Source organism: Bradyrhizobium sp. P3_C3, from assembly GCF_056402655.1.
The window spans coordinates 57,672-114,388 of the sequence record NZ_JBFUGY010000006.1 but is presented as its reverse complement, the minus strand read 5'-3'; the positions used below and the strand labels follow the sequence as shown (position 1 = coordinate 114,388).

Below are 56,717 nucleotides of genomic sequence, written 5' to 3'. Positions count from 1 at the left end.
CGCGCGCTGTGGCAGGTCAAGCCCTACATCGTGTTCTTCCCGGCGGCGTTCCTCTCCGTCACCGTGCTCGCCGTGAACCTGCTCGGCGACGGCCTTCGCGATGCGCTCGATCCGCGCATGGCCAAGACCCTCTGATGTCGAGAGGCTGATCGCGATGGCTTTGCTCGAAGTCGAGAACCTCCAGACCCACTTTCGCACGCCCGGCGGCATCAACCGTGCGGTCGACGGCGTCTCCTTTCATGTCAACGAAGGCGAGACGCTCGCCATCGTCGGCGAATCCGGCTGCGGCAAGTCGGTGACCTCGATGTCGCTGATGCGGCTGATTCCGGAGCCGCCGGGCAGGATCGCAGGCGCTGTCCGCTTTGCGGGCAGGGACCTGCTGCAACTGTCCGATCGCGAGATGCGCGCCATCCGCGGCAACGACATCTCGATGATCTTTCAGGAGCCGATGACGAGCCTCAACCCGGTTCTGACGGTCGGCCGCCAGATCCGCGAGACGCTGATGATCCATCAGGGCCTCGACAAGCAGGCAGCCGAGGCGCATGCGATCGAGATGCTGACGCTGGTCGGCATTCCCGAGCCGAAGCGGCGCGTGCGCGAATACCCGCACCAGCTTTCCGGCGGCATGCGCCAGCGCGTGATGATCGCGATTGCGCTGGCCTGCAATCCAAAGCTCCTGATCGCGGACGAACCGACCACCGCGCTCGACGTCACCATCCAGGCGCAGATCCTGAAGCTGATGCTCGATCTCAAGCGCCGGGTCGGCGCGGCGATCATCCTGATCACCCACGATCTCGGCGTCGTCGCCGAGATCGCCGAGCGCGTCATGGTCATGTATGCCGGCCGCAAAGTCGAGGAGGCGCCCGTTGCCGAGCTGTTCCGCTCGCCGCGCCATCCCTATACGCAGGGCCTGCTCGGCGCCGTGCCGCGGCTCGGCTCCTCGCTAACAGGCACCGCGCGGCGGCTGGCCGAAATCCCGGGGCAGGTGCCTGATTTGCGCAAGCCCATCATCGGCTGCGTCTTCGCCGGCCGCTGCGCGCTCGCGACCGATCTCTGCCGCCAATATGCGCCGGGGCTCGAAGAGAAGGCGCCTCGCCACGTCGCCGCCTGCCACTACGCCGCCAAGGGGGCCATCGCGGCATGAGTCCTCCGCTGCTCCAGGTCAACGACCTCAAGAAGCATTTTCCGGTCAAAAAGGGCTTGTTCGGCCGCAAGTCCGAATATGTCTATGCCGTCGACGGTGTGTCCTTCGAGATCGCGAAGGGCGAAACGCTGTCGCTGGTCGGCGAGTCCGGCTGCGGCAAGTCCACGGTCGGCCGCGCCATCCTGCGGCTGTTCGACATCACGGCGGGCCAGGTGATCCTCGATGGCCAGCGCATCGACGACGCGCATCCAAGCACGATGCGCCAGATGCGCCGCCGCGTGCAGGTGGTGTTCCAGGATCCGTTCTCGAGCCTCAATCCGCGCATGCGGGTGCGCGACATCCTGGCCGAGCCGATCCGCAATTTTGGCCTCGCCAAATCCGCCGCCGATCTCGAAACCCGTGTGACGGCGCTGATGGACACCGTGCGGCTGCCGCGCGAGGCGCTCAACCGCAGGCCGCACGAATTCTCCGGCGGCCAGCGTCAGCGCATCGGTATCGCGCGGGCGCTCGCAGCCGAGCCCGAGCTGATCGTCTGCGACGAGGCGGTCTCGGCGCTCGACGTCTCGGTCAAGGCGCAGATCGTCAATCTCTTGCAGGACCTGCAGCGCGAGTTCGGCCTGGCGCTGCTGTTCATCAGCCATGACCTCGCCATCGTCGAGCACATGACCCATCGTGTCGCGGTGATGTATCTCGGCAAGATCGTCGAAGTGGCGCCGCGCCGCGAGATTTTTGCCGCGCCAAGGCATCCCTACACCAAGGCGTTGCTCTCCGCGGTCCCGTTGCCCGAGCCCGGCGCCCAGCGCAATCCCATCATCCTCAAGGGGGACGTGCCGAGCCCGATCAACCCGCCGAGCGGGTGCCGCTTCCACACCCGTTGCCCATACGTCTTCGATCGCTGCCGGTCGGAGGAGCCGACGCTGCGCTCGACCGGACCCGAGCAATGGGTGGCTTGTCACCTCGAAGAGGCGCCGTAGTCCCCTCAGCCCTGGCGGCGCAGGAAGCCTGTGATCGTGACTTTCTCCCAGATGCCGGCTGCGGTGAAGGGATCGGCGTGGTTGAAGGCTTCGACCTCGGCGCGGCCGGGCGCCTCGATCAGGAACAGGCTGCCGATCATGGTCGCGCCGTCGTCGGAGACCAGCGGCCCCGACATCACGATCTTGACGCCGAAGCGCGAGGTGTCGCTCAGGAAGGCCTTGTGAGCGTCGTAATTGGCGAGCCGGGTCGGCAGCGCACCGGCACGGTCGATGGCGTGAATGGCGAACAGCATGGTGTCTCCGTTTCTTGGCGTCGTTCTTGGGACGGCCGCTAGAGCGGCCGTCCGGACTTGACGTTATTGGTTAGTCTACTTGGCGCCGAGCTTGCCGGCGTCCTCGAAGGTCGGGCAGGTCCGCTGCTCCAACGGCACGTCGAACGGCTGGTAATTGTCCTTGGTGATGACGGTCGGCTTCAGCACGATCTCGGCGATAACAGGCTGGTTACGCAAGCTGCGGATCGCCATCATGGTGCCGAGGCACCCTTGCGCAAATCCGTTGTAGTCGCCGCTCGCAAGCAGCTTGCCGGACTTGATCGCGTCGATCGCCTCCTTGGTGCCGTTGATGCCGATCACCTGGGCCTTGCGGTTCGCGCCGTCGAGCGCCTCGATCGCGCCGACCGCCATGGCGTCGTTGGCCGCCAGCACGCCGTCGATCTGCGGGTTCGACTGCATCAGGTTCTCCATGACCTGGAGCGCCTGCAGCCGCTGGTAGTTGCCGGGCTGCGAGGCCAGCAGCTTGGCGCCCGAATTCTCCTTCAGCGCGTCGTTGAAGCCGCGGACGCGATCGACATTGGTCAGCGAGCCCTTGACGCCCTCGATGATGACGATGTTGCCCTTGCCGCCCAAAGTCTTGAGCAGGAAACGCGCGGTTTCCAGTCCGAGGCTGTAATCATCGGCGCCGACGAAGGAGAGGAACTTGCCGCCGGCGGAGCGGTCGGTGATGTTGACGACGGGGATTTTCGCCTCGTTGATCTTCTCGACGCCCGGCACCATCGCCTTGTAGTCGACCGGCGTGAACACGATCGCGCTCGGCTTCTTCACCACGACGTCCTCGATCTGGCTGAGCTGCTCGGGGATCGAGTCCGGCTTGGTCGGGATGTACTGCAGCGTCTTCGCGTTCAGCGCTTTCGCCATGTTGTCGGCACCGACCCGCACCGTCTGGAAAAACGGATTGGTCTGGTTCTTGGTGAACACGGCGATGGTCTCGCCGTCGGCGCGCGCTTGCGTGGTGAACGCGGCTGCCATCAGCAGCGGCAGCGCCAAATAACCCAGTGTCTGTTTCATGTTGCCTCCATCCCTCATTTTGCTTGTTGGATTTCTAAGAGCTCATTGCGCGCGGYGGCGGGTCTTCATGTCGAGCCAGACCGCGAGAATGACGATGATGCCGGTGACGAGCGGCTGCCAGTTGGCGCTGACCGACAAGAGGTTCATGCCGTTCAGCACCAGCGTCAGGATCAGCGCGCCGATGAAGGTGCCGAACACGGTGCCAACCCCTCCGAACAGCGAGGTGCCGCCGATCAGCACGGCTGCGATCGCGGGCAGCGTCAGGCTTTCGCCGATATCGGCTTCGGCCGAATTGAGCCGCGACAGGAAGATGATCGAGGCCAGTCCTGCCATGGTGCCGGAGACGGCGTAGACCAGCAGCAGGCGCCGTGCGACCGGAATGCCGGAGAGGCGGGCGGCGACCGGATTGGCGCCGATCGCATAGATCTCCTGGCCCCAGATCGTTCGCTGCGCAAACAGCGTTCCGATCCCGAGGAACACCAGCAGCAGATAGACCGGGATGGGCAGGCCGAACAGATAGCCGCTGCCGATCTGGCGGAAGCCTGCCGGGAAGCCGTGCAGGGTTTCGCCCGCCATGTACCAGTAGGTGAGGCCGTTCAGCACCCAGAGCATGCCATAGGTGGCGATGAAGGAGGGGATGCGCAGTGCGGTGACCATGATACCGTTGAGCAGGCCAACGATGCCGCCACAGGCGAGCCCGGTGAGGATGCCGAGCGCCGGCGAGCCGGTCTTGTGGATCACGGTGCCAGCGATACAGGCGGACAGCGCGACATTGGCGCCGACGGAGAGATCGAGGCCGGCGGTGAGCACGACCAGCGTCAGGCCGGACGCGATGAAGAAGGTCAGGCTCGCTTGTCTCAGCACGTTGAGGATATTGCCGAGGCTCAGGAAGGAATCGCTGAGCACGGCGAGCACCGCGCAGATCAGCAGCGCCGCGAGCAGGCGATAGAACACCTGGATCGCATCCTGCGACAGGAACGAGCGGGGCGGCGAGAGGGCCTCTTTGGAGATGTCGGTCATGCGCGGCTCCGGAGGCCGTCGAGGAAGAGGGCGACGATGACGAGGACGCCGACGCTTGCGACCTGCACCGAAGAGGGCATCGAGATCAGGTTGAGCCCATTGCGAAGCACGCCGACCGCGATCACGCCGAGCAACGTGCCGAGCAGCCAGCCATTGCCGCGCTCGAACGAGGTACCGCCGACCGCGACCGCGGCGATGGCGTCGAATTCGAGACCGAGGCCGGCGGTCGGGTGGCCGGAATTCATGCGCGCGGTCATCAGCAGGCCGGCAATGCCGGCCATGGCGCCGCCGATCGCGTAGACCGCGATCAGCAGCTTGTTCGGCGAGAGGCCGGCATAGCGCAGCGCTTCGCGGTTGCCGCCGAGCGCGAAGATGTAGGTGCCGAAGCGGGTGTGGTAGAGCAGTCCGTGGAAGGCCGCATAGGTCACCAGCGCCATCACGATGGGCACGGGCACGCCGAGAAGCGTCGCCGAATAGATGTCGCGCACGCTGTGGGGGATGCCGACCACGCTCTGGCCGTCGCTGACGATCAGCGACAGGCCCTGCGCCATGCCGAGCGTGCCCAGCGTCGCGACGAAGGGCGGAATGCCGACGATGGCGACCAGCCAGCCGTTGGCGAAGCCGAAGGCTGCGCCGACGAGCAGCCCGGCGCCGAGGCCCAGCAACATCGACTTGGTCGCGAGCGACACGATGGCGACGCAGAGCGAGGTCAGCGTCAGCACCGCGCCCATCGACAGGTCCAGCCCCTCGGTCATGATGATCAAGGTCATCGGCAGCGCCAGCATGGTCAGGATGGTCGACTGCACCAGCACGTTGGAGAGGTTGGCGACCGACAGGAAGCCGGGCGCGATCGCGCTGAACAGGGCGATCAGCAGCACCAAGACGATGGCAACGCCGGGAATGCGTTGCAGCGGATTGGGTTGAGAGACGACCGCGGCTTCACGCATGATGCATCCCCAGTCGCACGATGTTCTCCTCGGTCAGTTCGCTGCGGGTCAGGTGTCCGGCGATGCGGCCCTCCCGCATCACATAGGCACGGTCGCAGACATGGCAGATCTCGACCTGCTCGGACGAGATCATCAAGGCCGCCGCGCCTTCGGCGACCAGCCGGTCGATCAGCGCAAAGATCTCGGATTTGGCGCCGATGTCGATGCCCCGCGTCGGCTCGTCGAAGATGAAGAGCTTTGAGCCGGCCGCCAGCCACTTGCCGATCACGACCTTCTGCTGGTTGCCGCCCGAGAGCAGGCCGACAATCTGGCGCGCGCTTGGCGTTGCGATGCGGAGCTGCCGGATCAGGCCGTCGGACGTGCGCTGCGCGCTGCGCTGGTCGAACAGGCCGCTCGGGAACAGTTTTCGCAGCGCGGACACCACCAGATTGTCGCTCACGGACCGCAGCAGGGCGAGGCCCTCGCTCTTGCGGCTCTCCGGGATCAGCGCGATGCCGCGGCGGGCGGCAAGGTCAGGCTCGCCGGAGATGGCCTTGCCGTCGAAAATGATCTCGCCTGACGTCACAGCATCGGCGCCGAAGATGGCGCGGGCGACCTCGCTGCGGCCGGAACCGACCAGGCCGCACAGGCCGACGATCTCGCCCCGGCGCACCTCGATGTTGATATCGGAGATGCCGCTCGATGCGCTCAGGCCCTTGACCTCGAGCAGCAGTTCACCGGGCTTGTCCGCGAAGTTGCGCGGGTAGGTCATGTCGACGTTGCGGCCGACCATCATGCGGACGAGCTGGTCCGGCGTGACGTCGGCGGGGCGAACGCCGTCGATGCGGCGGCCGTCGCGCATCACCGTGATGCGGTCGCCGAGCGCGAACACCTCGGCCATGCGGTGAGAGATATAGACGATGGATACGCCGTCGGCCTTCAGCCGCGCGATCAGAGCAAACAGCAGCTCGGTCTCGCGGTCGGACAGCGCCGCCGTCGGCTCGTCCATGACCAGGATGCGCGCGTTCTGGCTGATCGCCTTTGCGATCTCGACCATCTGCTGCTGCGCCACCCCTAACTTGTCGACGGTGGTGGAGGGATCGATGTCGAACCCGATCGTGCCGAGCACGCACCTGGCGTCGGCCAGGATCTTGCGGCGGTCGATCGTGCCGGGAATGCGGCCCTTCGGCTCGCGGCCGAGGAAGATGTTCTGGGCGATATCGAGATGGGGGACCAGCGAGAATTCCTGGAAGATCACGGCAATGCCGAGCTTCTGCGCGTCCGCGGTCGAAGAGATCGCGACCTTGTCGCCCTTGTAATAGAACTCGCCGGCGTCGGCGCGGTAGGCGCCGCACAGCACCTTCATCAGGCTCGACTTGCCGGCGCCGTTCTCCCCCAAAAGCATATGGACTTCGCCGGGGAAGACGGCAAAGGAAACATCATCCAGCGCCTTGACGCCGGGAAACTCCTTGCTGATGCCGCGCAGCTCCAGCAGAGGTGCGGGTGAGGCGGGCTCGATGGCCAATGCGGCGCTGCTCATGCGTGCACTCCGCTCGCAAAGATCTTTCCGGGGTTCATCAGTCCATCAGGATCGAGCGCGGTCTTGATCGACCGCATCACATCGACGGCCTCGCCGAGTTCATCGGCGAGATAATCGATCTTGCCGAGCCCGATGCCGTGCTCGCCGGTGCAGGTGCCGTCCATGGCGATCGCGCGGGCGACCATGCGGGCCTGAAGTGCCTTGGCGCCCTCGGCCTCATCCGGCTTGGCCGGGTCGATCAGGATCAGCATATGGAAATTGCCGTCGCCGACATGGCCGACGATCGGGGCGGTAAAACCGTGCTCGTCGGCGTCGCGTCTGGTCTCGGTCAGGCATTCCGCCAGCCGCGAGATCGGCACGCAGACATCGGTGATCACGGCGCGCGCGCCGGGCCGCAAGCCCAGGCCCGCATAAAGCGTGTTGTCGCGGGCGTGCCAGAGCCGGCTGCGGTCTTCCTGCGCTTTGGCCCAAGCAAAACCATGGCCGCCATGGTCGGCCGCGATCGCCTGCGCGGCTTCGGCCTGCTCGGCCACGGAAGTCTCGGAGCCGTGGAATTCGAAGAACAAAGTGGGGGCTTCGCGATAGCCAAGCTTCGCGTAGGCATTGATGCCGCTCATCATGACGTCGTCGAGCAGCTCGATGCGTGCCACGGGGATCGCGGACTGGATCACGGAGATCGCAGTGTTCACGGCATCGTGCAGGGTATCGAAGCTGCAGACCGCAGCGGAGATCGCCTGCGGCACGGGATGCACCTTCAATGTGACTTCGGTGATGACGCCAAGCGTGCCTTCCGCGCCGACGAACATACGCGTCAGGTCATAGCCGGCGGCCGATTTGCGCGCGCGCCTGGCGGTCCGGATCACGCGCCCGTCGGCCAGCACCACCTCCAGCGCGATGACATTGTCCTTCATGGTGCCGTAGCGCACCGCCATGGTGCCGGACGCGCGCGTGGAGGTCATGCCGCCGATCGAGGCGTCGGCGCCGGGATCGATCGGAAAGAAAAGTCCGGTGCCGCGCAGCTCGGCATTGAGCTGTTTGCGCGTGATGCCGGGCTGCACGACGACATCCATGTCGCTCTCATGCACCGTCAGCACCTTGTTCATGCGCGCGAAGTCGAAGCAGACGCCGCCCGCGACCGCGGCCGCATTGCCTTCGAGCGAGGTGCCCGCGCCGAACGGAACGATCGGCATGCCCGCGCTGGCGCAGAGCTTTACGATCTCCGCGACCTCCTGTGTGGTTTCCGGGAAGACGACGATGTCGGGCGGTAAATTTCGATAGTGCGATTCGCTCTGCCCGTGCTGATCGAGCACGCCGCGCGCAACGCTCGCGCGCGGGCCGATCATGCCGGTGAGGCGATCGGCCAATATGCTCGTGCTGACCCGCGGTCCCATCCTCAGCTCCCGTCTGCTCCCTGTCGTCGGACTCTTGTTCGGTCCGCCGTCGCTCAAGCTTAGGCGGCTCTCGCGTTGCTCGCGACCCGCTTCAGGCCGAAATCGTAATTGAGGTGGAAATAGTCGCGCTCCACCATGCGACCATCCGGCGCACGGCCGGCAGGATGACCAGTGAATTCGCGGATCAGGCTGTCCTTGACGCCGAACACCACGTCAGAGTCGAGATATTTGTCGCCGGCGACGAACACATGGGTCACCAGCTGCTCGAAGCCGGGCGCCGAGATCATGAAATGGACATGCGCGGGGCGCCAGGGATGGCGGCCCTGCACCTCCAGCATCTCGCCGACAGGGCCGTCATGCGGGATCGGATACGCCGCCGGCTTGATCGACCAGAAATGGAAACGGCCATTGGCGTCGGTATGAAAGCGCGCGCGCATCGCGAGATTGCCGATGTCGTCGAGCTGCTGCACGTCGTAATAGCCGTCGTCGTCGGAATGCCAGACGTCGACGATGGCGCCCGCAAACGGTTGTCCGTCGACGGTCGAGACCGAGCCTGTGACCAGCATCGGATCGCCTTCCATCGGGCCGGAGATATCGGCGCCGTTGTCCTTCTCCGGCGCAGCCTGGACGAAGAACGGGCCGAGCACCGTCGTCTCGGTCGCGCCTTCCGGCACGGGATGGTTGATCGCGTCGACCAGCATGGAGACGCCGAGCGTGTCGGACAGCAGGATGAACTCCTGGCGCTTGTCGTCGCACATGTGCCCGGTGCGGGTCAGGAAATCGATGCCGTATTCCCATTCCGTCTGGGTCGGCCGGACCTCGCGGACGAAGGCATGAAGGTGGCGCACCAGCGCTTCGCTGACTTCCTTGATGCGCGGATCGGTCGCGTCCTTGATCCGCTCCAGCACCGCGTCCGTGATCGTGGTCTCGTTGAAGTTACGCATCGGTGTCTCCGCGATCAGAGTTTCGGTTCGCCAAGCCCGGACAGACGTTCCAGGTGCTTGACGGTCGCGATGAAGTCGGTGTCGCCGTCGCCCTGCGCAACCAGCGAGCCATAGGTCTCACGCACCTGCGCTGCGAGCTGCAGCGGCACGCCGACGGCGTGGCCGGCACCCAAGATGAGATCGAGATCCTTGGCCATCTGCTTGCACGAGAAGGTGGACTCGAAATCGCGCGTCCGCAGCGGCGCGGTCTTGTACTTCACCATCGGCGAGGCGACCGCGCTATCGTCGAGCACCTTCAAAATGTCCTGCCAGGCGATGCCGCCCTTGCGCGCCAGCGCCAGGCTCTCGGCCATCATCGCCGCCGACACAGCGATCATCAGATTGACGGAAAGCTTTGCGTAGCGGGCTTCCTCGGCCGGCCCGAGATAGGTCTGGGCGCGGGTGAAGGCGGCGAACAGCGTCTTGGCGTTTTCGAAGGCATCCTTCGGCCCGGAGACGAAGCAGGTCAGGGCACCCGTATGAACGATGCTGGCATTGCCGGAGACCGGCGAACGCAGATAGGCAATGCCGCGCGCCTGTGCAGCGGCCGCAACTTCGGTGGAGGCCTCGACGCTCACGGTGCTGGTTTCGATCAGAACAGATCCAGCAGCCATCGCGGCGATCAGACCAGCGGGGCCGAGCAGCGCGCCGCGCAAGGCAGCGTCATCCGGCAGGGATGTGATGATCGCGGCCTTGCCGTTCACGGCCTCGGCCGGCGAAGCGGCAATCGAAATGCCTTGCGCACTCGCCTCGTTGATCCGGGCTGCGCTCTGATCGAACGCGGTCACGGCATAGCCGGCTTTGGCGACGAGCGCCGACATCGGCAGGCCCATCTTGCCGATCCCGATGAAAGCGACATTCCTTGAAGCGTCAGTCATTGATCTCATCCATTGGCGCCTTCAGGCGGCGCGTCCCTGTCGTTCGATGTCCTGCACCAGCCGCCGGCCGGATTGCGCCAGCAGCTCTTTCTTTGCTTCCAATCCCTCGACCAACAGCTGGCCGTTCCGCTTCTTCCAGACGCCGCCGATCATGACCGCCTCGATATTGGCGAGGCTCGTCTGCATCACGACGGTCGCGACGGGATCGTGTACCGGGTGGAGGTTAAGATCGGTCGCGTTGATGATGACGAGGTCGGCAAGCTTGCCCGGTGTCAGCGAGCCGATCTGGCCCTCGCGGCCGAGCATGCGGGCGCCTTCGGTCGTGATCCAGCGCAGCGCTTCGCGGACGGGGATCGTGGTGGTCGCCGGAATGGTGCCGCTCACTTGACGCGACTCCGCATTGTCGAGCGCCCGCTGCATCGACAGCGCGACGCGGGCGACGGAGAAGAGATCGCCGGCCAGCACGGATTCCAGGTCGATCCCGATGGTCGGGCGCACGCCGCGCTTGAGCAGCCGTCCAGTGATCGGAAAACCGTGGCCCTGGATCATCTCGTTCTCGGGCGTCACCGAGAAGGAGACGCCGAGATCGACCATCTTGTCGAGGAGATCGTCGGGCAGGTCGTTGCCATGGACGATGTTGATGCCGGCGCCGACGAGACCGGCCTCGATCAGCTTCTCCCAGCCGCCGGGCGTCTTGGCCGGACCGCCGCCCTGATGCATCGATGCGATCAGGTTGAGCTCGCGCGCCAGGCGGAAATCATGCATCGCGACGTCGAGCGTCGAATAATGCGGGCCGAGAATGGCAAGCCCGAGCGTGACGAGGCCGTCGCGATCGGCGAGGGGACCTGCCAGCAGCCGCTCGACTTCGCGGCGCGGATGCGGAATCTCGGAGAAATGCGGCTCGCCGGGCTTCGGCTCCGGCTTGGGCGAGCCGTGGAAGAAGGCGGCGCGGATGCCACTCTCGAGCAGGCCACGCACGGCAGCGTCGGTATGGTCGGGCGTTGGATTGTTGTGGCACCAATCGACCAGCGTGGTGGTGCCGCAATTGATCTGGTTCAGCGCACCGACGAGGGTCGCAATGTAGATGTCGTCGGGCCGGAACACGATCGCGAGCCCGGCATGCATGCGACGGAAATATTCCAGCAGCGTCCAATTGGCGGCATAACCGCGCAACGCGGTTTGCCAGGTGTGCATATGCGCGTTGATCAGGCCGGGGATGACGATCCGGCCGTTGCCGTCCACGATCTCGGTTTCGGAAGCGCCGCTGCCGAGGTCGATCGATGGGCGCACGTCGACGATACGGCTGCCCTCGACCAGCACATCGCCGGTGCTGAGGTCGCCAATCGCGTCATCCATGCTGATGATGACCGCGGATTTGATCAGCGTGCGCCGCATCGCTTCAGGCCGCCGCTTTGATGGTAACAGGCGGCTCGCCGGCCCAGGCGCGGGCGATCAACTCGCGGATCGCATTGCGCTCAAGCGGGCGCGGATTCCAGTAGGCGTTGGTGACGGCGAGATCGGCGGCCTTGTCGATGCCGCTTTCGGGCATGCCGATGTCGCGCAAGGCCAGCTTCGCACCCAGCCGCTTCGCGAGCTCGTAGAGCCCTTGGGACGCATCGGCCCCGCCGATCGCGCGCGAGATCCGCGCCATGGCATCGGGCACCGCCGGTGCGTTGTAGGCCAGCGCATGCGGCAGCACGATGGTGTGGGTTTCGGCGTGCGGCAGATCGAAGGTGCCGCCGAGCGTGTGGCAGAGCTTGTGATGCAGCGCCATGCCGACGGTGCCGAGGCAGACGCCGCACAGCCAGGCGCCGTAGAGTGCTTCGGTGCGCGCCTCGCGGTCATCGCTTTTGGCCGCAATGGCGGGGAGGGCGCGAGCGATCGCGCGGATGCCTTCCTCCGCCATCAGCGATGTCACGGGATTGGTGTCGCGCGCATAGAGCGCCTCCACGGCATGTGCGATCGCGTTGATGCCGGATGTTGCAGCCAGGCTCGCCGGCAGCGTCAGGGTGAGGTCGACATCGTAGATCACGGTCTCGGGCAGCACGGCTGCGTCGCGCACCGTGGTCTTCAAGCCGTTCTCGGTCTGGCCGACGATCGGCGTCATCTCTGAGCCGGCATAGGTGGTGGGAATGCAGAGCTGGTTGACGCCGGTGCGCAAGGCCAGCGCCTTGCCAAGGCCGGTGGTCGAGCCGCCGCCGAGCGAGACGACGCAATCGGCCTCGCATGCCTTCATCGCCGCGAGCGCGCGCTCCGTGACCTCGACCGGGGTGTGCATGGTCGCGCCGGGAAAGATGCCGGCGTAGAGCGGGCCGAGTGCGGCCCCCAGGCTCTTGCCTTGCGCCTCCTGCTGCGGCGTCGTCAGCACCAGCGCGCGCTTGCCGCCGAGCCGCTCGACCTCGGCTTTGGCCGAGGCCAGCGTTCCGCTGCCGAACACGACGCGGCAGGGCAGGTTTTCAAAGGTGAACGAACCGATCATGCGCCGGTCTCTTTGATGGGATAATCGACCTGGAAGCGTCCGATCCGCAAGTCGCCCAGCGCCTCGCGGACGCGCAAATGTTCGGGGTGGGTGGCATAGGCGGCGAGTGCGGCCTGGTCGGCAAACTCGGAGAAGAGAACGACGTCGCAGGCGTAATCGACATCGCTCACGTCGACGCCGACCTCGATATGGATGAGGCCCTCAATCCGGCCCCGCAGTCCCTCGAACAGGGTCTTGACCTTGGAACGGGCCGCGGAGCGCTCCGCGGGCGTCTCCCCGCGCAGCCGCCACATCACGATGTGCCTGATCGGGCCCGACATTTCCCTGTTTCCTCGCCTGCTATCTTGCTTGTGTTCTGGCCATTTTGACTTGCGGGATGTGGAAATAAAGGTCAATATTTGTAAGTCTCTTTTTCTAAAAGTGGAAAAATGGATCGTCTGCTGCAATTGGAGGTGTTCTCCAAGACGGCCGAGCTCGGCAGCCTGTCAAAAGCCGCCGAGGCCTTGCGCATGTCGAATGCGGCGGCGAGCCGCCATCTCAGCGCGCTCGAGGAGCGCCTTGCGGTCAGGCTGATCGAGCGCAACACACGCAGGCTGTGGCTGACGGAGGCGGGGCAGGAGCTGCTGGAGCGCTCCAGCCGGGTGCTGAGCGAACTGGCGGAGGCCGAGGACATCGTCAGCGATCGCGCGCTGTCGCCGCAGGGTACGCTGCGGGTCACGAGTTCGCTGTCCTTTGCGGTGATCTATCTGGCGCCGATGCTGCCTTCCTTCCGTGCGCGCTATCCGAAGCTCAACATGCAGATCACGACCGCCAACCGCTATCCCGATTTCATCGAGGCCGGCATCGACGTCGCGATCCGGACGCGCGAGCAGGAGCCGGATTCGAACATCATCGTCCGCCGCATCGGCCAGATGCGGCGCGTGCTCGCCGCMGCGCCCTCCTATCTCGCAAGCGCCGGCGAGCCGGAGCAGCCCGCCGATCTCGCGCGTCACAACATGCTGGTCTACAATCTCGCGAACGATCCCTATTCGCTGCGCCTGCGCAAAAGCCATGGCGCGCAGACCGTCCGTATCACGCCGACGCTCGACAGCAATGACGGCCAGGTCATTCGCGGCGCGGCGCTGGCGGGGCTCGGTATCCTCATCCAGCCGCTCTACATCGTTCAAAGCGACATCGCGGCGGGCCGTCTCGTCCCGGTGCTGGTGGATTGGGAGCTGCCGCTGCTCACCATGAACATCGCATACCAGAACCGCGCCGGGCTGCCCGCCAAGATCAGGGCCTTTTCCGACTTTCTCGTCACCCACATCCGCGAGCATTCGGAGCCGGGAATCTGGATGGACGCGACGAAGTGAGCGGGTAGCAGCCATGTATCTCGGCATCGATCTCGGCACCTCGGCGGTCAAGACCGTTCTCGTCGACGGCGCCCAGCGCGTGATTGCAAGCGAGAGCCGGCCGTTGACGACCGCCTCGCCGCTATCCGGCTATTTCGAGCAGGACCCCGCGCAGTGGATCGATGCAACCTTCGCCACGCTGGATGCCTTGAAGGCGACGCATGCCGGCGCGTTGGCGGCAGTCGAAGGCATTGGACTGTCCGGCCAGATGCATGGCGCCACGCTGCTCGATGCGAGCTCGAGACCGTTGCGGCCCTGCATCCTCTGGAACGACGGGCGCTCCGCCGCCGAGTGTCGTATCCTGGAACGACGCTGGCCCGACTTGCGGGTGACGTCGGGCAACAAGGCGATGCCGGGATTCACCGCGCCGAAGCTGCTCTGGATCGCGACGCATGAGCCCGAAATCTTTGCGACGACGAAACTCGTGCTGCTGCCAAAGGCCTATCTGCGCCTGGTGCTGAGCGGCGAGGCCATCGAGGACGTCTCGGATGCATCGGGATCACTGTGGCTCGACGCCGCGCGCCGGGACTGGTCGGACGCAGCACTGGCAGCGACCGGCCTGTCGCGCGATCACATGCCGCGTCTGGTCGAGGGATGCGCGCCCGCGACCACGCTGCGCGGCGAGCTGGCGCGGCGCTGGGGCATGACCGGACAGCCGGTGATCGCGGGCGGTGCCGGCGACAATCCGGCAGGCGCCGTCGGCATCGGCGCGATCCGGCCGGGAACCGCGTTCGTGTCGCTGGGAACCTCGGGTGCCTTGTTGGCACCGATATCGCCGCCAACCCGGACCGCGCGGTGCACACGTTCTGCCATGCCATTCCCGGCATGTGGATTCAGGCCGGCGCGATCCTCTCGGCCGCCTCCTGCCTGGCCTGGATCGCGCGCCTGTTCGGCGCCACCGAGGCCGAGTTGCTGGCGCTGCTTGGATTGCGCCCGCAGGCGCCGTCGCCTGTGAGCTTCCTGCCTTATCTGGCGGGTGAGCGGACACCGCACGACGATCCCGCCGTGCGAGGCATGCTGGATGGTTTGAGCCATGGCACCGATCGCGGCTCGATCGTGCAGGCGGTGCTCGAGGGCGTTGCCTTCGCGCTTGCCGATTGCCGCGACGCGCTCGCGGATGCCGGCATTGCGATGACGGAAGCCGACGCCATTGGCGGTGGTTCACGGTCCGGGTTCTGGCTCTCGGTGCTGGCAAACGTGCTGAATGTTCCGGTCCATCGTTTTGCCGGAGGCGAGACCGGCGCGGCGTTCGGTGCGGCGAGATTGGGGCGGCTTGCTGTCACCGGTGAGGCGATCGCCGCCGTATGCACGCGGCCGCAGCGCATCGAGACGTTCGAACCCGACGCAAGACTGGTCGATGCCTATGCCGAGCGGCTTCCCGCCTGGCGCGAACTGTATCGGCCGCGCCACTAGCATTGCCTCGACGTTGCATTCCCGTGTGTTCGGTATTGCTCTGTGCCGCGGCCTTTTGTTTAATGCGTGAACCGCGCTGACAAAATCATTGAGACGCGGGTAGGAAACGCATTGTGCGTCGGGAGGCACGATGAACGATCCGATCCTCGAGATGCGTGGGGTCTCAAAATCCTTCTTTGGCATCAAGGCGCTGCGTTCCGTCGATCTCACCGTCTATGCCGGCGAAATTCATGCCCTGATGGGTGAGAACGGCGCCGGAAAGTCGACCTTGATGAAGATCTTGTCCGGCGCCTACAGGCCCGATCCCGGCGGCGAGATCCGGATCGAAGGAAGCCCGGTACGGATCGAAGGTCCGCTCGGCGGCCGCGCGGCGGGCATCTCCATCATCTACCAGGAGCTGTCGTTGGCTCCCAATCTCAGTGTCGCCGAGAATATCTATCTCGGCCGGGAGCTGTCGCGAGCAGGCTTGCTGGCACGCGGCGCCATGCGCGAGGGCGTCGGCCCCATCCTGAAACGGCTGGGCGCTGACTTCCTGCCGTCGACGCTGGTGGCGCACCTTTCCATGGGCCAGCGGCAACTGGTCGAGATCGCGCGTGCGCTGCACGTCAGATCAAAAATCCTGATCATGGATGAGCCGACCACCGCGTTGTCGGCCGGCGAGAGCGCGCGGCTGTTCGCGCTGATCCGCCAGCTTCGCGCCGAGGGGCTTGCCATCATCTACATCTCGCATCGCATGGACGAGGTCTACGCGCTCGGCGACCGCGTCACCGTGCTGCGCGACGGCCGGCTGGTCGGGGCGCTCGACAGGCAGGACATCCGCGCCGACACCATCGTTCGGCTGATGGTCGGGCGTGACGTCTCCTCGTTCTACAAGAAGGATCATGATCCGGAGGCGGGGCGGGGGCATCCCGTGCTCGCAGCGATCGACATGGCCGATGGCCGGCGCGTCAAGGGCTGCTCGCTGACCGTGCATGCGGGCGAGGTGGTCGGCCTCGCCGGCCTGATCGGCGCGGGTCGCACCGAGCTTGCGCATCTCATCATTGGCGCGGCGCCCAGGACCTCCGGCCGTGTCGAGCTGGAAGGACGCCCGGTCGACATCCGCACGCCGGGTGAGGCGCTCGACATCGGCGTCGCCTATCTGACCGAGGACCGCAAGGCGCTCGGCCTGTTCCTGGACATGTCGTGCCTGGACAACATCAACCTCGCGGTGCTCGGCCGGGATGCCCGGATCGGTTACATCCTCGATCGCGACAAGGCCCGCGACCGCGCCAACAGGGCGTTCGCGGCGCTCGGCATTCGTGCCGCCGACATCAACGTCACCGTCGGCGCATTGTCCGGCGGCAACCAGCAGAAGGTGCTGCTGTCGCGCCTGCTTGCGACCACGCCAAAGGTCCTGATCCTCGATGAGCCGACCCGCGGCGTGGATGTCGGCGCCAAGTCCGAGATCTATTCGATCATCGACAATCTCGCCAAATCCGGCACCGCGATCCTCGTCATCTCGTCCGATCTGCCCGAGATCATCGGCATCTGCGACCGCGTCGTCGTCATGCGGGCGGGGCATATCGCCGGTGAAATCGAGCGTGGCGCGACGTCGCCTCTGAACCAGGAAGACATCATGGCGCTCGCCACGGGGATGGAGCAACTCGATGCATGACGGCTCTCCAAAGACGGACACCGCCGCCGCCGCGGGCCTCGCGGCCGCGCAGGAGACGAAGCGTCAGCGCGTAAGGCTTCTGATCCGCGCCGCCGGCATGCTGCCGGTGTTGTTGATCTTGTGCGGCGGCTTCCATTTTCTGTCGGAGGGCCGCTTCTTCACCGGACAAAACCTCGGCATCGTGTTGCAGCAGGCCGCAGTGAACACCGTGCTCGCCGCAGGCATGACCTTCGTCATCCTCACCGGCGGCATCGACCTCTCGGTCGGCTCGATCCTGGCGGCGTCCGCGATGGCCGGGTTGACGCTCTCCAAGCTGCCGGAGCTCGGGATGCTGTGGCTGCCGGCCGCGCTGCTCACCGGCCTCGGCTTCGGCGTCATCAACGGCGCGCTGATTGCACTCCTCCGCCTGCCGCCTTTCATCGTCACGCTCGGCTCTCTCACCGCCGTACGCGGCCTGGCGCGACTGCTCGGGGCCGACACCACCGTCTTCAATCCTTCCATTCCCTACGCCTTCATCGGCAATGGCTCGCTGACGCTCGTTCCCGGCGTCGCGTCGATCCCGTGGCTCTCGGTGATCGCCTTGCTCGTCATCCTCGTCTCGTGGCTGGTGCTGCGCCGGACGGTGCTCGGCGTGCACATCTATGCGGTGGGCGGCAATGAAAGCGCGGCGCGGCTTGCCGGCATCAAGGTCTGGGCCGTGCTGATCTTCGTCTACGGCATCTCGGGACTCTTCGCCGGGCTCGGCGGCGCCATGCAGGCGGCGCGGCTCTATGCGGCCAACGGTCTCCAGCTCGGTCAGTCCTACGAGCTCGATGCGATCACCGCGGTGATCCTGGGCGGCACCTCGTTCGTCGGCGGCATCGGCTCGATCTGGGGCACGCTGGTCGGCGCGCTGATCATCGCCGTTCTGTCGAACGGCCTGATCCTCGTCGGCGTCTCGGACATCTGGCAATATGTGATCAAGGGCCTGGTGATCATCGGCGCCGTGGCGCTGGACCGCTACCGCCTGCAGGGCTCCGCCAGAACCTGAAAGGGTTCGGCGCGCACCTGAGTGCGCATGGTGTGATGCGAGGTTCCGCTGCGGCAACTGGTCTGCCGTGCCGGATAAGAATACAGACCAGGGAGGAAGCCAATGTTGAAGACGATCACGCTCGCCGGCGCCGCGATGGCGCTTGCCCTAAGCACCGCGCCATCCTTCGCCAAGGAACTCAAGTCGATCGGCGTCTCGCTGGGGTCGATGGGCAATCCGTTCTTCGTCGCGCTGTCGAAGGGCGCCGAGTTCGAGGCCAGGAAGACCAATCCCAATGTGAAGATCACGACGGTCGGCTTCGAATACGACCTCGGCAAGCAGGTCACCCAGATCGACAATTTCATTGCCGCCGGCGTCGACCTGATCCTGTTGAATCCCGGCGATCCCAAGGCGATCGGGCCGGCGATCAAGAAGGCGCAGGCGGCGGGCATCGTGGTCGTCGCGGTCGACACCGCGGCCGAAGGCGCCGACGCCACCATAACCACGAACAACGTGCAGGCCGGCGAGATCTCATGCCAGTACATCGTCGACAAGCTGGGGGGCAAGGGCGACGTCATCATCGAGAACGGGCCTCAGGTCTCGGCCGTGATCGACCGCGTCGTCGGCTGCAAGAACGTTCTCTCGAAGAATCCCGGGATCAAGGTGTTGTCCAGCGACCAGGACGGCAAAGGCTCGCGTGAAGGCGGTCTCACCATCGCGCAGGGCTATCTGACGCGCTTTTCCAAGATCGACGCCATCTTCGCCATCAACGATCCGCAGGCGATCGGCACCGATCTCGCGGCGCGCCAGCAAGGCCGCAGCGGCATTGTCATCACCGCGGTCGATGGCGCGCCCGACATCGAGGCCGCGCTGAAGGATCCGGCGGCGCCGCAGGTCCAGGCGTCCGCTTCGCAGGACCCGTTCTTCATGGCGCGGCGCGCGGTGCAGGTGGGCGTCGGCATTCTCAATGGCCAGAAGCCGGCCTCGACCGTCGAGCTCCTGCCCTCGAAGCTCGTGACCAGGGACAACGTCGCCGAGTACAAGGGCTGGACCTCGGATCGTTCTCAGTAGAACGCCGCCTCCCGCGGGAGCGGTCGAAACACGAGATGACGGGCGGCGTTGTGATCCACGCCGTCCGTCGTGCCACGCGTTAGCAGGCGGTGTGGGGACTGGTTCGCGGCGACAAGACGACCGATGGAAATTTGCTCGCGAAGGTGCGGGTCTTGGGTTGAACACGCGATCCGTCGATCACCTCGAGCCGGCCGCAGCGGTTCAGCGTGTGCAGCTTTCTGCCGGGCCATGCCGGTCCGGGTCTGAGGGAGTGGCGCACGACCTGCTTGAACGTCGTCGGAGACAGTTCGACCACTTCCGCGAGGCCGAGCGCGGCGCCATATCCGTCGGCGCAATCCTGCACCGGCCGCCACAATTTGCCATCGATGGTGACGAAATTCCCCGCGGGTCGCGCGCTTGCGCGATCGATCAGGACCGGGTTGCTGGCATGGGGCAACCAGGGGCCGAGCAGGTGCTCGGCGTAATAGATCGCAAGCGAATCCGAATAGCCGCCGGTTCCGTCTCGCCAGGCTCCGAACAAATAGTTCAGACCGTTGTGCTGCGTGATGGTCACATCGGCCAGTTCGAGGCCTGACAGCAGCGTGGCGTGTCGCTCCCATTTGTCCGGAAACCGAATGCATTTGTAGAGCGCGACGTCCCCGTGGAGCGAGCTCTCCGGGATCATCCACAACTCGCCATTGTCCTCGATCAGGAACGGATAGGACAGGTGCCAGGGTTCCTCCAGCACGGGCACGACCTCGCCGACCGGGCCGGCGTCGCCGAACTCGACCGCCGAAATGATGCCTTTTCCAACCCGATGATCGAGATCTTCGAAGTAGACGAATGTTCGTCCCTGCCATGTGATCGGGAAGGGATCGGCGTAGAAATGGTTTCCGGGATCGGCGAGAACGTTCCAGCCAGGCCCGGAGAGATCTCCCGTCTGCCACACACCCGCGCCATCATTGAAGCGCCATCCGACATGCCAATGCGGGGCATAGCAGCAGAGGCGGTAGATCTCCTTGGCGATCGACACGGCGAGGCCGCGCACGACATAGGCCGCAGGCCGCCGGCCGTTGCCGGCTCGGGCCTGGCGTGCCAGCTGCGGCACGATACGCGGCCGTCCCGACAGGATGGCCGCCACCATGGTCAGGGTTCGCGCCATGACCGTTTCGAGCCCACCGCTCAAACCGGCCGCGATCTCTGCGGAGGGATGGCCGCGATCGAGCACCGCACCGTCGACCTCGTTGACGATCTCGATGACGGGCAGGTCGCCGGCGAGAATCGCCGCGAGTGCCGCGTTTTCACCTGCAGTTCCGTTGAACAACGGGCGGAGATACAGCCGGGCCGAACAGTCCGGATCGCGCGCGGCGCTCGTGAAATCGACGATCACATCGGCCGTGCCGGTGCGGGCCTGCGTCTGTTCCGGATCGATCTTCAGCCCGTCGGCGCCGCTGTGCCTGCCTTTACGCAGCATCACGCGCTCCAGCTCGAACAGGGCGTCGAGCCCCGCGGGCCGTGGCTCCGCCGTTGCAGTCAACGCGATTTGAACCGGAACGTCCCGGCCGTCGATCGACAGCGTCTGGCGGTGCATCCACCGCCGCGCATGGTCACGTTCGCAGCGAAACTCGATGATCATGTCGAGCCAACCTATTCCAACGCATCGGCTCAGACGACCCGGTTGAGGATTTGAACGTATTCCTCAACCATCGCATCGACCGAATAGCGCAACCTCAGGCCTTTGGCGTTCTTTTGCAGTTCGTCGCTCAGTGCTTGGTCGGTCAGAAGTCTGGAGACGGCAGCCGACAGCTTCGCTTGATCCGAAGCATCGACAAAGAGGGCAGTGGGCTTTCCTTCGAAGGACAGCACCTCGCGCAGCACGGGAAGATCCGTGACGACCGAGGGAACGCCGGCGTTGGCGGCCTCGACGGCGGCGAGGCCAAAGGTCTCAGCCTGCGTAGGAAACACGAATATGTCGAGACAGGCGAGAAAATCCGCGATCTGGCGTGGCGCGATTTCGCCGAGCAGATGCAATCGGTCCGAGACCTTCAAATCGTCCGCGAGCTGCCGCAGTCGCGCTTCGTCGGCGCCCTGGCCGGCGAGTGCAAGGTGCCACGACGGTTCATCCGGCAAGAGGCGTATCGCTGCATCGAGCCGCTTGTGCGGATGCAGCCTCGCCGCGCAGCCGAGCAGGACGCGGTCCGGCGGCAGGTTGAATTTCTGTCGTGCGGCGCCCTTCGGCAGGATGAGGGCCTTGTCCTCGAAGCCGTGCGGGACATGCACCATGCGCGACCGGTAGGCCTGCGGGTAGCGCGAATACTCGCGCTCCATGTCCTTTGAGTTCAGCGTGATGCGGTCGAAGAAGCCGACGCTGCCCATGACGATGTCGGCCGTGCGGATCGGCCAGCTCATCGACAGCGCGGATGAAACCTGATTGGCGACGACAGGGGCGCGGCTGACGAGGCGCGTCACGCCCGCGCCGATGACGTTGCCGAAATGCTGGAAGGTCAGGACGGCGTCGGGCCGCGTGGCTCTGATATGACCGCCAAGCGTCCACAGCATCCGCAGCAGCGCAACCGGATTGCCCGGCCGGCTCGATGCGCAATAGAACGTCTCGGGCGGCTCGTCGAACGAATCCGATTTGCGGAAGAAAAACAGGTTGGAGACGCGATGGCCGCGCGCGGAGAGGCCGGCGCCGAGAAGCCTGGAGATCTCCTGCGCGCCCGCGTTCTCGGCCTGGGTCTGTACGAGAAGGACGTGCAGCTTTCGTTCGCTGCCGTTCAGCCGCGCCAGTTCTGTCGCGGTCGTCTCGCCCAATTCCTTGTTCGGCTGGTAGTGGAGCACGGATCCCGACCGCTAAAGAAACGAAATCTTCACCTTCTTAACCCCGTACCTATCATGCAGGCATCGGGCAGACACCGACTAGCAACAAACGGAGTTAATGCGCGAGCCGCCGATTGCCGCGTTCTCGCGGGAATTCTGCTGGTTCCCGGATTGTGCGCAACGAGCGCGTTAACCAACGGGACGAGCGCGCGCCGTCGCAGATCAACCAGGCCGATCGTAGGGTTGATGCCTATTCGGCGGAGTCGGCGCCGCGAACGGCATAGCGGCCGCGTCGCCACGCCGAGAAGCGCAACAGCACGAGAACCGAAGGATCGACCCCGGTTCGCCGGCGGCACAAGATATTGAGCGCGATGGTCGTGAGCGCCAGCGACACCGTGGCCGCAATCGCCGCGCCAAGCACGCCGAGCCAGGGGATCAGGACGAGGAATCCGACCAGTCTCAACGCGACATTTGCGGCGACGACGGGGACGTAGATGCGTTCATGGCCGGTCAACTGCAGGATCGCCGCCGACGGACCGCCCGCGGCCTGGATGGCCGTTCCGATCGCCAGCACGATCAGCACCGAGTGCTGCTCGGTGAAATGAGGCCCGAACAGGTTGAGGAGATAGGGGCCGCCGATCCAGATCATCGCAAGGCCCGCGACCACGCAAAGCGCGGTCACTTCCGCCATGAGCTGCAGCGTCCGCTCGAATTCCTGGTGATTTTTGCTGAAGTAGAGCGAAGGAAGCCGGCGCGCGCCGAACGAGTACAGCGCGGCGGAGAGCATGGCGAAGATGTTGGCGAGGCGTGACGCCGCGAAGTAGATGCCGGCGGTCGCCGGATCCAGCATCCAGTAGACCAGAATGACGTCGAAATACTGGTTCGCGACTTCAAGGATGGACGCAAGCCAGAAATGCAGCGCGCTCGATCGCCAGCGCGTTGCTTCGGAATTCGCTGCTGTCGCGCGCAAATCCGGCAGCGCTCGTACGATCGCAATGATCTGCGCGACGAGGCCTACCGACATCGCAATCGTCATTGCGGCGATCAGCTCGGCGGGATCGAGCTGCCGATGCCCGAACAGCATGGCGAGCAGAAACAGCACGACGAAAACCCGCCAGAAGAACTCGCGGTTGCCTTCGCCCATGATGATGCTGACCAGCGAGCGCGCGATCTGGCTGCCGAGCATCAATCCGGCACTCACGGCGGTGTAGGCCGAGACGGCGAGGATCAGCAGCCACAAATCCCCTCTGAAGTGCGCAACCAACGCAACTGCGGCGATCGCGATCAGCATCGCAACGGCGGAAATCCTGAAGCTGGAGAGCAGGAGGCCCTTGGTGAGGTCGGGCCTGTCGCCGACCTCATACTCGTTCAGGAACCGCACCAGCAATGCTTCCTGACCGACCAGTCCTACGACTGCGGCGATCTGGGCAACCGAAAGCCAGGTCGCAAAGATACCGAATCCGTCGGGTGTCATCGTTCGCGCGGCCAGCGAGAACAACGCAAACGCGAGCGCGCCGCTGCCAACCTTCAGGAGGATGGTCCCGACGACACCGCGCGTGACGTCACGCCGCAGAAATTGAACAATGGAATCGATCATCGAAGATGCGGAGCGTTCCCCGAAGATGGGCGTTGCAAGGGCGGCGAGAGCCTAGCATGCCGGAAAAATGCGAGTGTTAATGCGCGGTCTTCAGGTCCCGCCGTCTGTCGTCGACGAAGGTCGTACGCCGCTGCTTCACTGCGGAACAGCCGCGTCCGTGATGTGCCAGATTGAGCGGGCACCGGCTCGACCGAAAAGCGGCGCGATGTCGTGCCGGTGCTAGGTGCGGGGCGAAGCCGGCCGGCTTGCGGCTGTTCGAGCATTGGAATGGCCTCTCTGGAACGAATTCGGACGTTTGGTCTCACGAGACAGCAGCATTTCGAGGTCGTTCTGAGCAAGGCGCGTGCCGGGACGGATGAGTCCGGCGACCCGTTAACCTCAATCGCCGGAAATGATCGCGTTTGGCTCTGCGATACGACATCAGGCGAGGGAATTGCACATGGAACCACCGTTAACCGTGGAGCCCTAAACCATGACGACGGATAGACCCGTGACCGAGCCGAGCGCTGTAGCTGCGACCGCGGCGATCGTCGCAGACATTGCGATCGTCGGTGGCGGCCTTGCGGGATCGCTCGCCGCGTCCGTGCTTGCGCGGGCGGGGCATCGCGTTGCACTCGTCGACAAGCGCGCGGTGCATCCGGACGAATTCCGGGTCGAGAAGCTCGGTGGCCAGCAGCTCGAGATGTTCCGCAAGCTGGGCTTCCTCCACGCGCTCGAGAACGTCGCCTGCCGGTATGACCGGGTGCTCAATATCCGGGAAGGCAAGGTCGTCGATGTCAGCGTCGGCCAAGCTTACGGGTTTTCCTATGCCGGCCTCGTTGCCATGGCGCGCGGCCAGCTGCCTGATCCGTCCAATCTGATCGTCGACGAAGTCACCGCAATCAGACCCAGCGACGATGTCCAGCATATCGAGCTTGCGTCCGGACGGCGCCTGGACGCGCGGCTCGTCGTGCTCGCCACAGGCATGGCGGGAGCGCTCGGCTACAAGCTCGGCATCAAGCGGCGTGTGCTGGCCGAGCGCCATTCGGTGTCGTTCGGCTTCACGACCGCCCGCCGCGACGGCGCGCCCTTCGATTTCGAGGCGCTGACCTGTTACGGCGAGCGCACCGCTGACGGCATCGACTATCTCAGCCTGTTCCCGGTGCCATCAGGCATGCGGGCCAATCTGTTCATGTTCCGCGACCCGACCGATCCGATCATGCGCGAGCTGCGCCGCGAACCGGAAGCGACCGTCCTGCGGCTGCTGCCGGGCCTGCGGCCTTACCTCGGCGACTTCCACGTGACCGACAAGGTGCAGAACTGGGTGATGGATCTGACCGTGGTGGAGGGACACCTTCAGCCCGGAATCGTTCTCATCGGCGATGCGTTCCAGACCAATTGTCCCGCCGCCGGCACGGGCGTCGCCCGCCTCCTGGTGGACGTCGATCGCCTTTGCACGGAGTACGCGCCGCGCTGGCTCGCAAGCGCCCGCATGGGCACGGAGAAGATCTCGCAGTTCTATTCCGATCCGGACAAGCTCGCGGCAGACCAGCGGTCGCTGAAAATGGCGCGCTTCCGTCAGGCCCTGACATCCCGCAACGATATCGAATGGGATGTGCGGCGCCGCTTGCACTTCCTGCGGCGCAGTCTCACGCATCGTGTCGATCAGATGCATCCGGGCTGGCTCGGACGCGTCCGCGGCGCGCTCCGCGCCTGAGCTCCCTCGCTTGCGCTTCAGTTAGCGCGTGGGCGTTGGGGTGCGGGCCGGCAGGAGCCTGAAATCCGACAGCCGCTTGGCCGCCAGTTTGAGCCAGGGAGCCTGCTTCAGCGCGAACAGGCTGATGGCGCCCGCGGTGCTGCCGGCCTGCGTGACCATCCACATCGGCGAAGGCTGGCCGCCGAACAATTTCTTGTACGGCTCGTCGCCAATCGTGAAGTCGAGCATCTGATCGCCGCGCTCGATGCAATCCCTCGCCACTTGCTCGAACATCAGAGAGCCCAGGGACTGGCTCTTGTACCCGTCGATATCGAAGGCGCTCATGATGACGAGGAAGCTGCCGCGATGGCGCAGTCCGAGCACGGCGGCGATCACGCCGCCGTCCATCTTCATGGCGTAGAGTCGGACGAACGAGCCGAGACCGCGGGCCGCCACGTCAGAATAGAAGCTGTAATACTCGGGGCGCTGGAGCAGGTCGCCGTCGCCCTGGGCGTGAAAGCGCGGGCCGCGATATTGCTTCATCGCGTCCATCGCCTCGGAGATCGAGGCGCTGTCGTCGCAGCATGAGAAGCTCAATGCTCCCTTCTTCTGGAGCTGGCGATATTTCTTGGCGAGCTCCTTCTGATAGGAGCGATCCAGCGCGCTGGCACGCCATTGCTCGAACGGGGCGACGAGAACGGTCGCGTAGGCGTTCGTCTCCATCGAGACGCGGCGTGGCGCGCCGAGTAAGCTCTCGATCGGAAGCCGTCCGTCGGGCAGCTTGGTCATGCGGAGCAGGTCGAACGGGCGGACGAGGCGCCGGATCTCCGCGCAGGCCGCTTCGTCCTCCAGCAGGCTGGCAAACACCTCGGGGCTGCAGACCGGCGCCAGATAGTCGGATACGCGCAGATCGGCGAATTCGATGGTGCGGATCGGGCCGCGGCGGATCCGGAGCAGGGGCAGCACCATCGCCAGCGCCCCCGTCGTACGGCGGCGGACCACGACGACCAGCGGCGTCGCGCCTGCATGGGATGCGAGCCTGGCGTAGAGGCTGTCCAGCCAGAGCGGATGCTGAAATGCGGTCGCCGCAGAGCTGTCGAACAGCGCCGCGTATTCCGGAGACAGGAAGTCGAACGCCTGCTCGATGGCGATATCGAATGTATTGCTCGGCTTATTCATGCGTGACCACGGAAACCAGATAATCCGGAGAAGTCGATCGAGCCGGATCCCGCGCTTGTATAGCAGGGTCGTGACAGCCGAGGCACCAGCGGGGTGCGATTTGCATTAACGCATCGAGCAGGCGCCGTATCGTTATCGATCCCCCGAAGTGTCGAGATTTCGTGGTGCCGGGGGCCCGGGAGATCAACCCGCAGTAGTAGATAATTAACCAAGCTTAAGGGAAAGTCACCTCATGGCCATCCTGCAGACCGAGAGAGACACCGAGGCACTCACGAGCGCGATCTGGAAGACGCGCAGTGCCGGCGTCGAGAAGATCGCCAGGCTCGTCATCTGCGTATCGATCACCGTCAATGTCGTCGCGTCGATGGGGACATTCAATACGGCGATACTGCCGGCGGGACTGACTTATCTGCAACAGGCGGTCGCTCTGCTGATGTGGAGCGTCCTGATCTACGCAAGCGCATTCGTGCGCCCGCGTCTGCAACTGGCATTCAACCCCGATCTGATCGCGCTCCTTGCATTCTACACGCTGGCGGTCGTCTCGGTGTTGTGGACCACCCTGAATGCCGCAGCCATCATGAAGAGCGCCGCTCTTGCAATGACGACGTTTGGCGCGTTCTGTATGATCACGCGGATCGATATCGACGATGTCGTGAAGGCAACATCCTTCGGGCTCTTCATATTGGTCGCCGCGTCAGCGCTTTGCGCACTCGCCGTGCCCGATATCGGGGTAGACCATAGCTGGATGCACAATGGTCAATGGCAGGGCGTCTATGAATCGAAGCAGACGCTGGGCTTTGTCGGCGCGTATCTGATGTTTTTCTCCTGCTACCGGAAGATGACGGGGCAGGGGTGGTTGGCGTTCCTCGTCGCGTTCCTGCTGGCGTCGACCTGCGTCCTCGCGTCGGAATCGCGCGGCGCCGGTGCTGTCGCCCTGGCGGCTTGCGCGCTGCTCGTGACGTCGATGTGGTCGGTCGGCTGCACGAGGCTCTATGCGATCCTGCCGTTCGTCATGTGCATTCTGGCCGGCCTCCTGATCGTCTATTTTTACGCGACGGGATACGACGCCATCCACATTGGCGATGCGACCGTCAATTTTACCGAGCGGACCTTCATCTGGCACTACGCGATAAGCCATTTCGACGATGCGCCGCTGATCGGCTTCGGAATCAACGGCTTCTGGACCATCCCGTCGATCTACGATTATTTCGAGCAGAACCACGGTTGGGTGCTCGACAACTATCATAGCGGCTATATCGCGATTCTGATGGAAACAGGGTTTCTGGGCTACGTGCTTTTCGCCGCGAGTGTTCTTCTGTTTTCGAACAAGGTTCTCTATTTGATTTCCGCGCGATCGATCCACCGGGCGCACTGTGCCCTCATCATCGGATTTGTCGCCCTCAGCTTTCAGACCAATTTCACCGAGACGACGTTCCTTCGCTCGACCATGTTCACGTCGGTGCTCCTCGTGGCGTTCCTCCTTGCAACGTGCAGGCCGGTGCCGGAGACCGATTTCTAACCCTTACGGAATGGAAGCAAGATGATGGCCCCCCGCGCTCGCTGGTCGAGAAGCTTCAATCTTGCCGCAGCGGCTTTCGTCGTCGCATCGCTCTTCTCCGACGCCCATGGCGCCGGGCCGGCCGTGCCTCGTGATGCGGCAAAGTTGGGACGCGGGATCAACATTCTCGGTTATGACGGAATCTGGGAGGGCGGCCAGAACGCGCCGTTCCGTCTGGACAATTTGACGGCGATCAGAAAGGCCGGATTCTCGCACGTCAGGATCAATTTCTTCGGCTTCAAGTTCATGGATCGCGGGAATGTGCTGGATGAGGTCGTGCTGAGAAGGCTTGATGCCGTCATCGAGGAAATCCTCGCCAGGAAACTCGTTCCCATCCTCGACGAACACGACACGCATGTCTGTCAGCGTGATGTATCCGAATGCGGCGAGAAGCTCAGAGCATTCTGGCGGCAGATCGCGGAGCGCTATGCCGGAAGATATCCCGGGCTCGTCTTCGAGGTCTTGAACGAGCCGGGGGGGCAGATGACGTCCGCCAGCTGGAATTCGCTCCTCAATGAATGTATCGGCATCATCCGCCGCACCAACCCCGAGCGGCGGATCATTGCTGCCGTTCTCAACACAGACGAGATTCCCATCGACGATCTGGCTCTCCCCGCCGACGACAGGAATCTCATCGTCACCTTTCATTACTACGCGCCGATACGCTTCACGCATCAGGGTGCGCCATGGTCCGAGACGTTCGCGCGCATCGGGCCGCTGGATTGGGGCAGTCCAGACGATGAAGCCAAGGCGGCCGCTGATTTCGAGAAGGTCAGCCGGTGGTCGGAGCGAGAGAAACGCCCGGTTTATCTCGGCGAGTTCGGGGTATACGAACGGGCTCCATCCGAGAGCCGCCAGAAATACCTGTCGTTCGTGGCGCGAAGCGCCGACAGACGCGGCTGGGCATGGGCCTATTGGCAGTTCGACCATGATTTCGCGGCCTTTGACAGCGCCCGTCAGGCCTGGAAGCCCGACATCCTGCGCGCCCTGATCCCGTCGGCCCGTTGAGGCCGCGATTCACGGCCGATATCGGCCGGATCACGATCGCCTTGCGGTGACGGCTAACCGCCGTCTCTGGCCCGGCAGAACAGATCGATCCCGCCGACCTGTCCGCCCTTGAGCGCGATCTCGATATTCGCGTGCGCGCGATCCGATGATGCGCGGTTGAGTGGCGCGCCTTCCGCGAGAGGGGCGATCGCGGTCAGCGCATAGATGCCCATCGCCTGCAGCGCATGTCCGGACGTGTCGCCGCCGGCGACCACGGCGCGCGGGAGCCGCGCGGTTTCCAGAATGGCGTCCAGCGCCTGGCCGAGCCCCGCGCCGATGCGCTCGTTCACTGCGCTCGCCGCTGCGCCGCTCGCCTCGACGGCCGCGTTGAGCGCACCGATGGCGGGATCGTCGGGGCCGCTTGCGGTGATCAGGAGCGCATCGCGCCCCGACGCGAGTGCTGCGAGCGCACGCGCGACAGCGCGGCCGATCTCCCTGGTCCATTCTGCCGCGTCGACGGCGCGCGTCGCATCGAGCCGCTCGACGTCGAAGCCGTTGTCCGCGGCATGGGCGATCTGCGCGGCGGTGACGGGTGAGCAGGAGCCGGAGACGCACGCGATGCGCTCGACGCCGGCAAGGCGCAGATCGGGCTTGCTGTCGGGAATCAGGCCCGCCGACCGCCAATAGGCGACCAGGGCCTGCTCGACGCCTTGCGAGCCGGCGACAAAGAGGCGTTCGCCGCGATATTCCCAGATCAGGCGGCCGGCTTCGATCAGGGATGGCTGATCGAGCACGTCGAGCGAGATGATCTCGGTGCCGGCGCCCCTTGCGCGCATCAGCGCCAGATCCGCGCCGCCATTGGCCATGGTGACGAAGTCGATCAGTCCGATCGATCGCGCCGTCTGTTTTGCAAGATGCCGGCCGAGATCGGACTCGTCCATCGGCGTCACCGGATGACGCGACATGGTCGGGTGCCGGTCGAGACGATGGCCGACGCCATTCACGGCCGCGAACAGATGGCCGAACATCTGATAGCGGCCCATCGCCGGCGATCCCACGAGGAGCGGATGCCAGGCGCCGCCGAGCTGCGGCACGGCGAGATCGATCGCACGCCCGATCGAGCCGATCTGCGGCGAGGAGTCGAAGGTCGAGCACACCTTGTAGTGTGCGATCGGCGCGCCGATACCTGCGAGCACCGCGAAAGCCGGCGGCAGGTTGTGCTCCATCCAGGCCGGATCCTTCGCGCGCGCCGTGCCGGCGATGCCGATGCCGCGGAACTGGCTGGCGGACGCGAGACGTTCGGGCGTTGGAGGTTCGAGGAACAGGATTGTCGGCAGGCCCGCGAACGTGAGGGCCTCCATCGCCGCGGACGAGCCGGTGTAATCGTCGCCATAGAAAGCAACGAGTGGACCGTCGGGCAGGGTGGATGCGCCGCTCACGGCTGCGGGCTCGCCATCGCGGCGTCCCATGCTGCGCGCAAATCGGCAACGCCGGCGGCCGGTCCGTCGGGATGGGCGAGAATGCCGCCGCCTGCTGCGAAGATCAGATCTGTCGAGCCGAGTGCGCGCCAGGTCGGCGCGGCCTGCGCCGGCGTCTGGCCCGAGGAGAACACGGGCATCGCGATGCACGGCTTGTGCGCGAACATCGGGGTCAGCGCCGCCTTTGCGGATGTGACCACGCTGTCATCGGTCTCGCTGAACTTGTTGCCGATGCCGTTGACGTGCATGTGGTCGGCGCCGGCCAGCCGCCAGATCTTGTGCCAGGCCGTATAGTCCCAGCCGAGCGCGGGATGACGGTTCAACGCGCCCCAGCCGTTGCGATGCGCATGAACGGGAAGCTGCGTGTGGCGGCCGATCTCGACCATGCCTGTGAGCCCGACCGAGTTGATGCTCGCCATCACGCAGGTGCCGCCCTCGCTGAGCACCAGATCATGCCGGCGGCGCATCTGGTCGATCTCGCCGGTCAGGTTGAAGGCGATCATGACCTTCTTGCCGGTTCGATCAGTGTGGTCGTTGACGACGCGCATCACAGCGCGCACGCGCGCGTCGAACGGACAATAGGCGCCGTCCGATTGCAGCTCGTCGTCCTTGATGAAGTCGATGCCGGCCTCGCAGAGCGTGGCGACCAGATTGGCCGTCTCGGTGGGGCTGAGTCCGATGCTCGGCTTGATGATGGTGCCGATCAGCGGGCGGCCGTTGACACCGGTCAGCTCGCGCGTGCCGGCGACGCCGAACTTCGGTCCGGGATAGGCGGCGGCAAACGCGAGCGGCAGTCGCAGGTCGAGCAGGCGCAGGCCGGTCAGCTGGCGCAACTCCCAGAGATTGCCGGCGATCGCCGTGACCAGATTGGGCAGTGACGCACCGATATTGTCGAGTGGCCATGACAACGTCACGCGCGCGCGATTCCAGGGGCCATCTGGGTTGATCGGGCGGGCGACCGGGAGCGACGGCGCGGAGATTGCATCAAGCAACTCGATGCTCTCGACTCGGGCGGCCGCACGCGCTTTCAGCTCCGGCGTTTCGCCGGGCACCGCGACGAACGTGCCACTCGACTGCTCGCCCGCCATGGTATCCGCGGCAAGACGCGGATCTTCAGGCGTTTCGATCAGATAGTCGGCTTCGATGCGAACGGGATTTTGCGTCACGGGAGCGCAGACAATCTAGAGCTTGGTCAGATCGGGGAACGGCCGCACGGGGTCGCGCCCGTCCCAGCMTTTGGCGGCTGCGCGGATGAGATCGAACATCTTGCCCTTGGGTCCCGAGACTTCAGACAGTTCGATCACCGTTCCCGGATGATACTCCGTGTCGAAATAGACGAAGCGACCGCGCGCGCCGACTTCGCCGCTCATGACCGGCTTGAAACCCTCAGCTTCGAGACGGGAGAGATCGGCGTCGTAGTCTTCGGTCCAGTAGGCGACGTGCTGCAGACCCTTATGTCCGGCTTTCAGGAAGTCGGCATACATCGACGGCGCATCGTTGCGGATCTGGATCAGCTCCATCTGCAGCGGACCGGAATTGGCCAGCGCCACCGAATTGTGCGGCTCATAGGCCTTGCCGCGATAGTGGTAGTTCACGATTGGAACCCGCGGATTATAGAACCACGGCCCGATGCCGAGCTCGCGGCTCCAATAATCCATGGCCTTCTCGATGTCGTCAACGACGTAGCCGGCTTGCCGGATCTCACCAAAAAAACGGCTCATTGCATGATTCCCATGATCTTCAGAATTTGAGGAAGCCGATCGACAGCCACGGCACGGCTGCGACGATGGCGAGGCCGATGAAGAGCGCCGCGACATAGCCCCAGATGTGCTTGAGGCCTTCGTCCGGCGATATCTTGCTGATCGCGCAGGCGCCGTAGTAGCCGACGCCGAACGGCGGCGCGAACAGGCCGATGCCCATCGCGAGGATCACGACCATCGCATAGTGCACTTCATGCACGCCGGCCTGCTTGGCAATCGGAAACAGCAATGGGCCGAACAGCACGATGGCCGGAATGCCTTCGAGCACGCTGCCGAGCACGACGAAGGCCACAATCGAGATCGCGAGGAAGCCGTAGGCGCCGCCGGGGATCGCCGCCATCGCCTTCGCCAGCTGTTGCGAGAAGCCCGATTGCGTCAGTCCCCAGGCCATCGCCGTGGCGCAGCCGATGATGAAGATGATCGCGCCCGTCAGCGAGGCCGTCTCGACCAGCATGGATTTCAGCCGCCGCCAGGGAAACTGGCGGTAGACCACAAGGCCCATCAGCACGGCGTAGGCGATGCCGATGGTCGAGACCTCCGTGGCAGTGGCAACACCTTCGACCACGGCAGTGCGGATCACGAAGGGCAGCAGGATGGCGGGCAGAGCGATCATTGTGAGCTTTGCGATCTCGCGCTTCGAGGCACGCCGCACATGGCTCAGATCCTCGTTCCGGTAGCGTCGCCACACCACCACGCAGAGCGCGGTGCCCACGACCAGGGCCGGCAGCAGCCCGCCCGTGAACAGCGCTGCGATCGAGACACCGGTCACCGAGCCGATGGTGATCAGCACGATGCTCGGCGGAATGGTCTCGGTCTGCGCGCCGGTGGCCGACAGCAGCGCGACGAGGTCGCCGGGCTTGGCGCCGCGCCGCTGCATCTCCGGCAGCAGCACCGGCGCGATCGCGGCCATGTCGGCGATCTTCGAGCCGGAGATGCCGGAGACCAGATACATGGCCCCGATCAGCACGTAGGACAGTCCGCCCCTGACATGTCCGAGCAGGCTGGCCAGAAACTGGATCATGGCCCGCGCCATGCCGGTCATCTCGATCAACGCGCCGAGGAAAATGAACAGCGGCACCGCGAGCAGGATCAGGTGCGACATGCCTTCATCGAGACGGCCGACCATCACCATCATCGGGACGCTGGTTGTCAGCGCCAGATAGCCGAAGGTCGCGAGCGCAAAGGAGAAGGCGATCGGTACGCCGGCGAACACGTTGGCTGCGACCACGCCGACGAAGAAAATGATGAGGTTGTAGCGTCCGAGCGGGGCGAGCAGCGGTCCGGCAAGCCAGAATGCGGCAATCAGGACGGCGGTGATGATGAGGGCCGCGACGATCAACGCGGGGCGGTGATGCGTCGCGAGCCGGATCGCGGCGACGACGGCCATCAGGGTCATCCCGACGGGAATTGCGGCTGCGCGCCAGGCGTTGCTGATCTCCAGCGCCGGGGTGACGATGACCTGTTCCTCGCTCGCATAATCGAAGGCGGGATGCAGGATCAGCGCCAGCAGGGCTAGCGGCGCCACCGCCGCGATCGTGTCGAGAAAGGCGCGCGCGCCCGGGCCGACATGGCTGACGAGCCCTGTCATGCGCATGTGCTCGCCCCGGCGCAGCGCGATCACCGCGCCCAGCATTGAGAGCCAGAGAAACAGGATCGAGGCCAGCTCGTCCGACCAGATCAGCGGGCTGTGGAAGACGTATCGCATGATGACGCCGGCGAGCATGATGCCGATCTCGACCAGCACGACACCGGCCGCGGCGGTCTCGACCACCGCACCGAGCCAGCGGTCGACAGTGCCAAAGGCGCTCGCAAGCTTGCGCGTGCCTGCATCGGAAGCAGGGTGCGCGGCCGCCGCCAGATAGTCCGTCATCTGATGCTCTGCGATCGTCATCGCGCTCAGGCCAGCTTGCCGACGGCGCCTTCGAGCAGCGCCCAGGCTTCGTCGCCGAAGCGGCCCTTCCATTCGCCGTAGAAGCCGGAGTCGCGCAGTTTTGCGCGGAACGAGTCCGGTGAAGGCGTGGTGAATTTCATTCCATTGCGCTGGAGATCGGCCTGCACGGTCGCATTGAACGTCTTGATGTCCTCGCGCTGCTTCAAGCCGGCATCGTTGATGGCGTTGCTGACGATGGTCCTGAGATCGGCGGGAAGGGCGTTGAAGGCGCGGGCGTTGGCGATGAACCAGAAGCCGTCCCAGATGTGGTTGCTGATCGCGCAGTACTTCTGCACCTCGTAGAGCTTCGCCACCTGGATGATCGGCAGCGGATTTTCCTGCGCGTCGACAATGCGTGTCTGCAGCGACGAATAGACCTCGCTGAATTGCAGGCTGGTCGGCGAGGACGAGAGCGCCTTGAACATGGAGATGCTGAGCGGAGACACGGGCACGCGGATCTTGAGGCCGTCCATGTCCTTGGCGCTCTCGATCGGCTTGGCGCCGCTGGTGATCTGGCGGAAGCCGTTGTCCCACATCTTCTCGAACGTATGGAGGCCGACCTTGGCCATGGCGGCACGGATATGCGCGCCAAGCCCGCCGTCCATCGCTTTCCAGACCTGATCGTAATCGGCAAAGGCGAAGCCGACCGCGTTGATCGCGGCGATCGGCACCAGGGTCGCGACCACGAGCGCGGAGGGCGTGAAGAAGTTCAGCGCGCCGCTGCGCACCTGGGCGAGCATGTCGGTGTCGCCGCCGAGCTGGTTGTTCGGGAAGATGACGATCTCGACCCGGCCATTGCTCTCCTTGGCGACGCGGTCGGCGGCTTCCTGGGCGCGGATGTTGAGGGGGTGCGTCAGCGGCAGGTTGTTGCCGTATTTCAGCGAGAACTCGGCCGCCCGGGCCGGGCGCGAGAGACCGCCCATCAAGCCCGCGGCGGGGAGGACGGACAGGGCTTGCAAGGCGCGCCGACGGGTCAGGGACATGGGCTTCTCCTCCAACAGCAATTTGATGTTATTTGATGTTTCTTCGACAATGTTGATGCAAAAATTGCGACTTTGAGCTAGCATGTCAAACGATAAAGATGATGGTTTTTGATGTATTCGACGATTGGGCCCCGGAATGAATAAACCAGTGGCTCCTTCGCTGAGCCGCATCGTTGACGTGGCGCGCCGGGCCGGCGTCTCCACGGCGACGGTCGACCGCGTGCTGAATCGCCGGCCCGGTGTGCGGGCGATTACGCAGCAGCGGGTGCTCGCCGCTGCGTCCGAGCTCGACTACATGCCGGCCGAGAACATCCTGGCGGCGATGCGGCCGAAGCCGATGCGGCTCCTGTTCCTGCTGCCGGCCGGCACCAACCGCTTCCTGTCTACGCTCGGGCAGCTGATCGCGCATTCCGACGGCCGGCTCGCGCCCTTCAACGTCCATTGTCAGGTCGACACCATCAAGGGCTTCAATCCCGACCTGCTGGCACGTCAGCTCTGGCGGGCCCGCGACAAGGCCGACGGCATCGCTTTCATGGCGCTCGAGCATCCCGTCGTGAGGGAAGCCGTCGACCGATTAGCTGAGCACGGGGTGCCGACGGTGACGCTGATCTCGGATATCCTGAACGCACGCCGCGCGGCCTATATCGGACTGGACAATCGCTCGATCGGACGCACCGCCGGCTATCTGATCGCGCGCTTTCTGGGCGAGCGTCCGGCCAAGGTCGCGATGATCGCGGGCAGCCGCAGCTACCGCGCGCACGAAGAACGCGAAATGGGCTTTCTGCACGTCTTCGAAGAACTATTCCCGGCCATCAAGGTCGTGGGCCTGCGCGAAGGCCATGATGACGCCGACCGCAACTATCGCCAGACGCGCATGCTGCTGGGCCAGCATCCGGATCTTGCCGGAATCTACAACATCGGCGGCGCCGCCGATGGCGTCGCTCGCGCCCTGAACGAAATGAACCGGGCGCGCGACGTGGTCTTCATTGGTCATGGTCTGACCTCGGATACGCGCGGCTTTCTGCTCGATGGGACGATGGATGCCGTCATCACTCAAAATCAGCTCAACACGATGATGAGCTGTGTCGGCATCTTCGACAATCTGCGCGCCGGCCGCAGCGCCATGCACGGCATCGAGGCGCCGCGCAGCGAGATCATCTTTCGCGAAAATATTCCGGCGCTTGGGGGCTAGGATCCAAGGAGGCGGCTTGCTGGACCCATGGTCGGCCTGGTCGAGCGCATCCATGGCCTGATTGGGCACGATGCAATTTTGCCGGTGTTTTGCCCGACGAGTCAAATGACCGGAGTCTGAAGACATCGGGCTCGTCGAGCGGCTCAACGTGCGTTGCAGGAGAGATGCCTCTCGTTCTGCGCGCGCAAGGCAATTCACCCAAACTTCATCTCGACTTAGGCCGCGCCACCGCGACCAACCGGCCAAGGGCGGTTCTACTGTGCATGGGGTTGTTTTTCAGTTTTTTTGTTTGGCGAGGCGCCGGCAGGCGCTCTACAGGCCGGCGGCGACGCCCAGGCGGCCGATGCCGGGGAGCTTGAGCGCCGGCCGCCGGATGTCGATGCCCAGCACCGCGCCGAAGAAATTGATCTCGAACCCTTCGACCCAGCCGACCGTCATGCCGAGGTAACCCGACAGCGAGGCGTAGGCGCCGGTGGGGGTGATGCCGGCCCAGCGTCCGCTGTACGGATAGTCCTTGCCGACCGCGGTGGGTGGAAGGACAGCACGAAGCTCGGGAACGGCGTCCAGCGCCGCCTGCACGAAGGTGTTGGAATTCGGTCCGGGCCAGGCGCTGTAATCGCCGTAGGCGCGGAACTTGTAGGTCTCGACGACGTGGCGGATCTTGGGGATCAGCGCTTCGGCCCGTGCGCCGTCGACCGCCACGACGGTTTCGGGCATGGCGCCGAACCAGCGGCCGTCGGGTGCAAATCCGTTGCTCCGGATCGGGTCGCCCCACGCCGTGTAGTCGTATCGGCTGTAGGTGCTGGCACCTTTCTCCTTGACGACGATCCAGCTGTGGACGGCGAAAATGCTGCGCCACCGCACCGTGCGCGCGGCAAAGACCCGGATCAGCGCGTCCGGATTGGCCGATGCCGGCGGCAACAGGCCGGCGCTCGAGCGATCCGCCGTCTGCCAATTGCCCCGGCCATCGCCGAACAGATAATAGCGTCCGGCCGACAGTCCTATCGGCACGGAGACCAGCAGCAGGAAGAGAATCAAGAGTTTCCTCAAGGGCGGATGGTGGTCAGGCGGGACGACACGACTAATATAGTTCGCCCGGCGGGCTGCGCCAGCAGGCTTCCGCTCTTGCATTTGGGAGGTGCGCCCCCATGTTCCCGATTATGATGAAACTGTCCCTCATCGAAGACCAGGCCATCCAGGCGCGAATCGCGGGCATCGCGGGCGCCGAGACGTTCGATCGCATCTTCGCCGGCATCCGATTCGACGAGATCGACGGCAATCTGCTGTTCGCCATTGCCAGGGACGAAGACTGCGCGAGCGAGATCGAGGACGAGTTCTCGCATCACCTCGCGGTGGTTGCGACTCAAGTCCTCGGGCAGAGCGTCGACGTGGTCGTGGTGCTGCCGAAGGTCCTGCAATAGGCCTTATTTTGACGTGCAGGCCGGTCGTGTGGGCTTGCGTCTCTGCTTTTCAACGCAATCGCAAAATTGTAATGACGTCGTTGGGCGCTTAGGCCCGATGTGCGTTATCGACCGAGCTCAGGGGAGGGCTCGTCGGCGCACGCCTCTATTTGCGAAACAAAATTGGATACAAATTGGCGCCTACCAGGAAAGCCCGGGCTGCGACCGGCGCGAAAAAGACAAAGGCCAAGAGCTCCAAAAGCAAGAGCTCGAAAAGCCGGAGCTCAAAGAGCCAGGGCTCGAAGAGCCAGGGCTCGAAAGGCAAGAGTTCGTCGCGTTCCACGGTCTCGTCCTCATCGCCTCTCGGCATGCTGGCGCTGCATCTGCGCGAGCAATGGGAGAAGTCCGGCCGCGACGGCCTCGTCTTCCTCTGCGACAATGAGAACAGGGCGGAGCGGCTGGGCGGCGTGATCCACGCGCTCGACCCTTCGGTCGACGTGCTGGTGTTCCCGCGACTGAACAATCTGCCATTCGATGGTCTGGAGCCGTCGCGCGAGATCGCGGGCAGGCGGAGCTCGGTGTTGCGGCGCCTTGCCAAGGCAAGGAAGCCGGTCTTCCTCGTATCGACCGCAGAAGCCATCATGGAGCGGCTGCCACTGCCGGCGAGCTGGTCAAAGACCAGCCTCAGCCTGAAAGTGGGCGCAGCCTATTCGGAAGCCGAGCTGGAGCGCCGTCTGGAAGCTCTCGGCTACGACCTCGACGAAGAGGCGGAATATCCGGGCGGCGTCCTGTTCCACGGCAAGACGTTCGAGGTGTTTCCCGCGGGCGGACTTGGTCCTTTCAGGATCGAACATTCCGACGGTGTTATCCGCAAGATCGTTGCCGTCGATCCGGTCGAGCATGAGGTCGTCTACGAGACCAGGGAATTGCTGATCGATCCGATGTCCGAACAGATTGCGCTAGGAGGCAAGCGCGGACAGCGGGCGACGCTGCCGGATTATTGCGCTCGCGCGCGGTGGATCGTGGATGCCGGCGTGCTGGCCCATGCCGATATCTGGCTGGGCACGATCGAGGAGGCCGCTGGCCGCAGGGATGCGGAGCGCGAGTATCTCGGACGGGCGGACTGGAAGCGGCTGAAGAAGCGCATCAGCGTGCTTCCGCAAAAATCGGCCTTCACGCCGACGCCCGATTTCTCGAAGGCCTCTTCGCCAAGAAAGATCCTCCGCGCATTTATTGACGACATGCAACGCGCCGGGTCGCGGGTGCTGTTCGTCGCGGCCGTCGAGGATGACCTTCGCGCGATGGAGCGGATGAGCGGCATCAAGGCGGAGCGCTGCGCCGATTGGAGCGAGGCGACAGAGGGACGGAATCGCGAAACGGCGTTCCTGGCCGATTTCGATGCCGGCTTCGTCGGGGCCGGCCGCAAGCCTCTCGTCATCGTCACCGCGTCCGACGTGCTCGGCAGCAGAGCCCATCATCCGCAGCCCATGGCGAGAGCGTGGACGGCCGCATTCGACCATCCTGACGTTCCGGAACGCGGCGCGGCGGTGGTCCATTTGCAGCGCGGACTCGCTCTGCTCGACGGCTTGCAAACCCTCGCCATGGGGACGGGATCGCGGCGCGAGATGGTCAGGCTTGCGTTCGCGGGAGACAACGCCGTTCTCGTGCCGCCGGCCGATCTTGCCTTGATCTGGCCGTATGCAGCCGAGCCCGGCAAGCTGGCGCGGGACAAGGCGGACGGAAGCACATGGTGGGCGCGGCGGACCGAGGCCGAGGCGGAGATTCAGGTCGCCGCCAAGGCGCTCGCAAAGCACATCAGCCAGCGCCACCGCCGCCGCGCGCCGAAACTGGTCGCGCCCGGGCCGCTCTATGAAAGGTTCGTTGCGCGTTTTCCGTATTTCCCGACCGTCGATCAGGCGAAGGCCATTCAGGACGTGCTCGATGATCTCGCGGCAGGTCATCCCATGGACAGGGTGGTGTGCGGCGACGTCGGGTTTGGAAAGACCGAGGTCGCGTTGCGCGCGGCAGCCGCCGTGGCGCTGTCCGGGAAACAGGTGGCGATCGCGGTGCCGACCACGGTCCTGGCGCGGCAGCATGTCGAAACCTTCCGCAAGCGCTTCGGTCCTCTCGGTATCGACGTCGGAAGCCTGTCGCGAGCGACCTCCGGCCCGGAGACGCGAGGGATCAAGGAGGGCTTGCGAAGCGGCAGGCTGAAAGTCGTTGTCGGCACGCAGTCGCTCTCTGCAAAGGATGTGAAGTTCGCCGATCTTGGCCTCGTCATCATCGACGAAGAGCAGCACTTCGGAGCGGCGGAGAAGGCGAAGCTTTCTGGGCTGGCAAAGAATGCCCATACGCTCTGGATGAGCGCGACGCCCATCCCGCGCACGCTCGCTGCAGGTCTTGCGGGCTTCCGGGATCTCAGCGTGATCGCAACGCCGCCGGTTCACCGGCTCCCGATCGTGACCAAGATCGCTCCGCTGTCGGATGCGGCCATTGCCGGAGCATTGCTTCGCGAGCGGCGGCGGCATGGACAGAGTTTTCTGATCTGCCCGCGCATCCAGGATTTGGAGCCGATGCTGGCGCGCGTGCAGTCATTGGCGCCCGACCTCCGCATCGTCTGCCTTCATGGCAAGATGCCCGTCGACGACCTCGACGACCGCATGATGAGTTTCGTCGATGGCGAAGCGGACGTCCTCCTGGCGACCAACATCGTGGAAAGCGGTCTCGATATCCCGCGCGCGAATACCATCGTGGTGTGTTGGCCCGAAAAGTTCGGCCTCGCACAGCTCCATCAGCTCAGGGGGCGGGTGGGACGCGGCGGAACGCGCGCCTTCGCCTATCTGCTGACGGAGTCGACCTCGGAGCAGTCCGAGAAGCGTTTGGCCGTCCTCGAGGAGTTCAGCAAGCCCGGCGCCGGCTTCGCCATCAGCGAGCGCGACCTGGACCTCAGGGGCGCCGGCGATCTGTTTTCCGAACAGCAGTCCGGGCACGTGCAGGTGTTCGGGCCGGTGCTCTACAGTCATCTCCTGAAGCTCGCCTCGGAAAGAGTGAACGACTCGGGCGCCTTTCTGTGGGTGCCGGATCTCAATCTGCCTGTTGGCGACATGTTGCCTGAAGGTTATGTGCAATCGGAAGCAATGCGGCTCGAGATCTATGGTCGCGCCGCCAGATGCCGGAGCGACGACGATCTGGAAGACCTGGAGGAGGAGACCTCGCGCCGTTTCGGCAGGTTGCCGCCGGAGGCGCGCGATTTTTTTGCGGCCGCCAGGCTCCGGATCGATTGCAAGCGGCGTGGCATCGTCAGGCTCGATGTCGGGCCCGAGGCCGTCGCCGCGACTTTCCTCCCGGGGCGGCTGCGGAAATCCAGAGCACGATCGCTCCATCGCGACGGCGATCGCGTCGTCTGCGCCGCCCGCGGGCACGCGGACCCGTTCGGCCGGATAGAGGAATTCCTGGAGCTTCTGGACGAGTGAAGCAGGCGGGACCTACTGCGGCTCGATTCCGGCTGCCTTGATGATCCGCCCCCATTTGGCGATCTCCGCCTTCAGGAAGGCCTCGAGCGCAGCCGGCGTCGCGCGCTCGGCCTCAACCGGAGCCATGCTGAGCTCGGCGAAGCGGCTGATCAACGCAGGGTCCTTGAGTGCCGTCTGGAGTGCACCGACGAGCTGGTCGATCACGGGCTTCGGCGTGCCGCGCGGCGCGTAGAGGCCGTACCAGGTCGTCACATCGAATTCGGGAACGCCGGCCTCGGCCGAGGTCGGCACGCCAGGCAGTGTCGCGACGCGCGTCTTGCTCGTGATCGCGTAGCCCTTGATCGTGTTCGACTGGATGTAAGGCGTCGGCCCCGTCGCGGGATCGCAATAGACGTCGATATGGCCGGCGATGACGTCGTTCAGCGCGGGCCCGCCGCCCTTGTAGTAGATTTGCGAGAGTTTCGTGTCGGTGGTACTCATGAACATCAGGCCGCAGAGCTGCGAGGCTGAGCCGAGACCGACATTGCCGAAAGTCATCTTGTCGCCCTCGCTGCGGATGCGCGCGATCATCTCGCCGAGATCCTTGGCCGGGAAATTCGGCCGGGCCACCAGGATCATTGGTACGTCCGTGACGAGCCCGATCATGGCGAAGTCGCCGACGGGATCGAACGGCAGTTTTGCGTAGAGCGCGGGCGCAGTGGCCTGGCCGACATGCATCAGGAGCAGCGTGTAGCCATCAGGCGCGGCCTTGGCGACGCGGTTGGTGCCGAGTGTGCCGCCGGCACCGACGACATTCTCGATGACGATGGACTGCTTCAGCGTCGCGCTCATGGCGTTGCCGAGAATTCGCGCGATGACGTCGCCGGGGCCGCCGGCGGAGAACGGCACGATCATCGTGACCGGGCGGGTGGGGTAGTCGTCTGCGATTGCGGCGCCGCAGGGCAAGAGCAGGAGACACAGGATCAGCGATCGTACTAGAGACAACATCGAACACTCCCTGAATTCTTGTTTTTCTAGTCGTCGGAAGGCGCCGCCTCCTTGGCGGCGTTTCGTTCAATCATGTCGAGCGCGGCCACCGCAGCCGCATTGATGTGATCGACGCAGCAGCGCTCGGCGAGATCTGGATCGCCGTTCTGGATCGCGCGCCAGATCGCGGTGACCTCACGCAGGCTCTTGTTGATCCGTTTCGGCTGCGACATCGACGTGATCCGCAACAGTTGGATCCGGTCGTGCAGCGGCTTGAGCATGCGCTCGATGAAGGCGTTGCGGCAGCCGCCGATCAGCGCGGCGTAGAAGTCGGTCTTGGCTTCGAGGCTCCCGACGAGATCCTGCTTGGCTGCGGCCGCCTTCAGCCGTGCCAGGGCTTCCCCGATCCGTCGAGCCACTTCCGGATCGTGGAGTCTGGCGCATTCGCGGCCGGCGAAACCTTCGAGCACCGCGCGCGCCGCGTACAGCTGCCGGGCTTCTTCGAGGCTGATCGTGGAGACCACGGGGCCGCGGTGCGGGACGATGTTGACGAGACCGTCGGCTTCGAGGGCCCGCAGCGCTTCACGGATCGAGGGCCGGCTGACGCCCATCATCTCGCAGAGCTCGCGCTCGACCAGGCGCTGGCCCGGTTTGAGTGTTCCGGACATGATCGCTTCGCGCAGCTTTTGCGCGACCATCGCCCGGACGGTCGGGACGTCCTCGATGCGGAGTGTCGACTGCAATTCGCTACGTCTTTCCATGTCCGGACCCTGGTTGGGAAAAGTCAGTACCGGTTTACAGGCAGAATCATCATTTCGGCAATTTGAACATGCGCGGGCTGGTCCAGGGCGAAGACGATCGAACGGGCAATATCGGCAGGCTCGAGCGCCATCCTGAACTGGTCGAAATAGTCCTTTTCCTTCTGCCTGTCGCCGCGGTAGCGGGTCAGGATGATGTTGGTCCGGGTCAGGCCTGGCTGGAGTTCGGTGACCCGGATCGCGGTTTCCGCCAGCTCGCCCCGCAGCGTCTCGGTGAACATGTGCACGCCCGCCTTGCTGGTGCTGTAGGCGGCCATGTCAGGGACGATCCGGACCGCGTTGATGGAGCTGATGTTGACGACATGGCCGGCGTTGCGCCTGACCATGTCGGGCAGGATCGCGCGGGTGACGCGCATCAGGCCGATCAGATTGGTCTGGATGATGTTGGACCAGTCGTCGGCGGAGCCGGCATCGAACCGCGTCCGCCCGCCGATATCGTGCCCGGCGTTGTTGATGAGGACGTCGACCGGCTTAAACTGCGCGGGAATGGCGTCCGGCAGGCGATCCACGGCATGCCCATCGCTAATGTCGAGCTGGATCGGAAACACCGCGTCGCCCGCCGTGGACGCGAGTTCCTGAAGCGCCTTGGCGTCGCGATCGACCAGCACGACGCGGCGGCCGCTATCCAGCAAGGCCTTGGTGATGGCGCGTCCCATGCCGCCGGCGGCACCCGTCAGCACGACGCTCTGGCCCGATTGTTCAGTCATTGCAACACTCCCAATGCTTTCATGCAACCGACCAGCCGCCGTCGATCGGCAGGCTGGCGCCGGTGATATCGTTTGCTGCGGGCCCACAGAGAAAGACGACTAGGGCGGCGACCGCATTCATTTCGATGAAACGCTGCGTCGGCTGGCGCGCGCCGAGATATTCCTTGGTGACGTCGTCGACCGGACGGCCGCTGTTCGACGCGATCGTTGCGATCTTGTTCAGGATCGCGGGCGTCGGCAGCGTGCCCGGGCAGAGCGTGTTGCAGGTGATGCCGCTCCGCGCCGTCTCGATCGCCACCGCGCGGGTAATGCCCAAGATCGCAGTCTTGGTGGTGACGTAGTCGATGCGGTCCTCGACCGCGCGGCTCGAATAGATCGAGCCCATGTTGATGATCCGCCCCCAGCCACGCTGCTTCATCGCCGGCAGCGCCAGGCGGATCAAATGGAACGGCGCCGACAGGTTGACCGCCAGCGCCTGCTCCCATTTCTCGGGCGGAAACTGCTCGACCGCGGAGAAGTGCCGGACCACGGCGTTGTTGACGAGGATATCGATGGCGCCGCAGCGGTCGAGCAGATCGGCCATCATGGCCTCGATCGCCTCGCGCCGGGACAGATCGACGCCGGCCGCGATGACTTCGACACCGAAGCGGGTGCGGAGATCACCCGCGGCCTGTTTCGGCGCGACGAGATCATGAAGGACGATATTGGCGCCCGCGCCGGCAAGGCCTTCCGCGACAGCGAGGCCAAGGCCCGCGGTCGCACCGGTCACGAGTGCCCATTTGCCCTTCATCGTCGTCGCGCTCCGTTATTTCTTGTCGAGCTCGGCGAAGACTTCCTTCGCGTTCCGGAACGCATCCACGCCGGCCGGCACGCCGCAATAGATCGCGACCTGCATGAAGACCTCGCGGATCTCCTCCTTGGTGGCGCCGTTGGCGAGCGCACCGCGGACATGGGTTTTCAGCTCGTGTGGGCGGTTGAGCGCGCAGAGCATCGCCAGATTGAGGAAGCTGCGCGTCTTGCGCGTGAGGCCGTCGCGGCCCCAGACGTAACCCCAGCAATACTCCGTGGTGAGGTCCTGCATCGGACGGTTGAACTCGTCCGCGGATGCGATCGCCTTGTCGACGAACTCGTTGCCGAGCACGCTCTTGCGGATTTCGAGCCCGCGGTCGTAGGTCGCCTTGTCCATGTTGTTCTCCGTTTCTCTTTCGGGCGTTGTCAGTTCTCAGTTCAGTTTTTGGGCCAGAACGGCTGCGCCAGCGCGAGCTGGGGCGGGAACACCGTCACCGGCACGCCGGACTGCCACTGCACGATGGTCATGCCGGCGCCGACGCGGCGGCCCTTCTCGTCGAACTTGATCTCCCCCAGCGGATAGTATTTCGAGGGGCCGGCATCCATGGTGCGCAGCGCCTCGCCGACGGCAACGCGGTCGGCCTTGCCGGCCTTCTCGAGCGCGTCCTTGATCACCCACATGTCGCCATAGGTGGAGATCGCGTTCTGCGTCATCCACGGCTCCTTGTAGCGGGTCTTCAACTCGGCGATCAGCGCCTCGTGGCCCTTGGCGCCCCAGCTTGCGACGCAGGTCAGCACGCCCTGCAACAGTTCGGGGCTGACGGTTTGCAGCATGTCGGGCTCGGCGATCGCGATGCCGAACGAGATGGTCGGAATCTTGCCCTGGCCGAGGCCGAACTCGTTCATTTTCTCGAGCAGCAGTTTTGCGTCCGAGATCACCGTCGGCAGGAAGAACAGCAGATCGGGTTTCGCCGAGCGGATCTTCTGCACCAGCGACGTCGCATCAGCCAGCGGCGGCGTGAACGTCTCGTCGACGATCAGCTGCAACTGGTTCTCCGCCAGCAGGCCCTCGCGCATCGCCTTTGCGGAGGCGATCGAGGCCCCCGTGTTGTCGGTCAGGATCGCGACCGTCTTCGGCCGCTTGCCGGAGGCCGTCTCCGCCAGCTTGATGATCTGGGGCAACGCCTGCCGTGCCTGCGAACCTGCGGTAGCCGCGGTCTGGAACACGTATTTGAAGCCGCGGTCGGTGATCAGGTCGGAATAGGAGAGGGTGAGGACGGGCAGGCTGGCGCGCTCGGTGACTTCGGTCACCGCGAGCGTGAACGAGGACAGGTATGCGCCGCTGGCAGCAACCAGATCGGTCTCCTGCGCGACCATGCGCTGGGCGGCGTTCTTGGCCTTTTCCGTGGTGTCGCCGGAATCGAGCACGACCAGCTTCAGCTTGGCGCCGCCGAGGGCCTTGATTCCGCCTTGCGCGTTGATGTGGTCGACCGCCATCTCGGCGCCCTCACGCATCACCGTTCCCGGGCGAGCGTAAAGCCCAGAGATCGGCACCAGCAGGCCGACTTTCACTTCCGCCGGCTGCTGCGCCCATGCGGCGCGGGATGCGATCAGCGTGCCGGAGGCACCGGCAAGCAATGTTCGCCGCGAGATCGTGATTTTGCTCTTTGCAGTCATGACAATTCTCCTCCCTGAAAAATCTCGCGACGCTTTATGATTTCTTTGGCCAGAACGGCTGCGCCTGCGCGAGTTCGGGCGGATAGACGGTGACAGGCACGCCCGATTGCCATTGCACGATGACGACGCCGGCGCCGACGCGGCGGCCCTTCTCGTCGAATTTGAGCTGGCCGCCCGGATAGTATTTCGACGGGCCGGCATCCAAGGTGCGGAAGGCCTGTGCGACCGAATTGCGGTCGGCCTTGCCGGCCTTCTCCAGCGCTTCCTTCATCAGCCACATGTCGCCATAGGTCGAGATGACGTTCTGCGTCATCCAGGGCTCCTTGTATTTGGCCTTGAGCTCGGCGATCAGGGCCTCGTGACCCTTCGAGCCCCAGTTGGCGACGATGGTCATGATGCCCTGCACGGTCTCCGGGCTCACGCTCTGAAGCATGTCCGGCTCGGCGATGGTGATGCTGAAGGACACCGTCGGGATCTTGCCCTGGCCGAGGCCGAACTCGCTGATCTTCTCCAGCCCGAGCTTGGCGTCCGACACCGCATTCGGCATGAACAGTAGCAGGTCTGGCTTGGTCGAGCGGACCTTCTGGATCAGGGGCGTGGCATCCGACAGCGGCGGGGTCCAGACTTCCTCGACGACGAGCTGGAGGCCTTCCTGTGCGAGCAGTTTCTCCTTCAGCGCCTTGGCGGTGGCGACTGATGTCGCGGTGTTGTCCATCAACATCGCCACGGTCTTCGGCTTCTTGCCCGATGCATTCTCGGCGAGTTTCATCAGCGTCGGCAGGCCGAGCTCGGACTGGCGACTCGCAGTCGCGGCGGTCTGGAAGATGTACTTGAAGCCGCGGTCGGTCAGCAGGTCCGAATAGGACAGTGTCAGCACCGGTAGTTCGGCGCGCTCGGTCACCTCGGTGACGGCGAGGGTGAAGGAGGAGAGATATGAGCCGGTGGCGGCGACGAGATCGGGTTCCTGCGCGACCATGCGCTGAGCCGCGTTCTTGGCCTTCTCGGTGGTGTCGCCGCAGTCGATCATTACCAGCTTCAGCTTGGCGCCGCCGAGTGCCTTGATGCCGCCCTGCGCGTTGATGTGCTCGATGCCCATCTCGGCGCCCATTTTCATCACCTGGCCGGGGCGGGTGTAGATGCCCGACAGCGGCACGATCAGTCCGACCTTGACCTCGGCCGGCGCCTGCGCACGTGCCACGCCGGCGAGGCCGACGGCTGCGGCGCCCGACAGCACGGTCCGGCGCGTCAGTCCTTTTGATATCCTGCCCTTCGATGTCTTGTTCATTTGTTGTCTCCCTGCTCTTTGTTTTTTGTTCGTCACATGCCGAGATAGGCTTTGCGCACGCGATCATCGGCGCGCAGCGTGTCGTTGTTGCCTTCGAGCACGACGTGTCCGGCTTCGAGGACGTAGCCGTGGTCGGCGGACTCCAGTGCTTCCGCCACGCGCTGCTCGACCAGCAGCATGGTCAGCCCGGACTGACGCCGGATATCGATCAGCCGCTCGAAGATGAAGTCCGCGGTCGACGGCGCGAGCCCCATCGAGGGCTCGTCCAGCATCAGCAGCTTCGGCGAGGAGGCGAGGCCGCGGCCGATCGCGAGCATCTGCTGCTGGCCGCCGGACATCGTGCCGGCGAATTGGTTGCGGCGTTCCTTCAGCACCGGCAGCCATTCGAAGATGCGCTCGATGTTGGTTTGCCAGTCGCGCCGGCCGCTTTCGGTCATCGCGCCCATTTCGAGGTTCTCCATCACCGTCAGCGATGGGAACACCTGGCGGCCCTCGGGGACATGGGCGATGCCGAGATGGGCGCGCTGCGGCGGCGGCACGGCAAGAAGGTCGACGCCGTCAAACGTAATTCCTCCGCCGCTCGGCTTCACGATGCCGGAGATCGTCTTGAATAGCGTCGTCTTGCCGGCACCGTTAGGCCCGACGATCGCAACGAACTGGCCCGCGCCGACATTGATCGACACGTCGTTCAAGACGGGCTTGGCCGAATAGCCCGCGCTCAATCCCTCAATTCGCAGCATGGCCCACCCACTTCTTGCCGAGATAGGCCTCGATCACGCGGTTGTCGCGCGTCACCACTTCCGGCAGGCCCTCGGTGATGACGGCGCCGTGGTCGAGCACGAGGAATCTGTCGACCAGGCGGACCATCGCCTGCATGGTGTGCTCGATGATGGCGATGGTCATGCCGTCGCGTGCGAGCTGCTGGATCACGGCGACGACCTCGTCCGCCTCGCTGTGGCCAAGGCCCGCGAGCGTCTCGTCGAGCAGCAGGATGCGGGGCTGGCCGGCGATCGCGCGGGCGAGCTCCATCAGCCGCAGCTCCTTGGTCGAGAGTTCGCCGGCGACACGGTTAGCCACGGCGGAGAGCCCGACGCGGGCGACCGCGTCGGCGGCAAGCTTGCGTGCCTCCGCATCGGAGCGGGCGCGCACATAGGCCCCCACCACGACATTGTCGAGGATCGACATGCGCAGGAACGGCCGCATCACCTGGAAGGTGCGGCCGATGCCGGCCTCGCAGATCACGTGCGGCCGTTGGCCGGACATGTTGCGGTCGTCGATCAGCACCTCGCCGTCACTCGGCTTCAGAAAACCGTTGAGGAGGTTGAACAGCGTGGTCTTGCCGGCGCCGTTCGGGCCGATGATGCCGAGGATCTCGTTCTTGTGCAGCTTGAAACTGACGTCCTGAACGGCTTTGAGTCCGCCGAAGGAGCGCGAGAGATTGCGAACCTCGAGCATCACCTCGCCGGTGGCCGCACGCTGCCGCGCGGCAGGCTTCAGCGCCGTGACGTCGGCGACGGCCGTTTCCGGAGTGTCGCTCGCCGTGGCCTTGGATGCATTTCGCTTGCGCAGGAGATCGCGCAGTTTCCAGAACAGGCCTTCCGGCGCGAGCAGGATGACGCAGACGATAGCAAGGCCGAAGATGACGCCCTGAATGCCGGGGATGCGTGCACCGGCCTCTGCGTGCAGGATCTCGGCGAGTGGGATCAGGATCACGGAGCCAATGACCGGCCCCCAGACCGTGCCGACGCCGCCGAACATCGCGACCGTGAGCGCCTGCGCCGACACCAGCATGCCGAACACCGATTGCGGGGTTACGACCAGCAGTACCTGCACATAGAACCCGCCGATGGCTGCGGCGATCGCGCCGCTCAGCGTGATCGCGCGTAGCTTCCAGGCCAGCGTGTTGATTCCGGCCGCTTCTGCCGCAGCCTCGTTCTGCTTGATCGCGAGCAGCGCCATGCCGAAACGGGATCGCTCGATCACCTGCGTCAGCACGATGGTGGCAAGCATGATGGCCAGCCCCAGCAGCGTGTAGATGTGGGGATCGGAGAACTGCATATAGGCGATCGGCGCGTCACGTTTGATCGGAAGCGTGACCTCCTGGAAGCCGAGCCACTCGAACACGTAGAGAATGGCGAGCGGGTAGGCGAGCATCGCGAGCGCGAAGTAGTGGCCCTGGAGGCGGAAGGTCGGAAATCCGATCAATAGCCCGGCAATGCCGCCGAGCATGGCGGCCACCGGGATCAGCAGCCAGGGGGAGATATCGAAATAAATCTGCCCGAGCGCGGTCGCATAGGCGCCGATTCCGAAGAAGGCGGCGTGGCCGAACGAGATCAGCCCGGTGTAGCCGCTGAGCAGATTCCAGGACAGGCCGAACACCGCCCACACCGGCACCAGCGTCAGGATGAGCTGGTAGTACGAGTTGGTGACGCCGAGTGATATCCCGGCGTAAGCGAGCGTGAAGAGCAGGGGAGGCAGCAGTGAACGCATCCGGAGCATGGTCACGTCCTCTCGACCATGCGTCCGAAGAAACCTTGCGGACGGAAGAAGATGATGAGGAGGAAGACGGCGAAGATCGCGGCGTTCTGCAATTGCGTCGGCAGGATCAGCGTGGACATCTGCTGCACGAGCCCGATCGTCATGCCACCCCAGAAGGCGCCGATGATGCTGCCCATGCCGCCGAGCACGACGCCGGCATACATGACGATCACGTATTCGAGGCCGACGAAGGGGTGGAACGGATAGTTGGTCGCGAGCAGGCCGCCGGCAATCGCGGTGATGCCGCAGCCGAGCGCGAAGGCCGTGCGGTGCGCGCGGTCGACGTCGATGCCCATATAGGTCGCGGCGGTCGGATTGTCGGCGGCGGCGCGCAGCGACTTGCCGATCCGGGTCCGCGTGATCAGCAGCGAGAGCAGAATCATGATCGCGAGCGAAACGATCGCGTCGATGCTGCGCGCCTTGTTGAGGAAGATGCTGATGTCGAAGAAGGGAACGAGCTCCCAGGCCGAGCTCGACAGCGGCGTACGGATCGAGGCCAGCACCGATCCGAACACGATCAGGCCGCCATTCTGCAGGATCAGCGCGATGCCGAGCGTCAGGATGAGCTGGGCGTAATGGCCTTCGCCTTCCAGCGAGGCGGTGCGTGTACCCGAGACGCGCGAGATCAGGGCCAGATGGACGAAATAGCCGAACACGGCGAGCACGGGGCCGGCCAGCAGGATGGCCACGAACGGCCCCACCGTGTTGCCGAACAGCGCCTGGATGCCGGCGGCGGTGAAGAGATAGAAGGCGGCATACATGCCGAGCATCATGAAATCGCCATGGGCGAAGTTGATGACGCGCATGACGCCGAAGATCAGGCCGAGCCCGACACACATCAGGCCGTAGACGGCGCCGATCAACAGGCCCGCAGCGAGCGCTTGAAAGAAGCCTTCCATCAGCCCCGCCTCCGCGCGGCGCGAGCGCCGGCTTGCTGGCGATTGTGCGCCGTCGGCACTGCTAGGCTGGTCTCCCGGTCGACCATGTTTCCCCCGTATTGTTTGGCATTTCTTATGATGCCGATCGTAAAACTCGTTCCGGCGCATCCAGACGACACTGCGCTGCGATGTCGCCGGCATTGCCGAGCTGCTCGCAGCCGTCGATGAGTTGCTCGAGCCGGTGCGCGCGATCGTCGCCGAGGGCGCGAATGGCGGCGGCGCGGAAGCGCGCACGAATATCTGAAGGCGTTGCGGCGATGACGTCGGGCAAAGCGTGCCGGATCGTCCGGCCGCTGCGCAGATGCACGGTCACCTCCGCGCCCTGCTTGCCGGGGAAGGCGGCGGTGAAGCCTGGATCTGCCCCGAGATCGGTAACCGCGACCAGGCGGATGATGTCGGCATCATCGAGCTCGGAATAGTTCTCTTCCTCGATCTCGCCCCGCGCCAGCGTGGCAGCGACGCTGAAGGGAATGCTCATCTTGGCCTGAAGCGCGTTGCGATAGGGCCCCATGGAGTCGCAGCCGGGATAGCGAACGGCGGCATCGGGTGCGCGAATGATGACGCGGTCGACCTCCTCAGTGCTGGCGAGCTCGTGCGAGACGCGAAGCGCCGCTTGGGCCGCGGTCTGCGCGAAATTGCAGGCCGGGACCGGCTTGTTGTAGACAGCCATGATCTCGCTCTCGCCATCGGGGAAGAGCGTGATGCTGTCGGGCGCGGCCCGGCGGCGATAGGCGGCGAACAGGCCGGCCTCACCTTCGAGGATCGTTTCCGAGCCGAAGGCGCCGGCCGCGGCAAGACCGACCGCCTTGATCGCGTTGCTGGCTGCAAAACCCGGATGAAAATACATGTCCGAGCCGCCGGCATGCGGCCACTCGTTCAGCCCGCTGGATGTATTGGCCGCGATCGCGATGGCGCTGGTTGCCTGGTCCTCGGACAGGCCGAGCGCAAAGCTTCCCGCCAGCGCCGCGCCCGGCGGCGCCACGAGGCCAGTCGGGCGATAGAGCCGCGCGAGGTCGGAGGTCAGGAGCGCGCGCCCGATTCGCGCGCCGGTCTCATAGCCGATGATGGCCGCGGCGAGCAGTCTGGCTCCATGCAGCGGCGTCTGCTCCGACAGTGCGAGCAGCGTCGGCCAGATCACGACGCCGTGGTGCGCGATGCTGGCCGCATGCATGTCCTCGCGGACGAGGCCGTGCCCCATCACAGCATTGGCAAAGGCGGCGTCAGCCGCTGATGAGGTTTGCGCGGTGCCGATGATCGTTGCGTTGCCGCCGGCCTGCGCGATCGCAACCGCCTGACGGCTCCAGGGATGATGGCCGGCCTCGAAGGCGCAGGACAAGAAGTCCAGCAGGCAGAGCTTTGCCTTGACGACGACCTCCGGCCCGAAATCTCCAAGATCAAGCGCAAGCACGCTCCGCGCCATCTGGCGCGCGAGCGAGACCTTGCCTGATCCGGTTGGGCCGATCGTCATCGCAATCGCTCTCCCTGAAGGCTTGCGTGATCAGCCGCGCATCTCGACCCCGGCCCATTCCTCGAGCACCTTGGCGATCGAGGTGAAGTCGGACGATGCGCCAAACTTGGCATTGGTGATCGCGAGCATCTGCCGCACTACCGCGCCGCAGACCATCGGCACGCCCATGGCCTCGGCCTCGTCGACGCAGAGCCGGACGTCCTTGTAGGAGAGGCCGGTGGCGAAGCCGAAATCGAACGTGCCGGGCAGCACCGCGCGGGGAAACTTGTCTTCGGACGCGCTGTTGCGGCCGCTGCTGGCGTTGATGATGTCGATCAGCACCTTGGCGTTGACGCCGCCCTTGACACCCATCGCGACGGCTTCCGACGTGATGACCAGCGCCGCGGCCGCCATCAGATTGTTGGCGAGCTTGGCCGTCTGCGCCACGCCGGGCTTGTCGCCGGTGTAGAACAGCTTGCCGAAATTCTTCAGGATCGGCTGCACGGTCTCGTAGGTCGCCTGCGGGCAGGACACCATCACAGCCAGCGTACCGTTGACGGCGCCCTTGACGCCGCCGCTCACGGGCGCATCGACCAGCGTCATGCCTTTGGCCTTCAGGCCTTCCGCAACGATCTTTGCCGCGCCGGGACCCGAGGTCGACAGGTCGATCACGATCTTGGCACGGTTGCCGCTGCTGATGCCGTCCTGTCCGAGCGTGACCGCCTTGACGATGTCGGGCGTCGGCAGGCTGGCGAGCACGATATCGGCGCGGGAGGCGACATCGGCCGGCGATTTGCCAAGCTGGGCGCCGCGCTTGACCAGCGGCTGGGTCGCTTCAGTCTGCGTGTCATAGATCACGAGCGAATAGCCCGCGTCGATCAATCGCCCCGCCATGGGGCCGCCCATGCGGCCCGTGCCGATTACGCCGAGAATCTCTCCCGCCATCGTCTACTCCCTGTCGCGCGACCCGTGACGGGCGCGCCTTCTTGATCTCGTTGGTCAAACGCTTTCGCCGGCCGGCCTTCTCGGCCGCCGTCGTCGTGGCAGCGGGATCCCGCGCCAACGGGCCGGATTGTTATGATTGTCAGACAAGCTGTCAAGCATAACATTTGGGGTCGACAGTTTGCCGCGGATCGTCATATGGTCCGGGAAAACGAGGAAGACGCCCCGCGTGCCGCAAGCTTCAATTCCGAGTGTGAGCAAGACGCTCGCCGATTTCGTCGCGTCCTCGTCGTGGGCGGACGTGGAGGCGCAGAGCCCTGAGGCGAAGCGATCGATCCTCAATTTCTTTGCGACCGCGCTCGGCTCCGCACGCGATCCGGTGGTCACGGCCGCGATGCGCACGCTGTCGCCGTTCAGCGGCGCCGCGACATCGACAATCATCGGCCATTCGCAGTCCATGGACGCGCTGTGCGCGTCGTTTCTCAATGCCATCTCGGCGAATCTGCTCGACTTCGACGACACGCACCCTGAAACGATCATCCATCCGGCCGCGCCGGTTGCCGCGCCGATATTGGCGCTGGCAGAGACGCGCAAGCTGACGGGGCGCGCGGTGCTGACCGCGTTCATCCTTGGCGTGGATGTGGAGTGCCGCATCGGCAACGCAGTCTCGCCGCGCCATTACGCCCGTGGCTGGCACATCACTTCGACCTGCGGGATTTTCGGCGCTGCGGCGGCGTGCGCGAAGCTGTTGGGGCTGCCAGCGGAAGGGATTGCGAACGCGATCGGACTTGCGGCGAGCCAGTCGGCCGGCAATGTCGAGAATCTGCCAAGCGCCGCCAAGAATGTCAGCGTCGGCAATGCCGCACGTAACGGGTTGTTCGCCGCGCTGCTCGCGCAACAGGGCTATGAGGCTGCGCCCCGCGCCATCGAAGGTCCGCTCGGCTGGGCGCGTACCATGGGGGATGAGCCGGATCTCGCCCGCATGCTCGATGGCCTCGGCAAGACCTGGGAGATCGCGAAGAACACCTACAAGCCCTATCCCGCCGGCATCGTGTTCCATTCGGTCATCGACGCCTGCCTGCTGTTGCGCGAACGGATTGGCCGACGCGTTGACCAGGTCGAGTCGGTGACAGTGCAGGGCTCGGCACTGCTGCTCGCGCGCGGTGATCGCCCCGTGAACAACGAGCGCGATGCGCGCGTCAGCATCCATCATTGCGCGGCTTGCGGACTGTTGCTCGGCGCGGCCGGTGTGGCCGAGTTCGCGCAGGAGACCGTGGTCCGGCCCGATATCGCGTGGCTGCGACAGAAGGTGAGGGCGGAGCTTGATGCGCAGATGCTCGATGGCGCTGCGCGCGTCACCTTGCGCCTGTCGTCTGGTGAAAGTCTCACAGAGACCGTGACGTCGCCGCGCGGCAGCCACGCTGCGCCGCTTTCAGACCGCGAGATCGAAGAGAAGCTGCGCGAAGGCGTGAGGACCGGTCGAAGCGATTGGGATGCAGACCGCGTCATCGATGCGGTCTGGCGGCTCGATGCGGCGGACGACGTCGCCGCGCTGCTGCAATCACTGCGGCCGCCATCGGCGTCGCGCCAAACAATTTCCAACTAGAATCTCTCAAGACCGGAAAGGGACGATCATGAGCAAGACCGAACTGTTCGAAAAGGGCCTCAAAGTTCGTAAAGAGGTGCTGGGCGAGGACTACGTCAACAAGTCGATCGCCGGTGCCGACGAGTTCACGCGCACCATGGCCGAGTGGTCGACCGAGTTCTGCTGGGGCGCGCTGTGGACGCGGCCCGGCGTCGACCGCCGCACGCGCTCGATCGTCAATCTGGCGATGCTGGGCGCGCTGAACCGCCCGCACGAGCTGAAACTGCACGTCAAGGGCGCCCTGAAGAACGGGCTGACCAAGGATGAGATCAAGGAGATCCTGCTCCAGGTCGCGGTCTATTGCGGCGTGCCCGCCGGCATCGACGCCTTCCGCAACGCGCGCGAGGCCTTCAACGAGGTCGATGCGGGGTCCTGAGCCGCTTGATTGGAAGCCCCATGGCCGACCCGGAATACGAGCTCTTCGCCATCCGCTATGCAACGCGGGATGCCCAGCGGAGCGAGCACTTCATCGGCGGCGACCCGCATGACGGGCCGATGCCGATGGACTATTTCATGTGGCTGGCGAGGGGAGGCGGCCGCACCTTCGTCGTCGACACCGGGTTCAACTCCGAAATCGCAAGGCAGCGCAGGCGAACATTCCTGCGCTGCCCGGTGGAGACGCTTGCCGCGTTCGATATCGACGTGGCCGACGTCAAGGATGTGATCCTCACGCATCTGCACTACGATCACGCCGGCAATTTCGACCGGTTTCCGAATGCGCGGTTTCATCTTCAGGAGCGCGAGCTCGTATACGCCACCGGGCGCTATATGCAGTATCCGAGGCTGTCGCATTCCTTCGAGGTCGAGGACGTCTGCGCGATCGTGCGGCTGAACTATGCGCGCCGGGTGCTGTTCCACGACGGCGACGCCGAGATCGCGCCCGGACTGACGGTCCACGCGGCCGGCGGGCATTCAGCCGGTCTTCAGTTCGTCCGCGTCAACACGCGCCGCGGCCCGGTCGTGCTCGCCTCCGACGTCAGTCATTTCTACGAGAACATGACGAGCGAACGTCCGTTCACGACAGCATTTCATGTCGGTGACATGCTGGTGGGCTTTGACAAGCTGCGAGCCGCAGCGCCGGACGCGGACCACATCGTTCCCGGMCATGATCCGCTCGTCATGAAGCTCTACCCGGCGCCAAGCCCGGATCTGAATGGCGTAGCTGTTCGTCTCGACGTGGCGCCGTCTCGGGCCGCGCATTCCCAGGACGTTGGGCAAGGCGTAGCGTAACCTAGGCTAGAAAAAATCGATTTTCGATTTTCTGTTGACCGGCGGCCGCCGCCTTGCAATCATCCGACCATGGGTCCGCTTCAGTTCCAGTTGTCCGGAAGCCCCGGGGATGGTCCGCGCAGCCTGACGTCGGCGCTGCACGAACGTCTGCGCGCCGACATCCTGGCGACGCGGCTGCCTCCGGGCCAGAAGCTGCATATCGCGGGGCTCGCCAAACAGTTTTCCGTGAGCCTCGCCGCCGTGCGCGAGGCGCTGTCGCGACTTGTCGCGGACGGGCTCGTGCAGGCGTCGGACCAGCGTGGCTTTCGCGTGAGCCCGGTGTCGCTCGCCGATCTTGCCGACGTGACGCAGACCCGGATCGATATCGAGGGGCTTGCGCTCCGTCGCTCGATCGAGCGGGGCGATGAGGCCTGGCTCGCATCGGTGAAATCCGCCTGGGCGGATTTGAAGGCCGTTCCCCATCGCTATCCCGACGATCCGACCGTGCACTACGAGGAGTGGGTGATCC

The 56,717-nt window shown here is 64.9% G+C and carries 51 protein-coding genes and 1 pseudogene (2 of these 52 cut by a window edge); 18 read left to right on the top strand and 34 right to left on the bottom strand.

Annotated elements, in window-relative coordinates:
* The 3 genes in view from AC1DW2_RS09370 to AC1DW2_RS09360 are tightly spaced (at most 19 nt apart) and all read left to right on the top strand, a layout consistent with a single transcriptional unit that may run on beyond the window.
* A protein-coding gene (locus AC1DW2_RS09370; protein WP_477005826.1) for an ABC transporter permease crosses the window boundary here: on the top strand, positions 1-135 show its 3' end. Its footprint begins 789 nt before the window's first position; the window shows 135 of its 924 coding nt (coding positions 790-924); the start codon falls outside the window, past its left edge; its stop codon occupies positions 133-135.
* A 19-nt stretch (positions 136-154) separates the two neighbouring features.
* The gene (locus tag AC1DW2_RS09365) at positions 155-1,144 is read left to right on the top strand and encodes an ABC transporter ATP-binding protein (RefSeq protein ID WP_028148435.1); all 990 of its coding nucleotides are present in this window, start codon (positions 155-157) and stop codon (positions 1,142-1,144) included.
* Positions 1,141-2,118: an ABC transporter ATP-binding protein gene (locus AC1DW2_RS09360; RefSeq protein WP_477005825.1), complete on the top strand. Its 978-nt coding sequence runs from the start codon at positions 1,141-1,143 to the stop codon at positions 2,116-2,118. Before AC1DW2_RS09365 ends, AC1DW2_RS09360 begins: the two co-directional genes overlap by 4 nt.
* Positions 2,119-2,123: 5 nt before the next feature.
* On the opposite strand, the gene AC1DW2_RS09355 is transcribed toward AC1DW2_RS09360, so the two are convergent.
* The 11 genes from AC1DW2_RS09355 to AC1DW2_RS09305 all read right to left on the bottom strand — a co-directional run bounded on the left by AC1DW2_RS09355 (position 2,124) and on the right by AC1DW2_RS09305 (position 12,998).
* On the bottom strand, positions 2,124-2,411 hold the full coding sequence (locus AC1DW2_RS09355) for a YciI family protein (protein WP_477005824.1): 288 nt from the start codon (positions 2,409-2,411) through the stop codon (positions 2,124-2,126).
* Between the two features lie 75 nt (positions 2,412-2,486).
* Entirely contained in the window at positions 2,487-3,461 is a 975-nt protein-coding gene (locus AC1DW2_RS09350; protein ID WP_247308791.1) for a sugar ABC transporter substrate-binding protein, read from the bottom strand.
* Between the two features lie 42 nt (positions 3,462-3,503).
* Positions 3,504-4,481 carry an ABC transporter permease gene (locus tag AC1DW2_RS09345; RefSeq protein ID WP_477005823.1) on the bottom strand — a complete coding sequence of 326 codons (978 nt, stop codon included), beginning with the start codon at positions 4,479-4,481 and terminating at the stop codon, positions 3,504-3,506.
* Entirely contained in the window at positions 4,478-5,428 is a 951-nt protein-coding gene (locus AC1DW2_RS09340; protein ID WP_063984397.1) for an ABC transporter permease, read from the bottom strand. Before AC1DW2_RS09340 ends, AC1DW2_RS09345 begins: the two co-directional genes overlap by 4 nt.
* Positions 5,421-6,947: a sugar ABC transporter ATP-binding protein gene (locus tag AC1DW2_RS09335; RefSeq protein ID WP_477005822.1), complete on the bottom strand. Its 1,527-nt coding sequence runs from the start codon at positions 6,945-6,947 to the stop codon at positions 5,421-5,423. Before AC1DW2_RS09335 ends, AC1DW2_RS09340 begins: the two co-directional genes overlap by 8 nt.
* On the bottom strand, positions 6,944-8,338 hold the full coding sequence (locus AC1DW2_RS09330; protein WP_477005821.1) for an FAD-linked oxidase C-terminal domain-containing protein: 1,395 nt from the start codon (positions 8,336-8,338) through the stop codon (positions 6,944-6,946). The genes AC1DW2_RS09335 and AC1DW2_RS09330 overlap by 4 nt, the downstream gene beginning before the upstream one ends.
* Positions 8,339-8,397: 59 nt before the next feature.
* Complete coding sequence (locus tag AC1DW2_RS09325) at positions 8,398-9,282, bottom strand: intradiol ring-cleavage dioxygenase (protein WP_477005820.1); 885 nt, start codon at positions 9,280-9,282, stop codon at positions 8,398-8,400.
* Positions 9,283-9,296: 14 nt separating this feature from the next.
* Positions 9,297-10,199: an NAD(P)-dependent oxidoreductase gene (locus AC1DW2_RS09320; protein ID WP_477005819.1), complete on the bottom strand. Its 903-nt coding sequence runs from the start codon at positions 10,197-10,199 to the stop codon at positions 9,297-9,299.
* A gap of 21 nt (positions 10,200-10,220) precedes the next feature.
* Positions 10,221-11,594: an amidohydrolase family protein gene (locus AC1DW2_RS09315; protein WP_477005818.1), complete on the bottom strand. Its 1,374-nt coding sequence runs from the start codon at positions 11,592-11,594 to the stop codon at positions 10,221-10,223.
* 4 nt (positions 11,595-11,598) lie between these two features.
* A complete protein-coding gene (locus tag AC1DW2_RS09310) occupies positions 11,599-12,678 on the bottom strand; it encodes a maleylacetate reductase (protein ID WP_166351720.1) in 1,080 nt (359 codons plus the stop codon).
* Complete coding sequence (locus AC1DW2_RS09305; protein WP_477005817.1) at positions 12,675-12,998, bottom strand: Dabb family protein; 324 nt, start codon at positions 12,996-12,998, stop codon at positions 12,675-12,677. Before AC1DW2_RS09305 ends, AC1DW2_RS09310 begins: the two co-directional genes overlap by 4 nt.
* A 108-nt stretch (positions 12,999-13,106) precedes the next feature.
* Here AC1DW2_RS09305 and AC1DW2_RS09300 point away from each other — a divergent pair, with 108 nt between their 5' ends.
* The 5 genes and pseudogenes from AC1DW2_RS09300 to AC1DW2_RS09280 all read left to right on the top strand — a co-directional run bounded on the left by AC1DW2_RS09300 (position 13,107) and on the right by AC1DW2_RS09280 (position 19,216).
* Entirely contained in the window at positions 13,107-14,030 is a 924-nt protein-coding gene (locus AC1DW2_RS09300; protein ID WP_071915418.1) for a LysR family transcriptional regulator, read from the top strand.
* 13 nt (positions 14,031-14,043) lie between these two features.
* Positions 14,044-15,482, top strand: a pseudogene (xylB, locus tag AC1DW2_RS09295) (xylulokinase).
* Positions 15,483-15,612: 130 nt separating this feature from the next.
* The gene (locus AC1DW2_RS09290; protein WP_166097712.1) at positions 15,613-17,136 is read left to right on the top strand and encodes a sugar ABC transporter ATP-binding protein; all 1,524 of its coding nucleotides are present in this window, start codon (positions 15,613-15,615) and stop codon (positions 17,134-17,136) included.
* Positions 17,129-18,166, top strand: a complete 1,038-nt coding sequence (locus AC1DW2_RS09285; protein WP_166097707.1) for an ABC transporter permease subunit — start codon at positions 17,129-17,131, stop codon at positions 18,164-18,166. Before AC1DW2_RS09290 ends, AC1DW2_RS09285 begins: the two co-directional genes overlap by 8 nt.
* Before the next feature lie 102 nt (positions 18,167-18,268).
* Positions 18,269-19,216: an ABC transporter substrate-binding protein gene (locus tag AC1DW2_RS09280; RefSeq protein ID WP_135215839.1), complete on the top strand. Its 948-nt coding sequence runs from the start codon at positions 18,269-18,271 to the stop codon at positions 19,214-19,216.
* A gap of 79 nt (positions 19,217-19,295) precedes the next feature.
* On the opposite strand, the gene AC1DW2_RS09275 is transcribed toward AC1DW2_RS09280, so the two are convergent.
* The 3 genes from AC1DW2_RS09275 to AC1DW2_RS09265 all read right to left on the bottom strand — a co-directional run bounded on the left by AC1DW2_RS09275 (position 19,296) and on the right by AC1DW2_RS09265 (position 23,612).
* Positions 19,296-20,831, bottom strand: a complete 1,536-nt coding sequence (locus AC1DW2_RS09275; RefSeq protein ID WP_477005816.1) for a glucosamine inositolphosphorylceramide transferase family protein — start codon at positions 20,829-20,831, stop codon at positions 19,296-19,298.
* 29 nt (positions 20,832-20,860) lie between these two features.
* Positions 20,861-22,036 (bottom strand): glycosyltransferase family 4 protein, encoded by a 1,176-nt coding sequence (locus AC1DW2_RS09270; RefSeq protein WP_085403171.1) that lies wholly within the window; start codon positions 22,034-22,036, stop codon positions 20,861-20,863.
* A gap of 229 nt (positions 22,037-22,265) precedes the next feature.
* On the bottom strand, positions 22,266-23,612 hold the full coding sequence (locus tag AC1DW2_RS09265) for a lipopolysaccharide biosynthesis protein (protein ID WP_071915411.1): 1,347 nt from the start codon (positions 23,610-23,612) through the stop codon (positions 22,266-22,268).
* Between the two features lie 472 nt (positions 23,613-24,084).
* On the opposite strand from AC1DW2_RS09265, the gene AC1DW2_RS09260 reads away from it, so the two are divergent.
* Entirely contained in the window at positions 24,085-25,308 is a 1,224-nt protein-coding gene (locus tag AC1DW2_RS09260; RefSeq protein WP_477005815.1) for an FAD-dependent oxidoreductase, read from the top strand.
* 21 nt (positions 25,309-25,329) lie between these two features.
* Here the strand turns inward: AC1DW2_RS09260 and AC1DW2_RS09255 are convergent, their stop codons facing one another.
* Entirely contained in the window at positions 25,330-26,466 is a 1,137-nt protein-coding gene (locus AC1DW2_RS09255; protein ID WP_354117118.1) for a GNAT family N-acetyltransferase, read from the bottom strand.
* A gap of 232 nt (positions 26,467-26,698) precedes the next feature.
* On the opposite strand from AC1DW2_RS09255, the gene AC1DW2_RS09250 reads away from it, so the two are divergent.
* On the top strand, positions 26,699-27,985 hold the full coding sequence (locus AC1DW2_RS09250) for an O-antigen ligase family protein (RefSeq protein WP_477005814.1): 1,287 nt from the start codon (positions 26,699-26,701) through the stop codon (positions 27,983-27,985).
* Positions 27,986-28,108: 123 nt separating this feature from the next.
* Complete coding sequence (locus AC1DW2_RS09245) at positions 28,109-29,032, top strand: glycoside hydrolase family 5 protein (RefSeq protein ID WP_477005922.1); 924 nt, start codon at positions 28,109-28,111, stop codon at positions 29,030-29,032.
* 53 nt (positions 29,033-29,085) lie between these two features.
* On the opposite strand, the gene AC1DW2_RS09240 is transcribed toward AC1DW2_RS09245, so the two are convergent.
* The 5 genes from AC1DW2_RS09240 to AC1DW2_RS09220 are packed head-to-tail and all read right to left on the bottom strand — an operon-like array spanning position 29,086 to position 35,162.
* Positions 29,086-30,450: a four-carbon acid sugar kinase family protein gene (locus tag AC1DW2_RS09240; RefSeq protein ID WP_477005813.1), complete on the bottom strand. Its 1,365-nt coding sequence runs from the start codon at positions 30,448-30,450 to the stop codon at positions 29,086-29,088.
* The gene (locus tag AC1DW2_RS09235) at positions 30,447-31,655 is read right to left on the bottom strand and encodes a ribulose-bisphosphate carboxylase large subunit family protein (protein WP_477005812.1); all 1,209 of its coding nucleotides are present in this window, start codon (positions 31,653-31,655) and stop codon (positions 30,447-30,449) included. The genes AC1DW2_RS09240 and AC1DW2_RS09235 overlap by 4 nt, the downstream gene beginning before the upstream one ends.
* A 15-nt stretch (positions 31,656-31,670) precedes the next feature.
* Entirely contained in the window at positions 31,671-32,210 is a 540-nt protein-coding gene (locus AC1DW2_RS09230) for a VOC family protein (protein WP_477005811.1), read from the bottom strand.
* 19 nt (positions 32,211-32,229) lie between these two features.
* The gene (locus AC1DW2_RS09225) at positions 32,230-34,140 is read right to left on the bottom strand and encodes a TRAP transporter large permease (RefSeq protein WP_477005810.1); all 1,911 of its coding nucleotides are present in this window, start codon (positions 34,138-34,140) and stop codon (positions 32,230-32,232) included.
* A 5-nt stretch (positions 34,141-34,145) separates the two neighbouring features.
* Positions 34,146-35,162: a TRAP transporter substrate-binding protein gene (locus AC1DW2_RS09220; RefSeq protein WP_477005809.1), complete on the bottom strand. Its 1,017-nt coding sequence runs from the start codon at positions 35,160-35,162 to the stop codon at positions 34,146-34,148.
* 136 nt (positions 35,163-35,298) lie between these two features.
* Between AC1DW2_RS09220 and AC1DW2_RS09215 the strand changes: the two genes are divergently transcribed.
* Positions 35,299-36,354, top strand: coding sequence for a LacI family DNA-binding transcriptional regulator (locus AC1DW2_RS09215; protein ID WP_441268558.1), 1,056 nt, complete (start codon positions 35,299-35,301; stop codon positions 36,352-36,354).
* Positions 36,355-36,666: 312 nt separating this feature from the next.
* On the opposite strand, the gene AC1DW2_RS09210 is transcribed toward AC1DW2_RS09215, so the two are convergent.
* Complete coding sequence (locus AC1DW2_RS09210; protein WP_477005808.1) at positions 36,667-37,392, bottom strand: DUF3750 domain-containing protein; 726 nt, start codon at positions 37,390-37,392, stop codon at positions 36,667-36,669.
* Positions 37,393-37,514: 122 nt separating this feature from the next.
* Here AC1DW2_RS09210 and AC1DW2_RS09205 point away from each other — a divergent pair, with 122 nt between their 5' ends.
* Positions 37,515-37,775, top strand: a complete 261-nt coding sequence (locus AC1DW2_RS09205) for a hypothetical protein (RefSeq protein ID WP_071917581.1) — start codon at positions 37,515-37,517, stop codon at positions 37,773-37,775.
* A gap of 145 nt (positions 37,776-37,920) precedes the next feature.
* Here AC1DW2_RS09205 and AC1DW2_RS09200 read toward each other — a convergent pair whose 3' ends face one another.
* A complete protein-coding gene (locus AC1DW2_RS09200) occupies positions 37,921-38,097 on the bottom strand; it encodes a hypothetical protein (protein ID WP_477005807.1) in 177 nt (58 codons plus the stop codon).
* Positions 38,098-38,122: 25 nt separating this feature from the next.
* On the opposite strand from AC1DW2_RS09200, the gene AC1DW2_RS09195 reads away from it, so the two are divergent.
* Positions 38,123-41,227, top strand: a complete 3,105-nt coding sequence (locus AC1DW2_RS09195) for a DEAD/DEAH box helicase (protein ID WP_477005806.1) — start codon at positions 38,123-38,125, stop codon at positions 41,225-41,227.
* Positions 41,228-41,239: 12 nt separating this feature from the next.
* Here AC1DW2_RS09195 and AC1DW2_RS09190 read toward each other — a convergent pair whose 3' ends face one another.
* The 12 genes from AC1DW2_RS09190 to AC1DW2_RS09135 form a co-directional block, all read right to left on the bottom strand.
* Positions 41,240-42,214: a tripartite tricarboxylate transporter substrate-binding protein gene (locus AC1DW2_RS09190; protein ID WP_038941751.1), complete on the bottom strand. Its 975-nt coding sequence runs from the start codon at positions 42,212-42,214 to the stop codon at positions 41,240-41,242.
* Positions 42,215-42,240: 26 nt separating this feature from the next.
* On the bottom strand, positions 42,241-42,954 hold the full coding sequence (locus AC1DW2_RS09185; RefSeq protein WP_085403183.1) for a GntR family transcriptional regulator: 714 nt from the start codon (positions 42,952-42,954) through the stop codon (positions 42,241-42,243).
* Positions 42,955-42,977: 23 nt separating this feature from the next.
* Positions 42,978-43,718, bottom strand: coding sequence for an SDR family oxidoreductase (locus AC1DW2_RS09180; RefSeq protein ID WP_477005805.1), 741 nt, complete (start codon positions 43,716-43,718; stop codon positions 42,978-42,980).
* Positions 43,719-43,737: 19 nt separating this feature from the next.
* Complete coding sequence (locus AC1DW2_RS09175) at positions 43,738-44,508, bottom strand: SDR family oxidoreductase (RefSeq protein WP_477005804.1); 771 nt, start codon at positions 44,506-44,508, stop codon at positions 43,738-43,740.
* A 15-nt stretch (positions 44,509-44,523) separates the two neighbouring features.
* On the bottom strand, positions 44,524-44,904 hold the full coding sequence (locus tag AC1DW2_RS09170; RefSeq protein WP_014496467.1) for a carboxymuconolactone decarboxylase family protein: 381 nt from the start codon (positions 44,902-44,904) through the stop codon (positions 44,524-44,526).
* Between the two features lie 41 nt (positions 44,905-44,945).
* A complete protein-coding gene (locus AC1DW2_RS09165) occupies positions 44,946-46,184 on the bottom strand; it encodes an ABC transporter substrate-binding protein (RefSeq protein ID WP_247308834.1) in 1,239 nt (412 codons plus the stop codon).
* A 34-nt stretch (positions 46,185-46,218) separates the two neighbouring features.
* Entirely contained in the window at positions 46,219-47,469 is a 1,251-nt protein-coding gene (locus AC1DW2_RS09160) for an ABC transporter substrate-binding protein (protein WP_477005803.1), read from the bottom strand.
* Positions 47,470-47,501: 32 nt separating this feature from the next.
* Positions 47,502-48,209 carry an ABC transporter ATP-binding protein gene (locus AC1DW2_RS09155; protein ID WP_028147197.1) on the bottom strand — a complete coding sequence of 236 codons (708 nt, stop codon included), beginning with the start codon at positions 48,207-48,209 and terminating at the stop codon, positions 47,502-47,504.
* Entirely contained in the window at positions 48,196-49,968 is a 1,773-nt protein-coding gene (locus AC1DW2_RS09150; RefSeq protein ID WP_477005802.1) for a branched-chain amino acid ABC transporter ATP-binding protein/permease, read from the bottom strand. The genes AC1DW2_RS09155 and AC1DW2_RS09150 overlap by 14 nt, the downstream gene beginning before the upstream one ends.
* Before the next feature lie 2 nt (positions 49,969-49,970).
* Positions 49,971-50,906, bottom strand: coding sequence for a branched-chain amino acid ABC transporter permease (locus tag AC1DW2_RS09145; protein ID WP_135216563.1), 936 nt, complete (start codon positions 50,904-50,906; stop codon positions 49,971-49,973).
* Positions 50,907-51,018: 112 nt separating this feature from the next.
* Positions 51,019-52,413 (bottom strand): MmgE/PrpD family protein, encoded by a 1,395-nt coding sequence (locus AC1DW2_RS09140; protein ID WP_477005801.1) that lies wholly within the window; start codon positions 52,411-52,413, stop codon positions 51,019-51,021.
* Positions 52,414-52,443: 30 nt separating this feature from the next.
* Positions 52,444-53,337, bottom strand: coding sequence for an NAD(P)-dependent oxidoreductase (locus AC1DW2_RS09135; protein WP_477005800.1), 894 nt, complete (start codon positions 53,335-53,337; stop codon positions 52,444-52,446).
* Between the two features lie 226 nt (positions 53,338-53,563).
* On the opposite strand from AC1DW2_RS09135, the gene AC1DW2_RS09130 reads away from it, so the two are divergent.
* The 4 genes from AC1DW2_RS09130 to AC1DW2_RS09115 all read left to right on the top strand — a co-directional run.
* Positions 53,564-54,940 (top strand): MmgE/PrpD family protein, encoded by a 1,377-nt coding sequence (locus tag AC1DW2_RS09130; RefSeq protein WP_477005799.1) that lies wholly within the window; start codon positions 53,564-53,566, stop codon positions 54,938-54,940.
* Positions 54,941-54,968: 28 nt separating this feature from the next.
* On the top strand, positions 54,969-55,355 hold the full coding sequence (locus AC1DW2_RS09125; RefSeq protein ID WP_477005798.1) for a carboxymuconolactone decarboxylase family protein: 387 nt from the start codon (positions 54,969-54,971) through the stop codon (positions 55,353-55,355).
* 20 nt (positions 55,356-55,375) lie between these two features.
* Entirely contained in the window at positions 55,376-56,209 is an 834-nt protein-coding gene (locus AC1DW2_RS09120) for an N-acyl homoserine lactonase family protein (RefSeq protein ID WP_477005797.1), read from the top strand.
* Positions 56,210-56,278: 69 nt separating this feature from the next.
* Positions 56,279-56,717, top strand: partial view of a GntR family transcriptional regulator gene (locus AC1DW2_RS09115; RefSeq protein ID WP_071915391.1) — the 5' portion only. Its footprint extends 290 nt past the window's final position; only the first 439 of its 729 coding nucleotides appear in the window; it begins with the start codon at positions 56,279-56,281; its stop codon lies off the right edge, out of view.

Excerpts from the sequence above, each read along its gene's own strand:
- AC1DW2_RS09250 (WP_477005814.1), top strand. The coding sequence starts at position 26,699 with ATGGCCATCCTGCAGACCGAGAGAGACACCGAGGCACTCACGAGCGCG.
- AC1DW2_RS09225 (WP_477005810.1), bottom strand. The coding sequence starts at position 34,140 with ATGACGATCGCAGAGCATCAGATGACGGACTATCTGGCGGCGGCCGCG.
- AC1DW2_RS09355 (WP_477005824.1), bottom strand. The coding sequence starts at position 2,411 with ATGCTGTTCGCCATTCACGCCATCGACCGTGCCGGTGCGCTGCCGACC.
- AC1DW2_RS09220 (WP_477005809.1), bottom strand. The coding sequence starts at position 35,162 with ATGTCCCTGACCCGTCGGCGCGCCTTGCAAGCCCTGTCCGTCCTCCCC.
- AC1DW2_RS09315 (WP_477005818.1), bottom strand. The coding sequence starts at position 11,594 with ATGCGGCGCACGCTGATCAAATCCGCGGTCATCATCAGCATGGATGAC.
- AC1DW2_RS09305 (WP_477005817.1), bottom strand. The coding sequence starts at position 12,998 with ATGTCGGGCCCGATCAGGCACATCGTGATGTGGCGGCTGCGCGGGGAG.
- AC1DW2_RS09365 (WP_028148435.1), top strand. The coding sequence starts at position 155 with ATGGCTTTGCTCGAAGTCGAGAACCTCCAGACCCACTTTCGCACGCCC.
- AC1DW2_RS09310 (WP_166351720.1), bottom strand. The coding sequence starts at position 12,678 with ATGATCGGTTCGTTCACCTTTGAAAACCTGCCCTGCCGCGTCGTGTTC.
- AC1DW2_RS09285 (WP_166097707.1), top strand. The coding sequence starts at position 17,129 with ATGCATGACGGCTCTCCAAAGACGGACACCGCCGCCGCCGCGGGCCTC.
- AC1DW2_RS09205 (WP_071917581.1), top strand. The coding sequence starts at position 37,515 with ATGATGAAACTGTCCCTCATCGAAGACCAGGCCATCCAGGCGCGAATC.
- AC1DW2_RS09125 (WP_477005798.1), top strand. The coding sequence starts at position 54,969 with ATGAGCAAGACCGAACTGTTCGAAAAGGGCCTCAAAGTTCGTAAAGAG.
- AC1DW2_RS09160 (WP_477005803.1), bottom strand. The coding sequence starts at position 47,469 with ATGAACAAGACATCGAAGGGCAGGATATCAAAAGGACTGACGCGCCGG.
- AC1DW2_RS09275 (WP_477005816.1), bottom strand. The coding sequence starts at position 20,831 with ATGATCATCGAGTTTCGCTGCGAACGTGACCATGCGCGGCGGTGGATG.
- AC1DW2_RS09140 (WP_477005801.1), bottom strand. The coding sequence starts at position 52,413 with ATGACGATCGGCCCAACCGGATCAGGCAAGGTCTCGCTCGCGCGCCAG.
- AC1DW2_RS09255 (WP_354117118.1), bottom strand. The coding sequence starts at position 26,466 with ATGAATAAGCCGAGCAATACATTCGATATCGCCATCGAGCAGGCGTTC.
- AC1DW2_RS09335 (WP_477005822.1), bottom strand. The coding sequence starts at position 6,947 with ATGAGCAGCGCCGCATTGGCCATCGAGCCCGCCTCACCCGCACCTCTG.
- AC1DW2_RS09175 (WP_477005804.1), bottom strand. The coding sequence starts at position 44,508 with ATGAAGGGCAAATGGGCACTCGTGACCGGTGCGACCGCGGGCCTTGGC.
- AC1DW2_RS09320 (WP_477005819.1), bottom strand. The coding sequence starts at position 10,199 with ATGACTGACGCTTCAAGGAATGTCGCTTTCATCGGGATCGGCAAGATG.
- AC1DW2_RS09190 (WP_038941751.1), bottom strand. The coding sequence starts at position 42,214 with ATGTTGTCTCTAGTACGATCGCTGATCCTGTGTCTCCTGCTCTTGCCC.
- AC1DW2_RS09180 (WP_477005805.1), bottom strand. The coding sequence starts at position 43,718 with ATGACTGAACAATCGGGCCAGAGCGTCGTGCTGACGGGTGCCGCCGGC.
- AC1DW2_RS09185 (WP_085403183.1), bottom strand. The coding sequence starts at position 42,954 with ATGGAAAGACGTAGCGAATTGCAGTCGACACTCCGCATCGAGGACGTC.
- AC1DW2_RS09325 (WP_477005820.1), bottom strand. The coding sequence starts at position 9,282 with ATGCGTAACTTCAACGAGACCACGATCACGGACGCGGTGCTGGAGCGG.
- AC1DW2_RS09170 (WP_014496467.1), bottom strand. The coding sequence starts at position 44,904 with ATGGACAAGGCGACCTACGACCGCGGGCTCGAAATCCGCAAGAGCGTG.
- AC1DW2_RS09350 (WP_247308791.1), bottom strand. The coding sequence starts at position 3,461 with ATGAAACAGACACTGGGTTATTTGGCGCTGCCGCTGCTGATGGCAGCC.
- AC1DW2_RS09195 (WP_477005806.1), top strand. The coding sequence starts at position 38,123 with ATGCTGGCGCTGCATCTGCGCGAGCAATGGGAGAAGTCCGGCCGCGAC.
- AC1DW2_RS09165 (WP_247308834.1), bottom strand. The coding sequence starts at position 46,184 with ATGACTGCAAAGAGCAAAATCACGATCTCGCGGCGAACATTGCTTGCC.
- AC1DW2_RS09155 (WP_028147197.1), bottom strand. The coding sequence starts at position 48,209 with ATGCTGCGAATTGAGGGATTGAGCGCGGGCTATTCGGCCAAGCCCGTC.
- AC1DW2_RS09135 (WP_477005800.1), bottom strand. The coding sequence starts at position 53,337 with ATGGCGGGAGAGATTCTCGGCGTAATCGGCACGGGCCGCATGGGCGGC.
- AC1DW2_RS09280 (WP_135215839.1), top strand. The coding sequence starts at position 18,269 with ATGTTGAAGACGATCACGCTCGCCGGCGCCGCGATGGCGCTTGCCCTA.
- AC1DW2_RS09215 (WP_441268558.1), top strand. The coding sequence starts at position 35,299 with ATGAATAAACCAGTGGCTCCTTCGCTGAGCCGCATCGTTGACGTGGCG.
- AC1DW2_RS09260 (WP_477005815.1), top strand. The coding sequence starts at position 24,085 with ATGACGACGGATAGACCCGTGACCGAGCCGAGCGCTGTAGCTGCGACC.
- AC1DW2_RS09330 (WP_477005821.1), bottom strand. The coding sequence starts at position 8,338 with ATGGGACCGCGGGTCAGCACGAGCATATTGGCCGATCGCCTCACCGGC.
- AC1DW2_RS09290 (WP_166097712.1), top strand. The coding sequence starts at position 15,613 with ATGAACGATCCGATCCTCGAGATGCGTGGGGTCTCAAAATCCTTCTTT.
- AC1DW2_RS09265 (WP_071915411.1), bottom strand. The coding sequence starts at position 23,612 with ATGATCGATTCCATTGTTCAATTTCTGCGGCGTGACGTCACGCGCGGT.
- AC1DW2_RS09145 (WP_135216563.1), bottom strand. The coding sequence starts at position 50,906 with ATGGAAGGCTTCTTTCAAGCGCTCGCTGCGGGCCTGTTGATCGGCGCC.
- AC1DW2_RS09360 (WP_477005825.1), top strand. The coding sequence starts at position 1,141 with ATGAGTCCTCCGCTGCTCCAGGTCAACGACCTCAAGAAGCATTTTCCG.
- AC1DW2_RS09340 (WP_063984397.1), bottom strand. The coding sequence starts at position 5,428 with ATGCGTGAAGCCGCGGTCGTCTCTCAACCCAATCCGCTGCAACGCATT.
- AC1DW2_RS09150 (WP_477005802.1), bottom strand. The coding sequence starts at position 49,968 with ATGCTCCGGATGCGTTCACTGCTGCCTCCCCTGCTCTTCACGCTCGCT.